The organism is Chryseobacterium sp. c4a (assembly GCF_009900745.1).
Taxonomy (GTDB): domain Bacteria; phylum Bacteroidota; class Bacteroidia; order Flavobacteriales; family Weeksellaceae; genus Chryseobacterium.
On sequence record NZ_WXVU01000014.1, the window covers coordinates 115,344 to 162,026 of the forward strand.

The 46,683-nt window shown below is 34.3% G+C and carries 46 protein-coding genes (1 of these 46 cut by a window edge); 11 read left to right on the plus strand and 35 right to left on the minus strand.

Annotated elements, in window-relative coordinates; all coding sequences use genetic code 11:
* From GTR01_RS17545 to GTR01_RS17615, 15 genes are all read right to left on the minus strand, one after another.
* Window positions 1-288, minus strand: the 5' portion of a protein-coding gene (locus GTR01_RS17545) for an RNA 2'-phosphotransferase (protein ID WP_160139067.1). It extends 255 nt beyond the left edge of the window; 288 of the gene's 543 nt are visible here — the first part of the coding sequence; its start codon is at window positions 286-288; its stop codon lies off the left edge, out of view.
* A gap of 15 nt (window positions 289-303) precedes the next feature.
* Window positions 304-783 (minus strand): hypothetical protein, encoded by a 480-nt coding sequence (locus GTR01_RS17550; RefSeq protein WP_160139068.1) that lies wholly within the window; start codon window positions 781-783, stop codon window positions 304-306.
* Window positions 780-1,727, minus strand: coding sequence for an ADP-ribosylglycohydrolase family protein (locus GTR01_RS17555; protein WP_160139069.1), 948 nt, complete (start codon window positions 1,725-1,727; stop codon window positions 780-782). The genes GTR01_RS17550 and GTR01_RS17555 overlap by 4 nt, the downstream gene beginning before the upstream one ends.
* A complete protein-coding gene (locus GTR01_RS17560) occupies window positions 1,727-2,413 on the minus strand; it encodes an SIR2 family NAD-dependent protein deacylase (RefSeq protein ID WP_160139070.1) in 687 nt (228 codons plus the stop codon). The genes GTR01_RS17555 and GTR01_RS17560 overlap by 1 nt, the downstream gene beginning before the upstream one ends.
* Window positions 2,414-2,469: 56 nt before the next feature.
* The gene (locus tag GTR01_RS17565; RefSeq protein WP_160139071.1) at window positions 2,470-2,985 is read right to left on the minus strand and encodes an O-acetyl-ADP-ribose deacetylase; all 516 of its coding nucleotides are present in this window, start codon (window positions 2,983-2,985) and stop codon (window positions 2,470-2,472) included.
* A 45-nt stretch (window positions 2,986-3,030) separates the two neighbouring features.
* Window positions 3,031-3,666, minus strand: coding sequence for a DUF4291 domain-containing protein (locus GTR01_RS17570; protein WP_160139072.1), 636 nt, complete (start codon window positions 3,664-3,666; stop codon window positions 3,031-3,033).
* Window positions 3,663-4,478 carry a TIGR02452 family protein gene (locus GTR01_RS17575; protein ID WP_160139073.1) on the minus strand — a complete coding sequence of 272 codons (816 nt, stop codon included), beginning with the start codon at window positions 4,476-4,478 and terminating at the stop codon, window positions 3,663-3,665. Before GTR01_RS17575 ends, GTR01_RS17570 begins: the two co-directional genes overlap by 4 nt.
* A gap of 122 nt (window positions 4,479-4,600) precedes the next feature.
* Window positions 4,601-5,038 carry an ADP-ribosylation/crystallin J1 gene (locus GTR01_RS17580; RefSeq protein ID WP_160139074.1) on the minus strand — a complete coding sequence of 146 codons (438 nt, stop codon included), beginning with the start codon at window positions 5,036-5,038 and terminating at the stop codon, window positions 4,601-4,603.
* 10 nt (window positions 5,039-5,048) lie between these two features.
* Window positions 5,049-5,639, minus strand: a complete 591-nt coding sequence (locus GTR01_RS17585; protein ID WP_228452273.1) for a DUF4291 domain-containing protein — start codon at window positions 5,637-5,639, stop codon at window positions 5,049-5,051.
* A gap of 6 nt (window positions 5,640-5,645) precedes the next feature.
* A complete protein-coding gene (locus tag GTR01_RS17590) occupies window positions 5,646-6,122 on the minus strand; it encodes a macro domain-containing protein (RefSeq protein ID WP_160139076.1) in 477 nt (158 codons plus the stop codon).
* A gap of 76 nt (window positions 6,123-6,198) precedes the next feature.
* A complete protein-coding gene (locus tag GTR01_RS17595; protein WP_160139077.1) occupies window positions 6,199-7,269 on the minus strand; it encodes an adenylosuccinate synthetase in 1,071 nt (356 codons plus the stop codon).
* Window positions 7,270-7,313: 44 nt separating this feature from the next.
* Window positions 7,314-8,168 carry a hypothetical protein gene (locus GTR01_RS17600; RefSeq protein ID WP_160139078.1) on the minus strand — a complete coding sequence of 285 codons (855 nt, stop codon included), beginning with the start codon at window positions 8,166-8,168 and terminating at the stop codon, window positions 7,314-7,316.
* A 2-nt stretch (window positions 8,169-8,170) separates the two neighbouring features.
* Window positions 8,171-8,506 carry a hypothetical protein gene (locus GTR01_RS17605; protein ID WP_047489898.1) on the minus strand — a complete coding sequence of 112 codons (336 nt, stop codon included), beginning with the start codon at window positions 8,504-8,506 and terminating at the stop codon, window positions 8,171-8,173.
* Between the two features lie 124 nt (window positions 8,507-8,630).
* A complete protein-coding gene (locus tag GTR01_RS17610; RefSeq protein ID WP_160139079.1) occupies window positions 8,631-9,173 on the minus strand; it encodes an NADAR family protein in 543 nt (180 codons plus the stop codon).
* Between the two features lie 345 nt (window positions 9,174-9,518).
* Complete coding sequence (locus GTR01_RS17615; RefSeq protein ID WP_160139080.1) at window positions 9,519-10,214, minus strand: NUDIX hydrolase; 696 nt, start codon at window positions 10,212-10,214, stop codon at window positions 9,519-9,521.
* Between the two features lie 62 nt (window positions 10,215-10,276).
* Between GTR01_RS17615 and GTR01_RS17620 the strand changes: the two genes are divergently transcribed.
* On the plus strand, window positions 10,277-11,038 hold the full coding sequence (locus GTR01_RS17620) for a hypothetical protein (protein ID WP_160139081.1): 762 nt from the start codon (window positions 10,277-10,279) through the stop codon (window positions 11,036-11,038).
* Between the two features lie 35 nt (window positions 11,039-11,073).
* On the opposite strand, the gene GTR01_RS17625 is transcribed toward GTR01_RS17620, so the two are convergent.
* The 7 genes from GTR01_RS17625 to GTR01_RS17655 all read right to left on the minus strand — a co-directional run bounded on the left by GTR01_RS17625 (window position 11,074) and on the right by GTR01_RS17655 (window position 17,547).
* Window positions 11,074-12,228, minus strand: coding sequence for a hypothetical protein (locus tag GTR01_RS17625; protein WP_160139082.1), 1,155 nt, complete (start codon window positions 12,226-12,228; stop codon window positions 11,074-11,076).
* A 14-nt stretch (window positions 12,229-12,242) separates the two neighbouring features.
* Window positions 12,243-12,698, minus strand: coding sequence for a T9SS type A sorting domain-containing protein (locus GTR01_RS17630; protein ID WP_160139083.1), 456 nt, complete (start codon window positions 12,696-12,698; stop codon window positions 12,243-12,245).
* A gap of 162 nt (window positions 12,699-12,860) precedes the next feature.
* Window positions 12,861-14,657: a translation elongation factor 4 gene (gene lepA, locus GTR01_RS17635; RefSeq protein ID WP_160139084.1), complete on the minus strand. Its 1,797-nt coding sequence runs from the start codon at window positions 14,655-14,657 to the stop codon at window positions 12,861-12,863.
* 128 nt (window positions 14,658-14,785) lie between these two features.
* Entirely contained in the window at window positions 14,786-15,811 is a 1,026-nt protein-coding gene (locus tag GTR01_RS17640) for a hypothetical protein (RefSeq protein WP_160139085.1), read from the minus strand.
* Window positions 15,812-15,910: 99 nt separating this feature from the next.
* Entirely contained in the window at window positions 15,911-16,420 is a 510-nt protein-coding gene (locus tag GTR01_RS17645) for a hypothetical protein (protein WP_160139086.1), read from the minus strand.
* A 9-nt stretch (window positions 16,421-16,429) separates the two neighbouring features.
* A complete protein-coding gene (locus GTR01_RS17650) occupies window positions 16,430-16,978 on the minus strand; it encodes a hypothetical protein (protein ID WP_160139087.1) in 549 nt (182 codons plus the stop codon).
* A 17-nt stretch (window positions 16,979-16,995) separates the two neighbouring features.
* The gene (locus tag GTR01_RS17655) at window positions 16,996-17,547 is read right to left on the minus strand and encodes an RNA polymerase sigma factor (RefSeq protein ID WP_160139088.1); all 552 of its coding nucleotides are present in this window, start codon (window positions 17,545-17,547) and stop codon (window positions 16,996-16,998) included.
* A gap of 182 nt (window positions 17,548-17,729) precedes the next feature.
* Between GTR01_RS17655 and GTR01_RS17660 the strand changes: the two genes are divergently transcribed.
* The 4 genes from GTR01_RS17660 to GTR01_RS17675 all read left to right on the plus strand — a co-directional run bounded on the left by GTR01_RS17660 (window position 17,730) and on the right by GTR01_RS17675 (window position 22,278).
* Complete coding sequence (locus tag GTR01_RS17660; RefSeq protein WP_160139089.1) at window positions 17,730-18,482, plus strand: Rossmann-like and DUF2520 domain-containing protein; 753 nt, start codon at window positions 17,730-17,732, stop codon at window positions 18,480-18,482.
* On the plus strand, window positions 18,472-18,990 hold the full coding sequence (locus GTR01_RS17665; RefSeq protein ID WP_115973139.1) for a KdsC family phosphatase: 519 nt from the start codon (window positions 18,472-18,474) through the stop codon (window positions 18,988-18,990). The genes GTR01_RS17660 and GTR01_RS17665 overlap by 11 nt, the downstream gene beginning before the upstream one ends.
* A gap of 8 nt (window positions 18,991-18,998) precedes the next feature.
* Window positions 18,999-19,562: a Maf family protein gene (locus GTR01_RS17670; protein ID WP_160139090.1), complete on the plus strand. Its 564-nt coding sequence runs from the start codon at window positions 18,999-19,001 to the stop codon at window positions 19,560-19,562.
* Window positions 19,563-19,710: 148 nt separating this feature from the next.
* Window positions 19,711-22,278, plus strand: coding sequence for a tetratricopeptide repeat protein (locus GTR01_RS17675; protein ID WP_228452274.1), 2,568 nt, complete (start codon window positions 19,711-19,713; stop codon window positions 22,276-22,278).
* 56 nt (window positions 22,279-22,334) lie between these two features.
* On the opposite strand, the gene tsaB is transcribed toward GTR01_RS17675, so the two are convergent.
* The 7 genes from tsaB to rpiB form a co-directional block, all read right to left on the minus strand.
* Window positions 22,335-23,009, minus strand: coding sequence for a tRNA (adenosine(37)-N6)-threonylcarbamoyltransferase complex dimerization subunit type 1 TsaB (tsaB, locus tag GTR01_RS17680; RefSeq protein ID WP_160139091.1), 675 nt, complete (start codon window positions 23,007-23,009; stop codon window positions 22,335-22,337).
* Window positions 23,010-23,095: 86 nt separating this feature from the next.
* Complete coding sequence (locus tag GTR01_RS17685) at window positions 23,096-23,845, minus strand: SDR family NAD(P)-dependent oxidoreductase (protein WP_160139092.1); 750 nt, start codon at window positions 23,843-23,845, stop codon at window positions 23,096-23,098.
* Window positions 23,846-23,964: 119 nt separating this feature from the next.
* Entirely contained in the window at window positions 23,965-24,336 is a 372-nt protein-coding gene (locus GTR01_RS17690; protein ID WP_160139093.1) for a YraN family protein, read from the minus strand.
* A gap of 41 nt (window positions 24,337-24,377) precedes the next feature.
* Complete coding sequence (locus GTR01_RS17695) at window positions 24,378-25,307, minus strand: LD-carboxypeptidase (RefSeq protein WP_160139094.1); 930 nt, start codon at window positions 25,305-25,307, stop codon at window positions 24,378-24,380.
* Complete coding sequence (locus GTR01_RS17700; RefSeq protein WP_160139095.1) at window positions 25,304-25,990, minus strand: LysE family translocator; 687 nt, start codon at window positions 25,988-25,990, stop codon at window positions 25,304-25,306. Before GTR01_RS17700 ends, GTR01_RS17695 begins: the two co-directional genes overlap by 4 nt.
* Before the next feature lie 274 nt (window positions 25,991-26,264).
* Entirely contained in the window at window positions 26,265-28,418 is a 2,154-nt protein-coding gene (rnr, locus tag GTR01_RS17705) for a ribonuclease R (protein WP_160139096.1), read from the minus strand.
* A gap of 536 nt (window positions 28,419-28,954) precedes the next feature.
* Complete coding sequence (gene rpiB / locus GTR01_RS17710) at window positions 28,955-29,389, minus strand: ribose 5-phosphate isomerase B (RefSeq protein ID WP_065395543.1); 435 nt, start codon at window positions 29,387-29,389, stop codon at window positions 28,955-28,957.
* Window positions 29,390-30,037: 648 nt separating this feature from the next.
* On the opposite strand from rpiB, the gene GTR01_RS17715 reads away from it, so the two are divergent.
* Window positions 30,038-31,228, plus strand: coding sequence for a phosphoglycerate kinase (locus GTR01_RS17715; protein ID WP_160139097.1), 1,191 nt, complete (start codon window positions 30,038-30,040; stop codon window positions 31,226-31,228).
* Window positions 31,229-33,002: 1,774 nt separating this feature from the next.
* Here the strand turns inward: GTR01_RS17715 and GTR01_RS17720 are convergent.
* From GTR01_RS17720 to GTR01_RS17745, 6 genes are all read right to left on the minus strand, one after another.
* A complete protein-coding gene (locus GTR01_RS17720) occupies window positions 33,003-33,824 on the minus strand; it encodes a class I SAM-dependent methyltransferase (protein WP_160139098.1) in 822 nt (273 codons plus the stop codon).
* A gap of 117 nt (window positions 33,825-33,941) precedes the next feature.
* Window positions 33,942-35,804 carry a tRNA uridine-5-carboxymethylaminomethyl(34) synthesis enzyme MnmG gene (mnmG, locus tag GTR01_RS17725; RefSeq protein WP_160139099.1) on the minus strand — a complete coding sequence of 621 codons (1,863 nt, stop codon included), beginning with the start codon at window positions 35,802-35,804 and terminating at the stop codon, window positions 33,942-33,944.
* A 144-nt stretch (window positions 35,805-35,948) separates the two neighbouring features.
* The gene (ybeY, locus tag GTR01_RS17730) at window positions 35,949-36,368 is read right to left on the minus strand and encodes an rRNA maturation RNase YbeY (RefSeq protein ID WP_160139100.1); all 420 of its coding nucleotides are present in this window, start codon (window positions 36,366-36,368) and stop codon (window positions 35,949-35,951) included.
* A gap of 4 nt (window positions 36,369-36,372) precedes the next feature.
* Window positions 36,373-38,529 carry a patatin-like phospholipase family protein gene (locus GTR01_RS17735; RefSeq protein ID WP_160139101.1) on the minus strand — a complete coding sequence of 719 codons (2,157 nt, stop codon included), beginning with the start codon at window positions 38,527-38,529 and terminating at the stop codon, window positions 36,373-36,375.
* 2 nt (window positions 38,530-38,531) lie between these two features.
* The gene (locus GTR01_RS17740; RefSeq protein ID WP_160139102.1) at window positions 38,532-40,976 is read right to left on the minus strand and encodes a bifunctional UDP-N-acetylmuramoyl-tripeptide:D-alanyl-D-alanine ligase/alanine racemase; all 2,445 of its coding nucleotides are present in this window, start codon (window positions 40,974-40,976) and stop codon (window positions 38,532-38,534) included.
* A 172-nt stretch (window positions 40,977-41,148) separates the two neighbouring features.
* Entirely contained in the window at window positions 41,149-41,736 is a 588-nt protein-coding gene (locus GTR01_RS17745) for a thymidine kinase (protein ID WP_129058913.1), read from the minus strand.
* A gap of 61 nt (window positions 41,737-41,797) precedes the next feature.
* Between GTR01_RS17745 and GTR01_RS17750 the strand changes: the two genes are divergently transcribed.
* The 5 genes from GTR01_RS17750 to GTR01_RS17770 form a co-directional block, all read left to right on the plus strand.
* A complete protein-coding gene (locus tag GTR01_RS17750) occupies window positions 41,798-43,285 on the plus strand; it encodes a hypothetical protein (protein WP_160139103.1) in 1,488 nt (495 codons plus the stop codon).
* Window positions 43,286-43,287: 2 nt separating this feature from the next.
* The gene (gene rsmI, locus GTR01_RS17755; protein WP_160139104.1) at window positions 43,288-43,962 is read left to right on the plus strand and encodes a 16S rRNA (cytidine(1402)-2'-O)-methyltransferase; all 675 of its coding nucleotides are present in this window, start codon (window positions 43,288-43,290) and stop codon (window positions 43,960-43,962) included.
* Between the two features lie 45 nt (window positions 43,963-44,007).
* Window positions 44,008-45,480 (plus strand): WG repeat-containing protein, encoded by a 1,473-nt coding sequence (locus tag GTR01_RS17760; protein WP_160139105.1) that lies wholly within the window; start codon window positions 44,008-44,010, stop codon window positions 45,478-45,480.
* A 170-nt stretch (window positions 45,481-45,650) separates the two neighbouring features.
* Complete coding sequence (gene fabG / locus GTR01_RS17765; protein WP_160139106.1) at window positions 45,651-46,394, plus strand: 3-oxoacyl-[acyl-carrier-protein] reductase; 744 nt, start codon at window positions 45,651-45,653, stop codon at window positions 46,392-46,394.
* 86 nt (window positions 46,395-46,480) lie between these two features.
* Window positions 46,481-46,683 (plus strand): helix-turn-helix domain-containing protein (locus GTR01_RS17770; protein ID WP_160138393.1); only part of this gene is annotated, 203 nt, incomplete at its 3' end.

The following is a 46,683-nucleotide window of genomic DNA, read 5'->3' on the forward strand; positions in this document are numbered from 1 at the left end:
AGGAGGCTGTACAGCTTTCAAGGCTAAATCTATATCAATAGAATGTCCCTGACTTGCTCTGATTTTGGTTTTATCATCATTAAAGGCAAATCTTTTTTTATTATTGGTTTCTACGACCTCATCTAATTCTTCAAAAGAAAAATATACTCTTTTTTTCGCTGATTTTGTTCTCAGCTCTTCTACATCTGCCCAGCCGTTTTCATCTAGTTTTAATCCGATAGTCTCGGGTTGATGCCTCAAAATGAGGCTTAAAAATTTACTTATTCTTTTTGTTTCTATTTCGTTCATTGGTTTTTGTTTTAATTAAGCATTATAAAATTCCGGGGAAAATGTTACTATAAACCCTGTTGTTTTGGTGATCTCATCCGCATATTGATCAAAATAATAGATCTCTGGTGATATTGCAAGTGTTACAAATGATTTTTTATATAAATAAACCCATAACCCAGCTTCTGCTGGCCCTCTTCCTTTTAACATATTTTGAATTTCTATTCCATTGATCTTATTCAGAGGTATTAATAAAGTTCTCTTTTGATCTGAAAATCCCAACAGGCTATTTTGATTATCTATCCAAAGTAAGGGCTGATCCTTTAAAATATTCAAAACTTCATCCGGTGTATGAAATGCATAATCCGGAGAATAATGAACATTACAGTTTTCTATTTCCAACGCTTTATTGATTTCAATTCTTCCTTTATATTTCTTCAGAGGAAAATTCGAAATATCATTCTCTGGATCTGACTTGGAAAATATATCGGAAATTATTTTTAGGAAAGACTTCATTGATTTATTGAGTATTTATTACTTAGCTTTTCGCATAGTTTTTCGATATCATCTTTTCGCACCAGTTCATCAACCCATTGCTGCGGAATATTTTCAAATCCATAATAGATTCCTGCCAACCCTCCTGTAATCGCTGCAGTAGTATCTGTATCTTCGCCCAGATTTACGGCCTTCAATACTGCTTCAGAATAGCTTTCTGAGTTTAAAAAGCACCATAGAGAGGCTTCCAGGCTATGGAGAACATAACCACTTCCCCTTATTTCATCTTCTGGATAACCTGAAATATCATTTTTTAAAACTCTATGAAAGAGTTCAACTTCATTTAGGCTAAACCATTGTTTTTCTGAATATTCCAGGGCTACCTTTTGTATATGCGTATATGCTTCCGTTTTATTTTTTCCTTTTATTAGCTGAATCGCAAAAATCACATAGATAAAACATGAAAAAACAGATCGGAAGTGTCCATGAGTAATCGTGGAGACTTCCTTTACCGTTTGATAAATTTTTTCAATATTTTCTTCATCTTTTAAATAAAATGCTAGCGGAAGAATTCTCATCAAAGATCCGTTCCCATTATCTTCTTCAAAAATACTTCCTGAAAATCTGGCACTCTCTCCTTTAATCAGTCTTGTAATAGCTTCTCTTGTAGTTACTCCAATATCGAAAAGTCTTCCGTGAGCAGTCCAGTGGCCATATCTCACCCATTTTACAAAGCTTTGCCCTATCTTTTCCAGATTATAGCCTTTTGTAAGTACCTCAGCAAGGCAGAGCGTTAGAGAGCTATCATCACTCCACGTTCCTTTGGGTTGACTATGTGATCCAAATTCCTGCATTTCTGTAACAGGAAACTTTTTCAGATAATCTCTATCTTTAAATTCTACAGGAACTCCAAGGGCATCACCAATGCATACTCCCATTATTCCTGCCTTTACTTTATTTTCCATCAGGCAAGATTTACCAGTTTATCAAATAAAAGTTTCATCCCTTGTGTGGCGGTTTCTTTCATCACTACTGCTCTCTGTCCGTATCCAAAACCTGTTTCATTAGGATTGATAACAATTAAAAGACAGCCATCTTTAATGTTATGGATTAATCCAGCCGCAGGATATACCTGTAAAGAGGTTCCTATCACCACCAAAATATCTGAATCTTTTACCATTTCTCTGGCATCCTGATATAAAGGAACATCTTCCCCAAACCAAACTATAAATGGCCTTAATTGAGCACCATCTTCTGCTTTATCTCCTATCTTAATGTCATCTTTTTGCTCATAAACCAATCTTTTATTATTACATGAGCATGATTTGAACAATTCTCCATGGATATGAAGGATTTTTGAAGAGCCTGCTCTTTCATGCAGATCATCGATATTCTGGGTAATGATCTGAACATCGAAATATTTTTCCAGTTCTGCCACCAGTTTGTGGGCTTCATTAGGTTCTACTTCATGAAGCTGCCTTCTTCTCTGGTTGTAAAATTCCAATACCAAAGCTCTGTCTTTCCTCCATCCTTCCGGACTGGCCACATCGGTTACATTATGATTTTCCCAAAGACCATCTCCGTCTCTGAAAGTTTGTATTCCGCTTTCGGCACTGATTCCTGCTCCGCTTAATATGGTTAGTTTTTTCATTGGTTTTAAATTTTTGCTTTGTACACAGTGTTTTTTAGCCACGAATATAATTGATTCTAAAGGGGAGATTTTAAAAGCCTTTTATAAATGTCTTCATTCTCTTCATCAAAACAGACAAAAATAACTTTCTCTATGCTATCCGACTCAAATTTTTTTATTTCATTGACCGCAATTTTCGCAGCCAATTCTTTTGGAAATTTATAGATTCCTGTACTGATATTTGGGAAAGCAATGATTTTAACGTCAATGTTTTCCGCCAACTTTAAAGAGTTTCTATAACAATCAGACAAAAGTCGAACACATTTTTCTTCATCTCCATTCCAGACTGGGCCTACCGTATGAATGACATATTTTGCAGGAAGATTTCCCGCTGTTGTCACTACTGCTTCTCCTGTATTGCATTTACCCTGTCTGTTTCTGATCGTCCTACATTCCTCCAGGATTTGCGATCCTCCTGCCCGATGAATAGCTCCATCTACACCTCCGCCTCCCAATAAGGAAGAATTGGCAGCATTGACAATAGCATCTGCTTGAATCTTTGTGATATCTCCTTTTATTATTTCAATTTTCATATTTCTTCAAGGTATTTGAATCAGGATCAAGTATTTTAAAGGAAATTACTTTAAATTCAATTTCTCATTCAGAATTTCATCCTCAAATAACAACGGTTTCTCTTCTGGAGTGACAAGTTGATCTAAGTCATCATTCAATACAAATTGGTATTGTTCCTTGACAAAATCTGAAATATTTTCAATTAAAATAATATCTTCTTTCGCAAAAGAATGGGTGAACTCATTCCTCAAACCAATTTGTATGGCTCTCCTTTCCAATTTATTTCCAAAAGGGTCATGATCCGGATCCCACTGAAGTCTCACAGAGGATTCTTTTACCTGATTCTGCCACTCCTCTCTGGATATGCCAAGATTATCATTATAGGTAGAAACTACTGCATTTTCAAGATATCTTTTGAAGGCATTCAGCTTTAAATGTATTGCCAATACATATTCTTGTCCTTCTTTTGTTCCCCAACCATTACGGTACATCATCCAAAGAAAATTGGGTTTTATCCATGTCATTCTTTCCAGACTGAATCCACCACCAAAATATTGATTTTTAACGGCAAATTCGCCTATTCCCCTTTTATAAGACTGGTAAACCACTATTTTATCATCGTCATATTGCGCCATGATATGATGTCCTTTTTGAGGCCATTCCTGAAGCTGGTCTTTATATTTTTTTACTTTAAGTTTCATTGTATTTCTTCAAATGGTTTCAGCATCTCTTCTTTCTTTGACAACACTGCAAAAACCACTCTTTTAAACTTGTTCTTATATTTTCCCTGGAGATATTTTTTGAACAAACCGGCAATTTCTTTTGGATCATTTTTGAATACTCCGCAGCCCCAGGCTCCTAAAATAAGGGTTTCATTTCCCTGATGTAAAGCGAGTGCAAGCATCTTATCTGTCCTGATATCCATTGCTCCTAATATCTCTTTTTCTCTTTGAGGCTCCTGTCTCTTGACTACTCCAGCATTCACAGCTGGAGAAGTAATGAAATTACACATGACAGGTTTTTCCAGCAATTCTCCTTTATCTTTTCTGAAAACAGGAACTTTAGGGCTGTAAATCATCGTATCTGTATAAAAGCAAGAGACCATACTGCGGTGTAATGTGTAATAATCTTCTGCCATTAACAGGCTTTCATATAATCCTGAAGTTCTTGCAAGGCTTTCTTCCTGAGCTTCAGCTCCATTGATAAATCCACCACCAGGATTTTTGGCTGAGGCAAAATTGAGGCACATTACCTTATCCTGATCTTCTTCTTTCACTAATTCTAAAATAGCTTTTAGTGAACTGCAACGCCAAGTTTCAAATTGAGTTTCAAAATGTACTTCCGGCATTGGGCCGGTAGCCAGTTCGGAAAGTTGTTCCGGAGTGAAAAGCAAAGTTTCCTTTTTACTGGTTTCCAGCTCTTTTGCTATATCTATTTTTTCGTTTTCTGTATTTATATAATATTTTCTGGCCAGGATATCTAATGTATCTTTTGCCATTCCTTTATTTGTCATGATTGTTTTTTGTTTTTGGCCACGGATTTATTAGTTTATTTATCATTTAAAAACTCATCATAATCCTGCATTCGTGGCATTATTCATTTAATTCTTTTTAGCCCACGAATGCAGGAATGTTTTTACAATCCTAGGGAATTCGTGGCGTTTGTTTTTAAAGTCTTTACCAGACTTTCTATTTCAGTATGAGAGGATCCTTTAAAATCGTTTCCTACATATACTTTGATAACCTTTATATTTCCAATAATGGCTTGGTTGAATGTCTCCAACTCTTCTGATGGCACCCACAATTCATTATGATTTCTTGCTCCTACATTCTGTGCCGGATAGTGGTTAGCAACTTCTTCAGAAACATCAAAACATGTTACAAAACCAAGATAGTTTCCAAATTCATCTCTGGTATTCCATTTCTCAGCAATTTCTGAAGCATAGTCTTCATCCAAAACCGGATAAAAGATGGGCTGCCATTCCAGTCTTGGAGGAAATTTTTTATATCCATTCTCAACAATGAGCATCATTTCCTTTTCTCCTACCGGTCTGTAAAGTTTTATTGTTTTCATTTTTAAAATCTTAATTTGATCCTATCCTGCGAGCAATTTCGTTAGATAGCGGATATATTTTTTCTACAGGTAATAGTTTTTTTGCTTTATCATATTCCCCCTGCTTGGTAAGATTTAAAATCTTTTTAACCAATGGTGAATAGTCTTCTATTTTTACAATCCAATCTTCATTAAATTCTTCAATCAGAAATCGACTGATTCCTACCTGAATGGAACGATATTCCAGCTTGTTACCTTTGATATTTCTTTCGGGATCCCATTGTACGTATACTTTGGCTTTTTCAAACTCCTCTTCCCATATTCCGGGCTTAGGATATACCCTTTTCTCAGGAGAAGTTAAAATTGCCAGTTCCAGAGCTTTTTCCCATGCTTCTCTTTTGATGTGAATCGCAAGAGTACATTCCTGATTGGATTTCTGCCCGTAATTACTTCGCTCCATCATCCATAAAAAAGAAGGCTTAATCCAGGTCATTCTGCTAAATGAAAAAGGAGCACTAAATTTCTGATTTTCTACCGCAGCTTTTGCAATGGACTTGTTATAAGCCTGATATACAACAATCGTATCACGGGTATAATCTGCTCTTATTTCAAATTCTTTCATCACTTATTAATCAAAATCATACACATATACCTCAATATTATTTTCAAGCAAGGTTTTTCCGATGATTGGTTCTATTTGTTCCCACTTTCCTCCGGCTAGTCCACATCCGATTCTTGGCATATGAACACTTGCATTGAGTTTTAAAGCTTCATGGGCAAGTGTTTCCAGGCCTTTTTCTATGGCTTCATATCGAACAGGAACTCCGTTGCTTCCTGTTTTCATTCCTTTTTGCCCGATCATATTGGCTACATACACATATTTTTCAACCTGCACGATTTGAATTTCACCCAGAGCAAAATTATTTTCACTTCTGAAGCGATGCCAGTTTCTGTACTCTTTTTCCGGTTCTTTCCATCTTTTAGAAATCGCCAGTACAAAGCCTTTTCCCCAGCCTCCCAGATCATTACAGATATGGGCAATGATCTTTACTCCTTTTGCCTGTGGAACAGTAGCGTCTCCTTTTAAATAGTGTATCGTTTTCATTGTGATCTATTCTTAATTCATTATTTACCTCTTCATTCTATTCCTCCCTTAAATATAAAATCTTTATCTGAAGGTATTAAAAAAGCTTTTTAAAATATTTTGAATTAGGAGAATAAGATCCGAAAATACTGTCAAATTTTATTTCCAGCTGATCAAATTTAAATTCCTCATCCATCTGATCCAGACAGGTTATTACCAGGTTCTTTTTTACCGGGGTAATATAAGCTCCATCCAATTTTAAAGCATAATTCAACAATTTATAATCTAAACTTCCGAATCTCAACTCTTTCTGATACTCATTAAAGGTACAGGTTTCCTCTTCATTGTTTTTTAAAAGAAGTTCTTTTTCATTGCTCATCCACCCATTTCCGTGACGTGTTGCATAGCTTCTGGTCACATAATACATTTCAATATCTTTAATATTGAGCTTTTTACAGATCTCATAAGCATTTTTTGAAGTTGTATGAGCGTATGTCACATTCGGAAAAACACCATGATCCATATCTAATAAAATGCCTTGGCTTCCCTCAAAAATGAGATTTTCAAATGAGTTCAGATAACTGTAATCTATTATTTTCCAATCTATTTCCTCTACAGCTGCTAAAAAAGGAATAATCTGTTCATTGATCTGTTCTTCTTCCATAAAACCATAGTAATAAGCAATCCCTTTCAGCTTTTCGATCAGCATTTCCTTAGGAGCAATGAGGTCAATGGCAAATAACTTGTAAGGGCTTTCATTTCTTTTCATGGTAGCTCCTACTCCTTTTCCGCAGGTTCCATGTTCCAGATTTTTAGTATTGGTTCTGTTTTGCCAGACATCAAAAGGCGTAGTTACCTTGGCTAAAGGATGAATATGAAGCTCTGTATTTCCGTTTTTTGCTTTTAACTCTTCCCTTTCATTGAATAGAAATAAGGGATGAATTGTGCAATGTTCGGTAAAATAAGAAGGTAATCCACGAAGGGCTCCACTCGCAAAACTTGAGTGAACATGTTTTCTGCTATCCATCATCACGGTATGAGCAGCTTGCTGTCCTCCTGAGAATCTGATGACTACAGCCCCAGGATTTTGCTGAGCCAGAAAATCTGTCGTGATTCCTTTTCCTTCGTCTCCGAAACCTAATCCTATAACAATTTGCGCCTTTTTCATGTCTGGTATTTTTAAAGTTATTGCCGTTCTGGCTAATTTGTGATCTACAGCATCTGTATATTGTCTAATCCATCTACGTTTGGTGTTCCAAAGGTTTTCTCTTTAAATTTTTTGCAGATAATCTTTGTGATTACTTCCGGAATATCTCTATGATCTTGTATGGATATACAATTTTCTCCCAATAGTTCCTTCCAATCTCTATTTGCTCTTATAGCCTGATCAGAATGCAGAACATTGATATGATATACCTCATATTTCTTTTTAGCTTCTTCCAAAAGCTCATAATGAGTATAGGTTTGCTGTCCTGAGCCCATAATTTCTCTTATGGCTGATGCCGGAAGAACTTTCAGGCAAGGTTCGTCACCTACAGTAAACAATAGCCCTTTCTGATTTCTTTTTTCAAAAGCATCTGTTCTGGTATGGAAAGCGGCAAAATACCACGCTAATAGATAACTTTCTCCTCCATTTCCACCGCCTCCGGATTCTATATAAGTTCGGGTAAGCCACATATCCAGTTCTTCATCTCCGGATTCAAACTGCCCTACTTGCAATGGATAGCTGTCACATTCATGATCTCCTATTCCCAGGAAAAGCAATGCCGGATCGGGAACTCCACCTTGGATGATTCCACCCATCAGTTTTGGTAGCCCTTCTTTGATCAGTTGATGTGGAATATGCCCCATGCTTCCGGTTACATCCAACCCCAGAACAATAGGAACTGTGTTAGGATGCACTTCAGAATCTCTGGACTCCCTAAAAGAAATTCCCTGGGGAATCATTGATGGATGTGCCTTTCTTTGGGCATTCTGTGTAAAAATTTCACCTGCGGATTTTGTTCCGTAACCTGCTCTACTTGCTCTATCATAACGAGCATCTATATCGTATCTTGTACCTCCCATGACTAAAATGTTTTTCCAAATAAATATTCAAATCTCTTTTGAGAAACTTCTAACTGAATATTCAGATTTCTGATTGTTAATGATAATTCCATGTCTTTCTGAACGAATGCTTCGGGATTAAAATCCGCAAAAGTCAAACTGTTTCTATCCAAAGGACTGATATCAATAAGTCCTTCCTGTTCACGCTCGAGTCTTTTTATTTTCAACTCGATGTCTTCTACCTTGCGCCTGTAAATCAACTCTGAATCTTCTCCGATTGTTCGCGCACGGTCTTCTCTGATCTGATCATTATTTCTTTGTAATGACTCGATAAATCTTGGTTTTAATTCATCTTCCATACTGATCATTTTTTTTGTGTTATTATTACGCTAATTAAAAAGGACATAGTTTTGCAAAACATTTTTTAGTATTCATCAGGTCTTATCCTTTCATAGTACTATTTTGTGACTGGTTATTGTGTTTTTACCCTCTTAATTCATCTCTTACTTCCATCAAAGCAAATCCTAAAAGGTTTTCTCCGTTCCATAATAAAGGATTTTCTGCTCTTGAATCTGTTTCCAGCATTCCGATTCCCCAAATGGTATCGTAAGGACTGGCTTCTACCAGGATTTTATCTCCTGTTGACAAAAGAAAGTCTTTGTACTTTTTGTTCTGTGAAAATTTTAAAAGATTTCCCTGTTTTACAATCTCATATTTATGTTCATTCCAAAGTTTCGGATCAAAGTTTTTTACTTTTCTTCCCAGACTTTTAACCTGATTGGGACTTGGAGCTTTCAATATTTTTTCCAGCGTTTCAGGGTCATTAAATAATCTTGCTTTCCCAGCCATCATATAATGTTCTGCTGTTTTGTAGACAATTCCATTTTCTTCAAAATTGCCTGTAAACCATTGGCTAAAACATGATTTGGTGATTTCACTTTTAGCAGTATGCCCCCAGAAAAACAAAAACTTTATCCTTTGTTTCTTTTGAAATTTCTCTTTAATATTTTGTAAGGTGTATTTCATATTGTGTTATTTCTACGCAAATGTAATACAATATCATTTTATGCTCCAAATTTATTTGTGTTATTTTTACACTAACAAATATAAACAATTGATTTTCAGATTAAAAACTTAATTGTCATAAAACAGTAATAACACAAATATTTTGCACACATGACGCTAATCGGATAGATTTTGGCTAAAGCCAATGGAATTTTTGTTCATAAAAAAACGGACTAAAGTCCGTTCCTATTGAATGTATGTACTGGATATTTTTCTCAAACAATTTCAACGTAATTCTTACTATATGAATAGCATATAAATATGTAATTATTCGTGTAAAATATTTGTGCAATTTGTGGTTAAAAACTATTTGATTTCAAAGTAGAATCCTTGTTCTTCCAGCTCTTTGTATTTTTCCTGATTAAAAGTGAAGAGTTTTCCGGGTCTTCCGCTGCCTTCTTTTTTAACGTTATTGGTTTCATTAAGCAATCCGTAGCTCATGATTTTTTTACGGAAGTTTCTACGGTCTATTTCCTGTCCTACAATTGTTTTATAAAGGTTTTCAAGGTCTGAGAAAGGAAACTCTTCGTTAAGAAGATTAAAGCCAATTGGTTGGTATTGAATTTTGGTACGAAGTCTTTTTAAGGCAATATCAATAATATTTTTGTGGTCAAAGGCCACTAAAGGAAGTTGATTGACGCTGAACCATTGTGCATCATCTGCATCAGAGTCAGCAAAGAGTTCATGATAAGATGGGTTCACAAGCCCCAGATAAGCCACAGAAACCACTCTATTTCTTGGGTCGCGGCCTACGTTACCAAATGTATAGAGTTGTTCTAAAAAATCGGGTTTTATGCCTGCTTCTTCATGCAATTCTCTTTTTACAGCATCATCCAGGTTTTCATCATCTAAAACGAGTCCTCCCGGAAGTGCCCATCCGCCTTTAAAAGGTTCTATATTTCTTTTTATTAAAAGTATCTGTAGATCTTTCTTGTCGAAATATCCAAAAATAACTGCATCTACAGCCACTTTTATATCCTGTAATTTTTTTGGTGACCCCATAAATTAATTTGCGTTACGAATACGCAAAGTTATGAATAAATATTTACTATTTTTACTTAATTATGAAAAAGCTTTTATGCCTTATTTTTATTCTAGGGCTAATTTCTTGTAAAAAAGAATCCTTTGCAGATTCCATTACCCTGCATTATGAAAAAAAGGACAATCTGACTTTTCAACATTTTAATGAAGGTCTTGGAGAAGTAGGAACCGGAATTATTTATATTGGAAAAGAAACCTCATCTATAAATGTAAAATATTTCAAAACTATGTTGGCTCCGCCTCCACCGCCTCCAGGCTTTAAAATAGAACAGGACTCGGTAAGAGATTATATTCTTTCGAAATACTTTTATCCCTTTTTAGATAGGGTTACCTTTTCTAACAAAGCCGTCGTTTACGATTCATTAAGCTCAGAAAATGTAAAAATAATAGCGAAAGTGCAAGATACAATTCCCAAATATGCCTATAATTTTGAAACCAAAACATTAAAGAAATATAAGTCATTTCCCGTATTTATAAAAAATATTTCCGGTCGTAAACTAATTTTGCCAGAATTTAAAAACTTATTTCCAGCTATTTTAAATGACAGGAAAAAATGGCAATTATTAAGGAATGACAATGCGATCGTTTGCGGAGATCCATCATGGGATCGTATTTATTGGGAATTTGGTTCTGACGAAATTATAGTTGCTTCTGTAAATTTTCTCCCCGGAAAAGATAAGGGAGAGTTTAAATTATCTTTTGGCAGTGCTACATCTGAGCCTTTTACAATGAATTATGATAAGAAAATAATAAAAGATCAAGACAGATATTTTGAAATTAAATAAAAACCGCATTCTTTATAAGGAATGCGGTTTCAAAATTATTTGGTTTCGGATACCCCTGTTGTAGGGACACTCATATTGTTATTAAAATATCCGACATTAAATTCCTGTGCTACCCAGTTTCCTGTTTTGGAATTAAATACATAGACTTTATGGTCGTATTTGTCTGTGAACATAAAGTTTCCATTGTTCGCTATAATTTCCGGATTTCCCAATCCTCCATTATTATAAAAATAACCAATACTAAACTCCTGGGTCTTCCATTCCATCGTTTTTGAATTGAATACTTTGATGCTATGCTCATATTTATCTACAAATCCAAAGTTACTTCCTGAATAGATTACTGTAGGAGTACTATTGTTATTAGGATAGCCAACATTGAATTCCTGCCCAGACCAAGTACCGCTTATATAGTTGAATGTATATACTTTATGATCTTCTTTATCAATGAACATTACATTCCCGTTATCCATTGTTACAACTTCAGGGCTTGAATGACCATTGTTATAATACCAAACATTAAACAGCTGAGAAGACCAATTTCCTGTTTTGGAATTAAAAACGTTTACCGTACGTTCATATTTGTCTGTAAATATGATATTTCCATTAGAGGCATTAATGGTTGGGGTAATGTTATTATTAGTGTATTCTACATTGTATAACTTTGAAGACCAGATACCTGTTTTAGAGTTGAAAGCATAAATTTTACGATCAAACTTATCCAGAAAATAATAATTGCTGCTTTTACTCTCAATGATATCATCTCCTATTGATGAATCTTTAGAAGAGACATTAACCTTATTGGCAACCATTGCATAAGGAACAGCCATTAGCTGATTGGTTCCGACATTCGTATAATTCGTTCCTCCTGCAGGATCCATTTCTACTTTAATAAACTTAGAACTTGCAGCCCAGTTAATTCCGGAAAATGAACCGGAAACCGGTGTTCCCTGCCCTATATTAAGATTGACTAATCCTTTGGAATTGGTTGTTTTTGTATGAGTCTCTGTATAAATATTAGTTCCATTTACAGAGTTATTCAGAATACTAATTCTTACTGAAACATTTCCGTTGGCAACCGGAGATCCCGTTGAATTGAAAGCAATAGCCTGATAAGAAAATGCTTCAGGAACTTGTGCAAAGGTAAATAAGGTTGCAGACAGAGCTACAAGAAGGGTGTATATTTTTTTCATGGTTTTATTTTGATTTATTTTTTAATAACTTTTACTGGCTTTAATTCTGAATCTTTAAATATCAGCATATAAATTCCTTGGGTAAGAAAAGACAAGTCGATACGGCTTTCTTTAATCTCTTTTTGAGCGATCAGTTTTCCAGACATATCATATATCATAACTTCTCTTGGTTTTATTCTTGAAGAAACATTGAGGGTAATATAATTTGCAGTCGGATTAGGGTAAACACTTACTTTTTCCTGTTCTGCAATAACTTCATTAACGCCTAATACGTTTAAAACAGTTTGATATAAAATTCCTGGTGTTCCGGTATTCTGATGATCAGGGTTGGTGGGAATCACATAGATTTCTCCCACTGTATGAATAAGAGCCTCATTGGACATACTCCCTGAATTGATTCCTCCCACAAGGCTTTGCGAATAGATTAAAACAGTAAAAAAAAGCCCACCGAGTAAATAGATTTTTTTCATGGAAATTAATTTTGCAGTAAATATAGCACAAAGAATGACCCCTTATTAAAAATTTATTTTATGTTTAATTTCTTTTAATTTAAAAATAACAGGTGATATTCTTCGGATCAATGCATAAAAAAACCGGTCAATAACCGGTTTTTGATATTATATAATCGATGATTAATCATTCAGCTTTAATACAGCCATGAATGCAGACTGTGGTACTTCTACTCTTCCGATCTGCTTCATTTTTTTCTTACCTTCTTTCTGCTTTTCCAATAGCTTACGCTTTCTGGAAATATCTCCTCCATAACATTTTGCGGTAACATCTTTTCTTAGAGCTTTAATGGTTTCTCTTGCAATAACTTTCGTTCCTAATGCTGCCTGAACAGCGATATCAAACTGCTGTCTTGGAATCAGCTCACGAAGTTTTTCACACATTCTCTTACCAATATAGTAAGCATTACTGTCGTGAATCAAAGATGAAAGGGCATCTACCATGTCACCATTAATCAGGATATCCATTTTTACAAGCTTAGAAGCTCTGAATCCGATTGGATGGTAGTCGAATGATGCATATCCTTTAGAGATAGATTTTAGTCTGTCATAGAAGTCGAAAACTACCTCAGCCAAAGGCATATTGAAGATTAATTCAACTCTTTCTGATGTTAAATAACTCTGGTTAACGATCTCTCCTCTCTTTTCAATACATAGAGTCATTACAGCTCCAACGAAGTCAGATTTTGTAATGATAGAAGCCTTAATAAAAGGCTCTTCTACTCTATCCATGGTAGAAGGATCCATCATTTCAGACGGGTTATTGATCAGAATCGGAACTTCAGGTTCTTTTTTCGTATACCCAAAGTAAGATACGTTAGGAACCGTCGTAATAACGTTCATATTGAACTCTCTATCCAAACGTTCCTGAACAATTTCCATGTGAAGCATTCCTAAGAATCCGCAACGGAATCCAAAACCAAGAGCTGCTGAACTTTCCGGTTCGAAAACTAGAGAAGCATCATTCAGTCTTAATTTTTCAAGAGAGAATCTTAATTCTTCAAAATCCTCAGAATCAATCGGATAAATACCAGCAAATACCATTGGTTTTACCTCTTCAAATCCATCAATTGGGCCGTCTGCCGGTTTCTCAAAAGAAGTAATGGTATCTCCTACTTTTACTTCACGGGCATCTTTAATCCCTGAAACCAAATATCCTACGTCTCCACACTGAATGGTTTTCTTTGGAACCTGTTTTAATTTTAATGTACCTACCTCATCAGCTCCATATTCTTTTCCTGTTGCGAAGAATTTGATTTTTTCGTTTTTAGTAATACTCCCGTTTACCACTTTGAAGTAAGCCTCAATCCCTCTGAACGGGTTGTAAACAGAGTCAAAAATCAAAGCCTGAAGTGGCCCTTCCGGATCTCCAACAGGTGCAGGGATTCTTTCAACGATTTGTTCTAATAAATTATGAACTCCTTCTCCCGTTTTCCCTGAAACTCTCAATACATCTTCATATTCACAACCGATAAGATTCATAATCTCATCTGTTACTTCTTCAGGATTAGCAGATGGAAGGTCAATTTTATTCAAAATCGGAATGATCGTTAAATCATTTTCCAATGCTAAATATAAATTACTGATGGTTTGTGCCTGAATACTTTGAGCAGCATCCACAATAAGAAGCGCTCCTTCACAAGCAGCAATAGAACGGGAAACTTCATAAGAGAAGTCTACGTGTCCCGGTGTATCAATTAGGTTTAGAATATATTTTTCTCCTTTATATTCATAATCCATCTGGATCGCATGAGATTTAATTGTAATCCCACGTTCCTTTTCCAAATCCATATCATCCAACGTCTGAGACTGTAGTTCTCTTTGAGTAACGGTATTGGTATACTCTAAAAGACGATCTGCCAAGGTACTTTTACCATGGTCGATATGAGCGATTATGCAAAAATTTCGTATGTTTTTCATTTAAGAATCTTGTAATTTGCAAAGATAAAAAAAAGCGAGAGATTATTGTCTTTCATGATCTTATTGTATCAATTTATTTGAAATACCCGATAAAATCTAAAAAATCTCCCTCTATTTTCTTTCTATGATTAGTCAAACATATAACTTCCGGTTAATGAATCAAGATATATGTTCGGCATATTTGAAGTATCCACATTGCTGCTCCTTCTACTAGAACCGGAATCAATAGCTGCTCCAATCAATGCTCCAACAATTCCTCCTGCCATAGCACCGATCATGGCCCCATTAGCTCCATTAGCTCCATTGCCAACAAAAAGCTCTGTCTTATTGGCAACAACATAAAACCCTTTATCGTCTTTTATCATTTCCAGATATCCAGCCGGTGTAGATCTGTACGCTTTACCATTTTCTATATATCCAAATACTAATTCGTTATCTATAACCTCCTGATTCAAAGTTGCATTAGTATCTTTAATATTGGTTACTCTCCCTTTTTTATTTTTATCTATAACATATCCCGGCTCAGGTTTCTGATCATAAAACGATCTAAAATCTTTATACACTCCATCTTTTAATTCAGCATTACCAAAAACAGGAGAAATCTTAGTTAGATATTGCTCATAATTCGGTAACTCTTCCTCAGAAATTGTCCCCACCAAAGGTAAACATGTATAAGAATCCCTGATCGTACTAGTTACAGCATTAGATATCTGGGCTGCTACATGTTTAGGGAAGCTTGATTCGGAGGTAATAATGTTTTGAAAACGGTTTAGAAAATAATACTTATTGTTTCTTTTGATAAAACTTGAAAGTTTAATTTTAATTTTTGTAGTGGGTATTTTTGCTTCCGGATCCTCACTATAAACTTTTAAATCTTCTAATAATAAAACGATATCATTATTTCCTCTCGTTTTATTATCCTTTAAGAACCAATTTTCAATGTGGCTCTTCAAATCATCATTCGCAAATTTAAATGTATAGGTTTCTTTATGAAACAAGGTATTCCCTATTTCTTTATCAGCTCGGTTATCAATAATGGTTATTGATTTTGCAATTCCTCTTCGATCTTTAATGTTTTGCTTCAATTCTACTAATTCTGTTTTCTGTGCTGATAATGAAACTGCCATCAGCAAGAAGAAGAATATTTTTTTCATTTATTATTTTTTCGGCAAAAGTATAGATTTAAAGGGGAAATTAAACGGCTCTCACAAAAAAGATTTGTAAGAGCCGTCCAACATTAAAAAAATAAACTATTATGGGTTTTGTTTAGGTCCCGAAGTGTTATTATGTACATGAGGTTTTCTTTCATTCATTTTATCTCTCATCATTCCCTCAGATTGAAACAGCTTCAGAACTTTCTGGCAGGGAATCACCTGCTGCATTTTCTCTGCATATCTTTTTCTGTTATCCAAAAGCTTCTGCCCTATTTCAAAGCTTTGCTGTAACTTCGCTTTAGCTTCATCATCAGATAATGTTTCAGGATTAAAGCCTGGATCAAATTGACTTTTTATCTGTTTCTGGCTGTCTAGATACTCATTATAAAGCTGTGTAAATTCTGCTTTATCTCCAGGATCTACATTCAGATTATCCATGATCATATTATTCCTGAATTTTTTAAGCAATTCTTTTCTTTCTTCAGGAGAAAGGTTGTTGATGACCTCCTTTCTTTGTTTAGGATCCATCTTTTTCCAGTCATAATCTGAATTTTGAGCATTTAAGCCAAAACCATAAATAATAAAAAACGTCAATAGTATCTTTTTCATCTTTCTTTATTAGTTATATAAATCCAAATAAACATCTTGGGTCGAATTGCTCGCCAATTCTGCAATTTCAGAATTAGAGAACGAATCCAGATATTCATTCATCCGTGTTTCTTCTTTTTTTGTTACAGGTTTCACTGTTTTTTGTGAAACAGTTTCTTTTCCATTTCCTTCTTCACTTTCTAAGGCCAAAGAAGTATTATTTTTCTGATTTACAACTGTTTGATTATTATTTTCAACAGAAGTTAAATCATTTTGTAATGTTTCATAAGCAAGCTGAGCATCTGTTTTAGGCTCACCTTTATGAAGAGCATACGCCTCTTTTGAGTTCAGGTTTTTATCTACTGAATCATTATTGGAATTAAAAATAAAAGTTACTCCAAAGATCAAAGCTAAAGACGCTGCTGCTGCATACATCCAATTTAATTTAAAGACCGGTGCTGGTGTTTTTTGTTCCGGCTTTATATCATTCATAACCCTCTCCTGAATATTTTCAAACAAATTTTCAGGGACTGTGTAAATGTTTTTACGTTCTAGTTTTTCTATGTCGAACTCTTTCATCTTTGTTTTGTCAAAAATTATCTTTCGTAATTTTCCTTAATATAATCTTCTATTTTTTGTTTAGCATAATGATAATTTGTTTTCAATGTTCCTACTGACATATCTACAATTTTAGATATTTCTTCGTAGGGTAAATCATCATAATACCGCATCATAAATACCAGTTTCTGTTTTTCGGGCAGGCTTTGTATGGCGTTCTGCAATAAAATCTGTATTTCTTCGGCATCTCCTTCTGAATTGTCTGCGACAAGGTTTTGCATGTGATACTCAGGATCTTCATCGGTCTTCTGCATTTTCTTCAGTTTATTGACTTGCTGTAATGCTTCATTGGTAGCAATTCTATACAGCCATGTATACAACTGGCTATCGTTTTTAAACTGATGAAAATTCTGATAAGCTTTAATAAAAGTTTCCTGCAAAGTATCCTGGGCAAGATCTCCGTCCACAATAATTCTTCGTATGTGCCAGTATAATCTGCTTTGATAGGCATCCATCAAGGCACGAACACCTTTATCCTGTGTCCGTGGATTCTGCATCAACGAAATAATCTCCGCGTCCTTAATCTTCATAAGATGCCTTTCATTGTTTTGGATTACAAAAATAGCTGAAAGTTAAATTAATTATTCAATTTTCAGTTTAAATATTAAAAATAATATGAGACACTTACGCAATAAACGTGCCTATATTGAAGTTTCGGGTTTCTGTAAGGTTCTTCCTTTTCCGGCTCGGCTTAAAATCCTATATTTGTTAGATGCAAATTGTAATTATCGGTTCCGGAAATGTAGCTTATCACATAGCAAAAGCCTTCACTTTGAAAGGTATTTCCCTTGCTCAGATTTTTGGGCGGAACGAAAAAGAATTGAGTAAAATTTCTGAAGAGCTGGATATTCCCTATTCTACGGAACATCTGGCAGATGCGGATCTGTATATCATCTGTGTAAGTGACAATTCTGTAGGAGAAGTCTCGAAAATGATTACCAAAAAGAACTGCCTAGTAGCTCATACTTCCGGTTCACTTCCGAAGGAAACGTTAAACGGAGAATACAGAAAGGCAAGTTTCTATCCGTTACAGACCTTTTCAAAATCCAAAGAATTGGAATACGAAAAGATCCCGTTTTTCATTGAAACGGAAAATGAAACGGATACAAAAACACTTTTTGAACTGGCTTCCAGAATTTCAGAAAATGTAATGGAAAGCAATCATGAAAAAAGAAAGTACATTCATCTGACTGCAGTTTTTGCCTCTAACTTTGTAAATCATCTTTTTTCAAGAGCCAAAGAAATTTCAGATTCTCAGGAAATCCCTTTCGATTATTTTTTACCATTGATTGATGAAACGGTTCAGAAGATCCATGAGATAGAACCTAAAATGGCTCAGACCGGGCCTGCAGTAAGAAATGATCTTAGGGTTTTAGAATTACATGAGCAGTTATTACAAGACGAAGAAAGTCTTACCATTTATAAGACAATGAATCATTCTATTCAAAAAATGTATGAGTTATAAAGAAAAATTAAAGGATATTAAGGCCTTTGTATTTGATGTAGACGGAGTTTTCACAGATGGAAGTGTATACCTGATGCCGGGAGGAAACATGAGCAGAGTAATGAATGTACTGGATGGCTACGCCGTTGTTAAAGCTCTAAAAAACAACTATTTAATAGGGGTTATCACCGGAGGAAATGATGAAATGGTGAAACATAGAATCAACTATCTTGGTATTCAGGATTATTATCCAAAATCCCATAATAAGATGGAGGATTTTGAAGATTTTAAAAAGAAATATAACCTTAAAAATGAGGAAATCCTGACTATGGGAGATGACCTTCCTGATATTCATATTATGGAAAGTTCTGCTATTGCGGCATGTCCTGAAAATGCTGTTCCTGAAGTAAAGGGAGTTGCTGATTATATTTCTCCGATAAAAGGCGGAAGCGGAGCCGTACGTGATGTAATCGAGCAGGTAATGAAAGTTCAGGGGAACTGGCATGATGATAACACCCAATCTGTATAACACTATTTATGAAATTACTTTTAGCATCACAATCACCGAGAAGAAAGGAACTTCTTTCCAGCCTTGGTTTTGAATTTGACGTTGTAAAAATTGATTGTGAAGAAATACTTCCTGAAAACATTAAAATAGAGGAAGCAGCAGCTTATTTATCTGAATTAAAAGCAGAAGCATTTAGAAGCTTAGCTGCAGGAGAAGTTTTATTAACTGCCGATACCGTAGTTGCTATCGATCAACAGATTCTGGGAAAGCCAAAAGATGAAACTGATGCCCAAAATATGCTTCGAAATCTTTCGGGAAAAACTCATCAGGTGTACACAGGTATTACCATCAAAACTGCTGATCAGACGTTTACAGAAACAGATGTAGCTGATGTAATCTTTGATGAGATTTCAGATGATGAAATACAATATTACATTCAAAATTATAAGCCTTTTGATAAAGCCGGAAGCTATGGGATCCAGGAATGGCTGGGAATGGCAAAAATCAAAAGTCTGACAGGTAGTTTTTATACCATTATGGGACTTCCTACCCACCTCGTTTATAAAATTCTGAAAGAGATTTCTGCGATTTAAAAATCCATAGTAATTTCCAACAGTTATAAAGATGAAATAAAATATTTCGGGGAGAAATATAAATATTATTCATTATAAAATTTTATTATTTTTACAAAATCATCAAACTGCTGATAATAAAAAGCAGATTAGCAAGTTATATTGAATAATGAAAAAGAATATATTGTTCCTTTTAGTGATCTGCCTTGTTGCTTCCTGTGGTACCAAAGTAAAAAAGCCGGAGCAGCGATCCAAACTATTGAAGGGATTTTCTACATACTATAACACACTATTTAATGCTAAAGATGCGCTAAATAGTGAATTTACTGCAAGAGATAAGGGACATAAGGATAATTTCTATGCTCCTTATATTTCTATTCTCACTTTTGAAGATCAACCCTTGGGAAGTGATCTTGGGCAATCTACAGCTTTTGCTGAAAATTCTATGAAGATGGCAGAAGTAGCCAACAGACCTGGAAGAAATTCCGGAGCTCCTAATATGCCCGATGGCCCTGGAAATGCCCCTACGAATCCTGATGGAACTCAGTCTAAGGGTGCAACGACACTAGAAATTGCTGAAGCCAAAGCTTTAAAGGCCATCAACAAATATTCGGTTACCAGAAATGGTGAAGAAAAGAATAAGCAAATTTTCGATGCTTATATCATCCTTGCTCAATCAAGAATATACCGAAATAAACCTCTGGAAGCTCTGGATGCCCTTAATTATGTTTTCACTCACATGAAGGATGATAAGAGGATTCCTCTGGCAAGAATTTATCAGGGTGTAGCTTATGATAAAATCAAAGATTATCACAGAGCTCATGAGACTTTTGCAAAACTAAAGGATGATAAAATCAATAAAAGCTATGCTAAGCTGCTAAGTATTTACTATGCTGAATCTCTTCTGGATGCAGGGAAAAAAGAAGATGCTGCCAGAGAATTAGATTTGGCTTTTGAGCTTAATTCCAATCGAAAACTGAAAAGCAGAATTGCTTATTTAAGAGGTCAGGTTCTTGAAAATCTGAACCAGAATGATAAGGCAAGAGAAAGCTATACCGCAGCTTATAAATATTCTAATGATTTTGAATTTGAAGTAAAATCTCAAATTGCTATTGCTAAAACTTTTAATGGTAAAGGAGATTATAACGGAGCCAAAAATTACCTGGAAGGAATTAGCAAAAAAGGAACTTATGGTTCCAGAAAAAATGAATTTTTGTATGCTTTGGGACTTATGGCCAATAAAGCAGGTAAAAAAGATGAGGCGCAACAGTTTTTCAGAAAGTCTTTATTTGAAAAGGTTTCAGACCCACAGATTCGTGGGCTTGCTTACTATGAGATAGGAAAAAGCTATTTTGAAAAGAATGATTATATCGGTGCCGGAACGTATTATGATTCTGCCCTTGCAGTAATGACCTATGAGCCTTCAAAGATTTTATTAAAAGATCAATCTGCTTATATCAAAAAGATTTCCAAGAATTATTATCTGATTAAAAAGAATGACAGTATTCTTTCTTTGGCTAAAATGGATAATGCACAAAGAACAGACTTTTTCTCAAAGTATATTGATAAGTTAAAAATCAAAGAAGAGAAAGAAGAACAGGAAAGAAGACGGGCAGAGCGAAACAAAGGATTTGATACAGGTGACTATAATTCTACTTCTATTTTTGCCAATAATAATGCCAATGCTTTTGAAGACTTTGGGGTAACAACGAAAGGATTTTATTTCAATAATGTCGGAACTGTAAGTAAAGGAGCTTCTTCATTTAAGCAGGTATGGGGAGAAAGAGCACTTTCTGATAACTGGCGTTTTTCAAAAAAAATGGCTACGATTGAAGATATGAAGAGTGAAGCTCTTGGGGTGACTACAGCTCCAAATCCAAGACGTTTTGAACCTGCTTATTATATAGAACAGATTCCTACTGATCAGGGAAAACTGGCACAACTTAAAAAGGATAGAGATACTGCTTCTCTAGGGCTTGGTATCATGTATCAGAATTATTTTACCAATACTCCCCTTGCCACTAAAACTTTGTATGATCTTGTAGACGTAAAACCGGAAGAAAAAGTAATGCTTCAGGCATTGTATGAAATTTTCGCCATGAATTATGAGAAAACACCTCAGGCTGCAGAAAGAGCAAAACAAATTCTTTTAACTGACTACCCTTATACTTCATTTGCTGAATTTGCCAGAAATCCGAAAAATAATTCTTTCGTAAAATCTACAGAGGATGTAGAAAATGAGTATAAGAAAGCTTATGCTTTATACGAATCTGAAAAGTTTGTGGAAAGTAAAAACGTCATAGACCAAACGATTCAGAAATACCCGAAAGATGCATTGGTTCCAAAGCTCTACCTGTTGAATGCTTTCAATACAGGAAAGTCCAGTGGAAAAGAAGTAATGATCCTTCAACTTGAACAGATTGCCTTAAACTATGCTAAAACTCCGGAGGGAATAAAAGCTAAAGAAATGCTGAATTATCTAAAAAGTGACCTCAGCTTCCAGGCTACCGATAATAAAGGGAATGCTCTGCCTCAACAGCCAGACTCTCCTACTCCACCTATCAACAAAAACCAAAATATTCCTCAGGGTAATCCAAACAACACTGAGAATTTCAAAACGATAAATACTCAATCGGCACAACCCATGTCAACAGGTAAAATGAACAATATACCTCAACAAAAAACAGATAAACCTAAAAACAAATATGTCCCTGATGGCGGGCCAGATAGTAAATAAAAACAAAAAGCGAAGAGTAACTCTTCGCTTTTTGTTTTTATGGGGATAAAGAGTTTCTATGAACCCTTTTTCTTTACTCCATGAAAATCTTTAAGATAAAACGGCTCAAAATAAGCCATGTCTTCAAATTCTTTATTTTCTATCTTCTCTAGTGTTTTTGTAATCAGGTACTGAGCAGAGGGATAAATATCATCTCTGAAGTCTGCATTAGGAAGATTTAAAATATCTTTTGCCTTTGTAGCTCCATCACCCACAAAGATTATTTTTTTATCTCCGAATTCCTCAAAAGAGGTTTCGTCTAAAATCTTCGCTTCGGTTACAGAGATCTCCTTTCCCGTAGAACCGTCATAAACGGCCGTATAAACCTCCATCCTTCTTGCATCGATCAATGGCACTATAAAATCATAGTTCTGCCCTAAAAACGGCTCTATCATGCTTTCAAGAGAATTGACCGCAATGAATGGAACTTTCAGACCATAGCAGAAGCCTTTCGCAGAGGCAGCTCCAATTCTTAACCCTGTGTAAGAACCCGGCCCTTTCCCTAAGGAAACTGCTTCAATATCTTTCAGTGATATTCCTGCTCCTTCTAGGGCCCATTCAACGTAGGTATGGAGACTTTCAGACTGTTTATAGTTTTCAGAAACTTCTTCACACAAGCATAGAAGCTTTTCATTATCGGATACAGCTACTGAGCAATTTTTAGACGATGTTTCAAGATATAGAATTTTCATTTTCTTGTTTTAAGCTAAAAGAGCAACCTTGCGGAAAGGCAAAATTGCTTTACAATTTTTTACAAATTTAATCCTTTATTTTGAGACTATTTTCTATAGATCGTTCTTGGTTCAGCCTGAGCGCTTGGATAAATACACATATCAGCAATAGTAACGTGTTTTGGGGCATTTACACAATAGGCAATGGCATCTGCAATATCTTCTGCTTTTAAAGGCTCATACCCTGTATATACCGTTGATGCCTTTTCACTGTCTCCTTTAAATCTTACCAATGAAAAATCTGTCTCTACAGCTCCGGGTTGAATATTGGTTACTTTAATACCGAATTCAGTAAGCTCCAGTCTCATTCCTTCAGAAATAACATCTACTGCTTTTTTAGTAGCACAGTACACTACTCCATTGGCATAGGTTTGCCTTGCTGCAACAGAACTAATGTTTACAATATGACCTAAATTTTTAGTTTTCATACCCGGGATGATCATTTTAGAAACATAAAGAAGTCCTTTTACATTCCCGTCAATCATAGAATCCCAGTCATCTGTCTTGCCCAACGAAAGAGGATCAAGCCCATGAGCATTTCCAGCATTATTAATCAGAACATCAATATCTTTCCATTCTTCAGGAAGCGAATTGATCGCTGTTTCCACCTCTTCAAGATTCCTTACATCAAATGTTAAACTAAATAATTCGGTAAATTGAGATAATTCTTCCTTTAAAGATTTCAGTACTTCTTGTCTTCTTCCACAAATGATAATTCTGTTTCCCTGTTTTGCCAGAAGCTCAGCAGTGGATTTACCGATACCGGAAGTTGCGCCGGTGATGAATATTGTTTTCATAAAACTGATTATTATTGAATGTAGCAATGGATCAGTTTAACAATCTACCAATGCATGATCTTTATTGTTACATTGATATAGTATTAAACTGATCCATTATTTATTATTTTTTTATTTGATTAATTTGCATCCAATGCCTGAAAAGCATCGGTAATATGGTCGATCGTTAAATTTCTATGTTCACCAGGAAGAACAGAAATAATATCAAACCTTACTTCGTTCTGCTTATTAAATTCTTCCAGGTAATGGTTTACCGCAGATACGATCGATTTAATTTTTGTTTTGGTCACCGCTTCCTGAGGCAGCATAAAGGCATCTGTAGATCTTGCCTTTACTTCAACAACAATGATGAACGCATCTTTTTCAGCAATGATATCAATCTCTGCTTTCTGAAACCTGAAGTTTCTGGCTAAAATTTTATACCCGTTATTCTGAAGATAATCGGCTGCCAGATCTTCTGCTATTTTTCCAAAGTCGTTGTGATTAGCCATGGCCAGTTTTTGGATGTATAAGGGTAGGAGAGAAGAATCTTTTAAAACTCGATCTTCACTTTAGCTTCAATCTTGACCTTCGCCCTCCCTCCAATCAAAAGAGGTCTGTTGTCTTTAATATGTCCGTTTGGAAAGCCAAATATTGTAGGGAATTTGTATTTTGAAATTCTTTCGAAGATCATTGTATAGGCAAACTCATCAAAGCTGGCTTCATACTCTTTATTATCTTTTTCATCGCCCATATTGGTCATTCCACCTACGATAAGTCCTTTGATTTTATTGAAAACTCCTGCCAGTTCCAGGCTCATAATCATTCGATCCAGCGCATAGAAATTTTCACCGATATCTTCAATGAATAAAATTTTATCTTTAAAGTCAAAAGAATATTTAGTTCCCAGAAGGGCGTAGATAAGGGCTAAATTCCCTCCAACCAATTCTCCTTCAATATTCCCTTTTTTATTTAATGGGTGATATTTTAAGCTATATTTAGGCGTTTTTCCTTTTAAAATATCGAAGATCAGATCATAGCTTTCATCGGTAACTCCAAAACTGGATGTTTTGATGGTCTGCCCGTGAATGGAAGCAAACCCTTTTTTCAAAAGATAGCTTTGTATAACCGTATTATCGGAATAGCCAATGTACCATTTTGGATTTTCTGTAAAATTTTTAAGCTTTAAGTGCTGAATCAGATGCTGACAGCCATAGCCCCCTCTGGAAGCCCAGATTGCTCCAATTTCTTTATCATTTAAAGCCCAGTTGATATCTTTTATTCTTTCCTTTTCTGTTCCGGCATAATTATATCCGTTTGAAAATTTGGTGTAAAGGTGTTCCCCCAAAACAGGTTCAAATCCTTTACTTTTAATTAATTCTATTCCCTTTTCCAATTGAGTGGTATCTACAGCTCCGGCAGGGGAAATAACAGCTATTTTAGCTCCTTTTTTAAGGGCTTTTGGAAAGATAATTTTTTTCATTTCGTTTTTTGATATTTTACTTCTTTTTTCTCGGCTTCTTCCAGTTGTCTGTCAAACTGATTGAACTTTTTAAAGCTCTGCAGGAAGATAAAGAAACTGAATACAATAAGGATAACTCCTACAACTCTTCTGATCCTATTGGCCAGCTTTTGAGTAAGTTTATCGTGAAATTGCTTAGCCAGAAATATCTTCGCAAGGTCAATACAAAGGTAAGTTCCGATGACAATGCTGATGTATAAAATAAAACTGCTGGTGTCCGGATATTGATTCCTTACGGAAATTACCGTTACCAGCCAGAATAGGATCACTCCAACATTTAAAAGATTAAAGAAAAAACCATTGAAAAAAGTTTTAATATAATTTTGACTAATGATTTTTTCTTCGCCGGGAATATGCATTTTGGTCTTCGTCACCAGCATCACAATTCCATAAATAAAAATCAGAATGGAAGTAATCCTGTAGAAACCCGGATGTTTATCAATTAAAGTAACAATGTCTGCACTGGCATAATAAGCTGCTACAATACACAATAAATCTGCAGTGATAACGCCAAGATCCAATGATAAGGCATGCTTTGGCCCTCTGGAGAAACTGGTTTCTATTAACAGGAAGAATATAGGCCCTATAAAAACCAGACTCAACATGAATCCTAAAATGATGGCAGATAGTACAAGTTCAAGCATTTAATAATTTTTAAAATGAAAATAATTTCATTCCGTTTTATACAAAGTTATACTTTATGATTTAATTATTCAATAAAGATGTTATATATCAACTTTTATTTTAGCTGCTATTTGGGACATAGTTTTTAGAAAGGAAGCGGGTAGGGGAAGTTGAAGTAGTATGAGCAAGCACATGTAATTCATAATAACCTCTTTTTTCAGATCATAGAAAAATAAAGAGGTTATTCCATTCCGGAACAACCTCTTTTTATTGTTATATTTTTAATTCCTGATTTTACTCAACAATCTTAAAGTCCAATTGCTTCTGAATCAGATTTGCTTTTACAACTTTAATCTGAACCTGATCTCCTAATTGGTATTTATTTCCATGTCTTACTCCGTACACCGCATGTGTTTTCGCATCATACATATAAGAATCATCTACTAAATCTCTTAATTTAATAAGACCTTCTGCTCCGTTTTCAGGAATCTCTACCCAGAATCCAAATTCTGCCACTCCGGAAATAACTCCAGTGAATGTTTCACCAAGATGTTTTTCCATGAATTTCACCTGCATATACTTGATAGAATCTCTTTCCGCATCAGCAGCTAATCTTTCCATGGAGCTGCAGTGTTTTGCTTTTTCTTCCAGTTCCGGTCTGCTTGGAGATTTTCCACCATCCAGATAATGCTGAAGAAGACGATGAGCAATCAAATCCGGGTAACGACGAATAGGAGAGGTGAAGTGGGAATAATACGCAAAACCTAATCCATAGTGACCAATAGGTTCTGTAGAATATACTGCCTTACTCATACTTCTCATCGCAAGAGTTTCAATCATATTTTCTTCTCCTTTTCCTTTTACATCATGAAGAAGTTTATTTAAAGATTCTGCCACTTTTTTGGTATTGGCCAGGTTCATTTTATATCCGAACGTAGAAACAAAATCTCTTAATGACTCTAACTTAGCAGGATCCGGATCATCGTGAACCCTGTAGATAAATGTATTATTGGTAATTTCTCCTTTTCTCGTTAATGAGATAAATTCAGATACTTTTTTATTGGCTAAAAGCATAAATTCCTCGATCAGGTGATTGGAATCTTTACTGATTTTAAAGTATACTCCAACCGGCTCATTATTTTCATCCAGGTTGAATCTTACTTCACTTCTGTCAAAAGTAATAGCGCCGTTTTTGATACGGTCATTACGCATGATCTTCGCCAATCTGTCAAGCACATTGATTTCTTCAGCCAGATCTCCATTTCCTGTTTCAATACGTTCTTGAGCTTCCTCATACGTAAATCTTCTGTCTGAATGAATCACTGTCCTTCCAAACCATTGTTTCTGAATTTCCGCCTGATCATTCAGTTCAAAAACTGCTGAAAAAGTATATTTATCTTCGTGAGGGCGAAGAGAACACACATCATTACTCAACACTTCCGGAAGCATCGGTACCACTCTGTCCACCAAATAAACGGAAGTTGCTCTCTGATAGGCTTCATCATCCAGGATCGTTCCCGGAACTACATAATGAGATACATCAGCAATATGAACACCAATTTCCCAGTGTCCGTTTTCCAGTTTTCTAATGGATAAAGCATCATCAAAATCTTTCGCATCTTTAGGGTCAATAGTAAACGTACAGATACTACGCATATCCCAACGTTTTGCTACTTCCTCATCCGTAATCCTTCTGTCTATTTTATCAGCATCTGCTTCTACTTCTTGTGGAAACTCATAAGGTAAACCATATTCGGCAAGAATAGCATGGATTTCTGTTTCATGTTCTCCCGGAGCACCCAATACCTGAATGATTTCTCCTTCTGGATTTTTATCCCCAGGTTTCCATTCTGTCATCTTTACAATGACCTTATCTCCATCCTCTGCATTATTGAATTTTGCCTTCGGAATAAAGATATCTGTATTGATTGATTTTTTATCACAAACCACAAACCCGAATTCCTTGTGTGCCACCTTCTGGAAAGTACCCACAAACTCTGTTCTGTTTCGCTCTAAAACCTCCAAAACAGAGCCTTCTAATTTCTTTCCTTTATAATGATAAGTTATAATAAGAACCTTATCTCCCTGCAGCGCATCCTTTACATTTTTAGAATGAACGAAGACATCATCTTCTAATCCTTCTACATTTACGTAGGCATTTCCGCTTTGGTTGAAATCAATAATTCCGGTTAGTGTTCCTGCAATTTTCAGGTTCACAATATATTTTCCTCTTTCTACTTCTTTAATCTTTTCAGATCCCTGAAGTTTATGCAGCGCCTGGATCACAAGTTCTCTTTGTCTTGGATTTTTGTAATCTATTCCATCAGCGATCTGCTTATAATTATAAATTTTTGATGCATTTGCATTCATGAAACGAAGGATCAATCTTCCGATTTCCATCAGTTTCAAATCATTTTTATGACTTATATATTTTCTTTTTTTTGGCATTTTAATTTTTTTTAAATTTCTTAAGTTGTTATTTCATGAAAAGAAATTTCTTTAATTCCAGAATTTTCACATTCAAAATAACAGCCTTTATTGTTTACTCAAGTCCTTGCTTTACTTTTGTTCTCTTTATTAAACAAAGCTATAAAATCTATGCCAGGACTTTGAATATCTTTTTTATTATTATGTATATTTTTTACAAAGCTCTTTTGGTATTTTTTCAGCCATTATAATCTTTTGTTTTTTATGGATTAAAACAATTTATCATAAAAAAATAAACCACAGATCCTTTTATTTTTATCAAACCTTAATGTTTAATTTAATCTTGTTTTTTCTAAATCTACTTTATAACGGAATCTTTAGTTTTGTATAAATTTACTACAAATCTGGAGAAGAAAAGAGAAAAACCTTTTATAAAATATCTTCAAAAATATTACAAAGGTTCAGGAGAAGTATAGAATTTAATTTCTATTGAACACTGCAAATGTACAAATAAAAAATAAATAAGGCCTGCAATCAAATTACAGGCCTCAGTATATTTAGCAAACAGCAATCTTATCAACTCTGTTCTGGTGTCTTCCACCTTCAAATTCTGTAGAAAGAAATTTATCTACAATTTCAATCGCCAGTTCCTTTGATATAAATCTTGCCGGCATAGAAATCATGTTGGCATCATTATGCAGTCTTGCCAGTGTTGCAATCTCCGGCATCCAGCAAAGTGCACATCTGATTTTCTGATGTTTGTTCGCCGTGATCTGAACCCCGTTTCCGCTTCCACAGATCAAAATTCCCAGCTCATTTTCTCCGTTTTCCACAGAGGTTGCTGCAGGGTGGACAAAGTCTGGATAATCCACACTGTTTGTGGAAAACGTTCCAAAATCCTGAACCTCAAACTTTTCTGAAAGGTAGTTCTTAACAATCTCCTTATATTCATAGCCTGCATGGTCCGCTGCGATAGCAATTTTTCTTTTCATAATACTCTTATTAAGCTTTTTTAGATTTTATTTCCTTACAAAGGTAAGAATAATAACAATTCGTGTTAGTAAACCGTGAGTTAATTGTGAAAAGGTATGTTAATAACTGTGGAAAACTTTTTTCAACTTTCTATTTTCAAAGATGAATTTATTTCGTAATAGAAAATCTATTCTAAACTTTTCCCCACAACTTTCCAGATCTTTTCTCAAGCTATCCCCAGGTTTTTCCATAATAAAATAACTAATAATGGTTTGTTGGCAAAGTTATCAACAATTGTGAATAAGTGTGTGAATATGCAGGTTTACAGAGATTTATATTGTGAGTTATTTATGAATTATGTACCAGTTGAGTATTATCAACTTTATGCCTAAAACTTATCCCCGTTACTAACAATACATAACAACAACTACATTATTTTTTTTTTATAAAGAGAAAGATTTGTTGATTAATGGGTGATTGGGTTCGGGGAAAGTTTTTGAAAACTTTTATTTCGATCAATCTGTTGAAAAAGTTTAAAACCTTACATTTGTGAAACGAAAAATCAAAGAAGTTTATGGAATTGACCTTGCCGAAATTTGCTGAAATGTAACCTGGGCCGAAGAGGGCAATTCCCTGAAATTTGAAAAAAAATAAATCTAAAGATAAAAATGAAAACAATTAACGACTTCAATTTTAAAGATAAGAAAGCTCTTGTAAGAGTTGACTTCAATGTTCCACAAGATGACCAGTTGAATGTGACTGACAATACCAGAATTGTTGCGGTGAAGCCAACCGTTGAAAAAATCCTTCAGGATGGTGGTTCTGTTATTTTGATGACACACCTTGGAAGACCGAAAGGGGAAGTGAAGGATGAGTTTTCTCTGAAACATATTCTTGGGGAAGTTTCAAATGTTCTTGGACAAGAAGTGAAATTCGTTGATGAATGTATTGGGGAGAAAGCTGAACAGGCTGCTGCTGATTTGAAGCCGGGAGAAATTCTATTATTAGAAAATGTGCGTTTTCACAATGAGGAAGAAAAAGGGGATGAAGGTTTTGCTGAGAAACTTTCAAAATTAGGAGATGCTTATGTAAATGATGCTTTCGGAACTGCACACAGAGCTCATGCTTCTACAGCTGTTATTGCAAAATTCTTTTCACAAACTAAATTTTTCGGTTTGTTAATGGCTAAAGAGCTTCATGCAATCGATAAAGTTTTAAAAAGTGGTGAGAAACCAATCACTGCCATCTTAGGTGGATCTAAAGTTTCTACTAAAATTACTATTATAGAAAATATTCTTCCAGCAGTTGATAATTTGATTATCGGTGGTGGTATGGCCTTCACTTTTATCAAAGCGTTAGGAGGAAAAATCGGAACTTCATTGGTTGAAGATGATAAGCTTCCTCTTGCTTTAGAAATTCTAGCAAAAGCAAAAGAACATAAAGTAAAAGTATATCTTCCGTCTGATGCAATCATCGCTGAAAGCTTCAGTAATGATGTTGAAAGAAAAGAAGTAGATATCTATGCTATTCCTGAAGGATGGATGGGATTGGATGCAGGTCACAAATCAAGAGATCAGTTCAATGATGTATTATTGAATTCAAGAACAATTCTTTGGAATGGTCCTATTGGTGTTTTTGAAATGTCTCATTTTGCAGGTGGAACCATTGCTCTTGGAGACAGTATTGCTGAAGCAACAAGATTGGGAGCTTTCTCTCTAGTAGGAGGTGGAGATAGTGTAGCATTCGTTAAGCAATTTGGATATGCAGATAAAGTAAGTTATGTTTCTACCGGAGGTGGAGCAATGCTTGAAAGTCTTGAAGGACTTGAGCTTCCTGGAGTAGCTGCTATCAATAATTAATAGAGGATAATTTTAAATATTTCGAAGCCTGCTAATAATATTAGCAGGCTTTTTTATGGTTGAATTTTCATTGAGAAATCCTGAATTGACTAAGGGTTTTATAACTTTTAGATATAACCTGAGGTTATATTATGTTTAGGGGTTTTGATTTTGTGAAAGTTACGTTTTAATGCCTTTTAATAAAGGAAAAATTAATGCAGTAAATCTTAATGCAAAAGAGAAATAATAAGATTTATTCAAGTATTTTTATCCATCGGTGATGAAGTTTTTTGTTTGAATTTTATAATTTTTTCATATTCAAAAAAGAACAGATTTCAGTAGGTGAAACTACTTTTTTTCTTATTTTTTTGGAACATCTATGGAAGGATTTTCGGCACAGAAATATCGTTTATTTTTCATTTTACGGACTGAAAATATAAGGCAGATGAGTTGTTTTTTTCTTACAATTAAAAATAAAACACTTGATTACTTACAGAAGAAAAATAGGTTTTGAAATTCTGGGTTAGGATGCAAGCTGCATCATGTGAGTAGAAGATCTATATTCATTTTTCTTTGATCGTTGGTTTAGGAATTTTATTCAAATCATTATCTAGGAGTTTTTTAAGGGAAAATCTATGTTGTTTATTATTTCTATTGAATTTTTTGAATGAGCTTAGAAAGAACAGTCATTTAACATACCTGAATTTCTTTTAAATGAATTAGAGTTAATAATCTGATTTATAGATATTCATATTAACATTTATACATTATGATCCATAATTTCTATATTACTATTTAATGGTTTTTTATGATTGTTTTATATGATTGTATTTACCTGTAAATGAGTTTTTAAGCATAATTATTTGTGTAATTTTTATTCTTTTTATTTTATAATTTATGCTATTTCTTGTCTTATATGGATTTTATTTTATTATGCCTCTTATTCTTGGTTGTAATATCTTGTAAATCAATGACCAAGCTTGTTTTTATTGTATGAATTAAGAGTTTTTAAGGTTAATATTGGAAGAGAATTGAAATTTTTTACATTATTTTTTTTGGAAATTTGTAATTTTTGTATTTCACGTGTTATGATTCGGTAGGCAATTAAGAATTGTTTCGTAAATTAATTTGTTTTAAATGATTGAGGTTCCCAAATTCAATTAAATTATTTTTTCAAATTTGAATAAACCATAGCAAAGTCAATTCTAAAAATTTTTCTCAAGTATTTTTTTCTTAGTAATAAATTTTTCATTTTTACAGGAGAGGGGAGGGAAATCAACTTTGATTTTTTAAATTGGAAATTTTAAGCTCCATTTAAAATCTAAATTGCATTACTCATGATCTTCAAAATAATTTTTTGTAAAACGCGGAAAAATTGACCTTCAGAAATGCTTTAAAAATCGAAAAACTATTATTTCTTGAGTATTTATATATAAATTGAAAATAAAGGCTAAAAAGATGTGTTTTTGTAAGAATTAGTGTTCTGAAATTGAATATTTACTTTTTTTTGAAGCTAATTTCGCTACTTTTTCCAGAATCTACATTATTTTGAATCTTTCAGGATTTTGTTGATGCTCATACCTTCATTTAAAAAATATGTTTTGCTAAAAGTGGAGTAGGGGAGTAGGAAAATATTTTTTTGAAATTTATTTCAATTTTTAAAATGAAACTGAGATTAGAATAAGTAAGGTGATTGAAAAAAATAAAAACTCAGAGAAGAATTCCCTGAGTTTTCAATTTTTTTTTGCTTAAACCCTGAAAATTGACCTTCAGAAATGGTTCAAAAATCGATTTTCTATCTTTTTTCGATAATATATATCAAACTTGAAAATTCGTTCGAAAAAAGGGCTTTTATGTTCGAAATTGTTCCGTAGATGGTTGCTTTTAGCCAGAATAGAGGTGATTTTTTATATTTTTCGCTCAACATAGAGATGTAGTAAGCATCAAGAACCAAAGGTTTGATTTTTCTCATTTTCCAATCAGATTTTTTAGAAATCAAATTTTCCATTCCATTTTTTGAAAAATGATAAATATGTCTTGGCACATCATAAGCTGCCCAATATTCTTTATAATGTTTTGCATCATAAGAAGTAGGATTGGGAACAGCAATAATAAGAATTCCTTTATCTTTTAATTTACTGTTGAAAATATTCAGCATTTCATTCTGGTTTTCGATATGTTCAAATACATGCCATAAGGTAATTGCATCTAAACTTTTATCTTCAATTTTTTGAATGTCATCCAGAATTTTTGCTTTGGTAATTTTTCCTTGAGCTGCTTTTCTTGCATCCGCATCGGGTTCAAATCCTAAAGTTTCAAAATTATTTTCTATATACTTTACAAATTCTCCGGCACCGCATCCATAGTCTAAAACTTTAGAGCCTTTTTTAATTCTGTCCACCAGAATATTTTTCTTGTACTGCAAATTAAAAGACTGAAGAAATTTGTATAGTTTTTCTTTTAAGCTTCCTGAATCCTGATGATGAGAAATGTAATCTTCACTTTCGTAATATTTAGAAATGTTGGATGGAATAGGGGAGGTTTTATATACTCCCTTTGTTTCTGTTTCTTTAATTTCAAATATTTCCTGTGAAAGAAAATGATCTTTTATTTTCATTGAAGTTGAAATCTGTTATAATTTAAAAAATTAAGATACTCATAAGTATTGAAAGCTTATAAGTACCTTAATTTTTGTTTTTATTGTAAGAAATGTTTCACGTGAAACATTTTATTTTTAACGTCCTAAATACACTAGTAAAACGTTTATGTCAGCAGGAGAAACACCGCTTATCCTTCCTGCCTGTGCAATTGTTTTAGGACGTACGTTAGACATCTTCTGTTTTGCTTCTGCAGAAAGGCTTGAAAGGTTTGCGTAATCAAAATTTTCTGGGATTTTAATATTTTCCAGACGGTTTAGTTTGGCTACATTTTCCTTCTCTTTTTCAATATATCCTTTATACTTAATGTTGATTTCAGCTTGTTCTCTCACTTCATCATTGAATTGAGAAGAAGTTTCTTTAATGAAATCAATTTCATCAAGTTTTTCTAGATTCATATTAGGTCTTGTAAGAATCTGAGCAGCTCTATAGGCTTGATCTACAGGACTACTTTCTATTGAAGCTAAAATAGGGTTAATAACACCTGGCTTTAAAGAAGTTTCACGTAAAAACTCTTCAAGTTGCTGACTTTCAGCTATTTTAGTTTCTACTCTTCTTAATCTTTCTTCTTTTGCTAATCCAAGTTGGTAAGCCTTCTCAGTTAATCTGATATCAGCATTGTCCTGTCTCAATAAAAGTCTGTATTCTGCACGTGAAGTAAACATTCTATATGGTTCTTCAGTTCCTTTTGTAATAAGGTCATCAATTAGAACACCAATATAAGCTTCATCTCTGTTCAGAATAAATTCATCTTTTTCATGAACTTTATTATGAGCATTGATTCCGGCAATCAGACCTTGGCCTGCTGCTTCTTCATATCCTGTAGTTCCGTTGATCTGTCCTGCGAAATATAAATTATCAATTAATTTTGTTTCCAGAGTATGCTTCAACTGGGTAGGAGGGAAGTAGTCATATTCAATAGCGTACCCCGGACGGAAAACTTTTACATTCTCAAATCCTGGAATATGTTTCATTGCTTTAATCTGTACATCCTCCGGAAGAGAAGAACTGAATCCGTTTACATAGATCTCTACCGTTTTCCATCCTTCCGGTTCTACGAAAAGCTGATGTCTGTTTCTTTCTGCAAAACGATTAATTTTATCTTCAATACTTGGACAATATCTTGGACCTAAACTTTGAATCGTACCATTAAACATTGGACTTCTATCGAAACCTTCACGAAGAATATCGTGTACCGTTTCGTTAGTATATACAATATGACAACTTAATTGTTTGGTTAATTTTGGAGTATCAAGATAGCTGAACTTTTGAGGATTTTGATCTCCTTTCTGTTCTTCCATTTTTGAATAATCCAAACTTCTTCCATCAACTCTTGGTGGAGTACCGGTTTTCATTCTTCCGGCTTCGAAACCTAAAGAGACTAATTGTTCGGTAATACCAAATGCTCTTGGTTCACCCATTCTTCCACCGCCTAATTGTTTATCGCCAACGTGAATTAATCCGTTCAAAAAAGTTCCGTTGGTAAGAACTACAGATTTTGCTTTAATCTCAATTCCTAAAGAAGTAACAACTCCGGTTACTTTATTATTTTCAACAATCAGTTGTTTCACCATATCCTGAAAGAAATCAAGATTGGGAGTATTCTCTAATGCTAAACGCCATTCTTCGGCAAAAAGCATTCTGTCATTCTGGGTTCTTGGAGACCACATGGCAGGACCTTTTGAAAGATTCAGCATTTTGAATTGGATGGCAGATTTGTCTGCTACGATTCCGGAGTATCCACCCATTGCGTCAATCTCTCTTACGATTTGTCCTTTTGCGATTCCACCCATTGCCGGGTTGCAACTCATCTGTCCGATGGTCTGCATATTCATTGTAACCAATAGTGTTTTTGAACCCAGGTTAGCTGCCGCTGCTGCTGCTTCACATCCTGCGTGTCCTGCACCTACTACGATTACATCATATATTTCTGAAATCATTTTTATCTTGCTTGTTTAAGCTTAAACCTTAACTTTAATCCCTAATGTTTCACGTGAAACATTTTTGAAGAATGCACTCTAAGTAAATTTATATTGTTGCTAGAATTGAGCACTTTAGATATTAGACTTAAAGTATTATTTAATCTAATTGTTTAAATCCCTATACTTCGTTAAATATAAATCTTCCATTCTTCGCATCTCTTTTTCTTCTTCTTCCGTCTTGTCTTTATAGCCTATAAGGTGTAAAATTCCATGGGCTAAAACTCTTCTTAATTCATCTTCATAATCTCGGGAAAGGGTAGAAGCGTTATCGGAAATGCGCTGCAAAGATACGAAAATCTCAGCGCTTATTGTCTTGCCTTTTACATAATCAAAAGTGATAATGTCAGTATAATAATCATGCTGTAAATAATCCTGATTGATCTTCAAAAGATATTCATCATCACAGAAAATGTAGTTGATTTCTCCTAGTTTTTTTCCTTCTGAAAGAATCAAATCTTCCAGCCATTGTTTGTAATTTGTATCTACCGACTCTGGTAAATTTTCGTAAAAGAATTGTATCATTGTATTAAAACCAGTGTCCTAAAATAACACTGAATATGCCTTTTTGATTGTTTTTTAATGAGTGGCTGAAGTTCACTTTAATCTGCCCAAAAGGAGATTTATATCCAGCCGTAATACCCAACGAACTATAATTTACTTTAACTGCATCCTCAAATTTAATATCATTTGAAAGGTTGGCAAAGCTAAAGTTTCCGCTGATAAAATAGTTTTTATTAAACTTAAATTGAAGATCATTAGATGCCAATATTACATTATTAGTATATAATTGGGCAAAATAAAATCCTCCAAAGCTTTTAAAATTAAGAACATTTTGTTCAAAAATTCCTCCTAGTCTGTATTGATAATAGGGTGGAAGATGCTCTCCAAGAGTGATTCCCCCGAATAAATTAAGACGATAAGTGAATTGTTTTCCCAGTGGAATATTAATCTTTAAATCTGCTTTTATCTGAACGATTCTTTTTTCAACTTCAGATTTTAAAAGATCTATTACCTTTCCTTCAGCAGCAAAATAGATTCCTTTGGTTGGAAATTCTTTGTCATCCTGTGTATCTGTCTTTAGGAAGATATAAGGGTTTAAAAAGCGGCCGTAACGTCTGTTATCGCCATTAATTTCAGCTTTAAAGTAATCGTGGCTTATACCACCCCCAATAGCGAATTTATCTTTCCAAACGGATTGTATATAAGCTTCATTTCTTGCCCATTCCCATTTATCAATAATATTATTATCTGCATTTTTCAGATCAAAGCTCATTCCTGATGAATAAATACCAAATCCTGGAATATAGCCGTTGTCAATAAAGTAATTTAGGTAATATCTCAATTTATCACCTACTATCACATCTACTGAAAGATTGGAGTTTTTAAATAAAAGCCTTTTTGCCGAGTAGTTCAGCAGCAATCCTGTTTTAAATACTTCATCATAATGCAAACCGAATCTTAAAAAATGTCTGGCATCATCTTCGGTTACATAAAGCTTTAAATAATTAGCGTCGTTTTCCTGAACGATATCGTAGTTAATGAATTTATAATTGTTGGTAGCAACCAGTTTATCCACCATCTTATTGATATTTCCATACGTTTGAAGTGAGGGGAGACGTAATCCCATTTTCCCCAGAGTATAGTTTTTTCCGTAAATTTTACTTCCTTCTATAGAAATACTGTCTATCTTATATACATTGGAATATATTGGATTTACACGCTGTCTAAGACGATCAAAAGGACGTTTAGGCAATTGATCCAAAACCTGGGTATATTTTAAACCTTCTACATAGCCGCTGTCCAGAATTTTTTTCTTTTCGTCATAGCTTGTAGCAGACATTCCTTTAAGATTAGGTTTAATATTAATGTCTGTGTATTTATATTGTTTTCTCGTATCTCTTTTGATCCCGAAATCAATAACCTGGTTTAGAATCGATATAATGTTGTTTAAATCTTCTCTTTTGGATAGATCCTGGTTTAGATCCACACCGATAACAATGTCAATTCCACGATCCTTTAATGGCTTTGATGGATAATTAACCGTCATGGCTCCATCAATATAAATACTGTCACCAATTTTAACAGGATCCATTAAGGATGGAAAGGCAGAACTGGCCATAATAGACTGTACCAAATCTCCCTTTTCAAAGATTTGCATATTGCCACTTTCAAGGTTAGTAGCAACACATAAAAAAGGAATAGGCATCTTAGAAAAGTCTTCAATGTTGGCAACATTTTTTAAAAGTTCTTTCAGAAGATAAACGTTTCTTTGTCCTGTACTGATAGAAGAAGGAAGGGTAATTTTTCCATTTTTTAATGGAATGGATAAAAGATATTTGTCAACTGATTTGTTGAAAAAACTGGCTTCCTGTCTGGATTTTGGATCCATAATTAAAGAATAGAAATCCGTATCCATTACGATTTTTTCTATTTCCTTACCGGAATATCCGGAAGCATACAGACCACCAACAATGGCTCCCATGCTGGTTCCGGCAATATAATCCACCTTTACTCCTAATGAATCTAATACTTTAAGCACTCCTACATGTGAAAAACCTTTGGCACCACCACCGGCAAGCGACAGTCCTATTTTGGGGTTCTTCGGAATCACCAGGTCTTTTTTTACCTGAGATTGGATCCATAGTAATGGGAATATGAAAAGAAGAATCAGGAGTTTTCTCATAGTTAATCTTTTATATAAATCCGTTTCACCCGAGGCGAAATGGATGTTAATACTTCATAGGTTATCGTTTTGCAGTATCCTGCGAATTCTTTTAAACTTGGTTTTGCATTAAAGACGGTTACCATGTCACCTTCCTTTACATTAGGAACATCTTCCACGTTAATCATCATCATATCCATGCAGATATTTCCAACGATCGGAACTAATGTTTTGTTTACTCCCAGGCTTCCGACCTGATTTCCGATCAGTCTTGGAATGCCATCAGCATAACCTACAGGAATGGTAGCAATCTTTGTAAGGTGATCTGCTTTAAATCTTCTGCTATATCCAACAGATTCATCATTTTCAACCATTGATATCTGTGAAATTACGGTTTTAAAGCTTACCACAGACTGTAATTGTTTCTGAATTTCAATATCTGGAGATTCTCCAAGCATTCCAATACCAATCCTTACCATATCATATTGATGATCTGTATAGCTTGTTATTCCTGAAGAATTTAAAATATGACGGATAGGAGCATAGCCTATTTTTTCGATCAGTTGATTGGAATTTTCATCAAATGTCTTTAATTGATTTAATGTGAATTCTTTTTCTTCAGGAACATCAGAAGATGATAAGTGACTGAAAAGACTTTGAACTTTAAGATTTTTCTGACTTAAAGTTTCACTCAATTGATCCAGTTCAAAACCTTTAAATCCTAGGCGGTGCATTCCTGTTTCCAGTTTAATATGGATCGGATACTTTTTGTCATACCCTGATTTTTGTACAGCTTCATAGAATAATTCTAAAACTCTGAAACTATAAATTTCCGGCTCCAGGTTGTATTCTATGATCGTTTGATAACTGTGTTGTTCTGGATTCATCACCACAATAGGAGTGGTGATTCCTTTTTTTCTAAGCTCTACACCTTCATCAGCAAAAGCTACCCCTAAATAATCGATATGATGATGCTGTAAGAATTCTGAAATTTCATAACTCCCCAAACCGTAAGCATTGGCTTTTACCATAGCCATCATTTTTGTTGTTGGTTTCAGCAGAGATTTGTGGTAATTGATATTATGAAGAATCGCGTTCAGATTAATTTCTAAAACTGTATCATGCTTCCTAAGTTCAAGGACATCTTTTAATTTTTCGATTTCAAATTTTCTGGCACCTTTCAGAAGAATAATCTGATTTTCGATTTCAGAAAGATGTTTACTTTCGATAAGTTCTTTGGTATCGATGAAAGTGTATATTTTAGATTTAAATAATTCACTGAATTTTGAAATTTCATTGCCAATTAGAAAGACAGAGTCAAAATTTTGCTCATTCACCAATTCGGATACTTCCTCATATAATTCCTTTGAGTTGGCATTCACCCCTACGATGTCTGTTAAGACCAAAGATTTTTTCGGTTTGTTGTATTCCTTCAAAAATTGAAGAGCTGTTTTCAAAGAATCGAGGTCAAGGTTGAAGGAATCGTTAATAACAATATTGCCCTTAATTCCTTCAATCGCTTCAAGCCTCATTTCGACGGCTTTTAAAAGGTTGATTTTTTCGACGATCTTTTTATTTTCGACCTGTAACACCTTGAGGACTGCGATAAGCGCCGTAGCATTGGTTAATGTCGATTCGTCTCTCTGATGAGCCGGAAAACTGATTTCTTCACCAAAATATTCAACAATGATGTTTTCATCCTTCGTATTTTTTTTGATGAAGACTTGATTTTCTTTTTTGAACCCGTAAGAGATTAATTTTTTATCTGAATATAAATTTTTTATTTTCTGATCTACTAAAGAATGGTCACCATTATAAATGATGATCTCAGAATCTTTGAAAAGCTTGATCTTTTCATCAATCAATTCCTCTTCGGAAGAAAAGTTAGCTGCGTGAGCATTTCCGATATGGGTTAATAATCCGATTTGAGGATGGAAAATATGTTCAAGCTTTTCCATTTCGTTAGGATGAGAAATTCCGACTTCAAAAATTCCCAGCTCGTGAGAATCGTTTATTTGAAGAAGAGAAAGGGGAAGTCCTATCTGAGAATTAAAACTTTTCGGACTTTTTACAGTAGGGAATTCATTCCAGAGACATTGGTACAACCATTCCTTTACAATGGTTTTTCCATTACTTCCTGTGATTCCGATGGATCGTAAATGAGAATTTTCAAAGTGATACTTGGCCAATTGTTGTAGAAAATCCACGGAATTCTTAACAATGATCCATGTTATATTTTCAAACTGTGGATACTGATGTTCAGAAATAATAATATTGATGCCCCTGTCTATAGCAGCTTCAATAAATTTTTCACCAGAATTTTTATGGGTATTAATAGCAATGAAAGCAGTATTCCTGATGGAGTAAATAATCCTGCTATCATAGGCTATATTTTTAACCACTAAATTATTATCTCCAATAACCTGTGCATTGGTGATCTCTGCAATTTGTTGTACTGTATAGTTCATTGGTACCCTTTCTGCTTTATTTTAAGGCGAAATTGCAAAAAGGTAAAATTGCAAAGAGGGTAGAAGAGCTATTTGCTAAGCAGATCTCCTTTTGGAATTTTACAATATTGCTTTTTCGTTTTTCATTTATATTAAGTGAATATATTTTATGATATCAAGCTTTTATTATTGATTACTTCCTTTTTGAAAGCACTTCATCAATAAAAACACGACGGCTTACGGCTTCATAGCTTTCGGTTTCTCCCAGCTCTACCAGATTGTCTCCTTGGGAAGTCCTCATGGAATAGTTGGCAAGATTACCTGTTCTCTTGCAAATAGCATGCACCTTTGTGACATATTCTGCGGTTGCCATCAAATTGGGCATTGGCCCGAAAGGACGGCCCAGGAAATCCATGTCTAATCCTGCAATTACCACTCGGATACCATTGTTAGCCAGTTGATTGGCAATGTCAACAATGCTTTCATCAAAAAACTGTGCTTCATCTATTGCTACTACATCACAATTGGATGCCAATAGAAGAATCTCACTAGGATTATCTACTGCGGTACTGCGGATTTTATTCTGATTATGAGAAACAACGTCCTCTTCAGAATACCGGATATCCAGTTTCGGTTTAAAAATTTCCACATTTTGTCCTGCCATTTCTGCTCTACGTAATCTTCGGATCAACTCCTCGGTTTTACCCGAAAACATAGAGCCACAAATCACTTCCATCCAACCACTTTGTTTGGAATGATTAATTGTATTTTCTAAAAACATTTGTTAAATTAGCCGTATATTTTCAACATCAAAAGTAAGCAATTTTAATAAGAATCTTATCATGCAAAATATCCAAGATTTAAAGGAAAAGATTTTATTTGAGGCCAAGAATATCATTGATAATCTTGACAAAATAAATAACGTAGATGAATTACTTTCCAAGCAAGATCTTGTAGATGAGCTTGCTAACAGGATTTCTTTTTTGAAATTACTGGAAAAGAATATCGAATATTTCGTAACAGAAGAACCGGTTCTACACTCGGATAGTCTTCCTATTTCTTTTGCTTCCGGTGAAGCAGATCACCATCATCATGATTCAGGAAATGAAGTAACAGAAGAAGAAGCTATTTTTAATAATGAGCTGAATGAAATTGATGAGCATGAAAATGACAATTTCATCAATGGTCTGGATGATGATGAAGCTTTTAACAATCAACTTAATCATATTGTTGAAAATGAATTCCATGAAAATATTATCAGTTTTGTAGCTGAAAATAATGAAGAAAGACCTGTAGAAAATTTTCAGAATTCAGTTGATTCTGAGAAGGTAACAGAAGAGGAGGCAATTTTCAATAATCAATTGAACGAAATTGATGAAAACGAACATCATATTGCTCAGGAAGCCGTTGTAAGCTTTGTGGATGAAGAAAAAATCCTTGCTGATGCTCAACCGGATTCAGACGATGATATCAATGAAGATATGTTTGAAGATGAAGTGACTGAGGAAGAAGCGATCTTTAATAATCAGCTGAATGAAATAGACACTGAAGAAGAAGTTGAGGATAAAAAAGAGGTAGATTTTGCAGAAGTAAATGATACCAGAGAAAATAAAGTAAGAGAAACTATTCCAAGTATTTTCGATACTGAAATGCTTGATGATGAAATGCTGATTGAAGAGAATGAAGAACAATTCGTAGCTTCCAACATCTCTTTAGAACAGGGAGAACTGGCTACCGAAACTTCCAATGTTGAAAATATCCTGAATGACATTAAGAACGATCATTCTGAAGAAAAAAAACAGGAAGAAAAAGTTCTCGCTGAAGTATATGACAGAAGAAAAATTGTTGAAATAGATAAACCTGTTCCCGAAGAAACAGATAGACATCCTTCTGATGAAAGTTTTGAAGACTTAGACGAATATCATCAGGAGAAAAAAATAAAATTAGCCAATATCAAAGGATTGAAAGCTGTTCAGACCCTGTTTGATGATGATCCGCTGGAAAGAGAGTTTCCAAAAGAAAATCATCCTGAAACCTTAAAAGAAGATGCAGGAAGTATTCTTAAATCTAATATCCCTACCAACTTTATGGAAGCTGATAAGCCTAAACCGGAGTTGAGATTGGATTTGAATGACAGAATAGCTTTTTCAAAAATGTTATTTGAAGGAAGCCAGGCAGATTTGAATGATACGGTTGCACAGTTAAATCATTTCAGAACATTAGAGGAAGCCAAGGAATATCTGAGCGACCTTTACTATGAAAGAAAATGGAATAAAGTGGATGAATATGCTCAGCGACTTTGGATATTGGTGGAAAATAAATTCTTATAATTTTGAGCGGAATCCTATATTTTGTTCCCACACCCGTTGGGAACCTGGAAGATATGACTTTCAGGGCAGTAAATGTCCTTAAAGATGTAGATTATATATTATGTGAAGACACAAGAACTTCCGGAATACTTTTAAAACATTTTGAAATTTCCAAGCCTTTAAAATCTTATCATTTACACAATGAACATCAGGCAACGGAAAAAGTAATTACAGACCTTAAAAATGGTCAGAATATCGCGATCATTACCGATGCAGGAACTCCTGGAATTTCAGATCCTGGATATTTATTGGCAAAAGCAGGAGCAGATAACGATATCGAAATGATATGCCTACCTGGAGCAACAGCTTTGATTCCGGCTTTAGTGGTTTCCGGACTTCCGAATAATGAGTTTTTATTTGCAGGGTTCTTACCACAAAAGAAAGGAAGACAAACCAAGCTAAAACAACTGGCAGAAGAAAAGAAAACCATTGTTCTGTACGAAAGTCCACACAAGATCAATACCACATTAGAACAAATCAAAGAATTCTTCGGAGAGCATACAAAAGCTAGCTTAAGCAGAGAGATTTCCAAGAAATTTGAAGAAACTAAACGTGGAACAATCAATGAATTAATTGAATTTTCCAAGAGTAAAACTTTAAAGGGCGAGATTGTTCTTATTGTCAATAATTCTATTTAATTTTAATTGAAAAAAATAGTTTTTGTATTGTGTTCTACGATTTGTATGGCGCAAACGAACCAATACAGTAAGGTTCTCCTTTCCAAAAAAACAGGGAAGGAGGTAAGTTCTTATTCTGATGGTTTTGGGATAGCGTATGATCCTGTTTCCAAAAAACAGGGCATTGTAGATGCTAAAGGAAATATAACTTTTGAATCACCTTATAAGGGCGGACTTTCCCATATTTTTAAAAACAGGTTTATTCTTTATTCTGAGGAAGGAAACAGAAGAAAATCAGCAATTATTGATGAAAAAGGAAATGAGTTGATTCCATTTGAAGATCAGGACTTCAATACACCTTGGTGGAGTAAAGAACGTATTATCGCTTCCAGGCAGGGAAAAGAGGTGGTTTATGACTATAATGGAAAGCTCGTTATTCCAGATTCAGACAAAATCCGATTTGCAGGAAAGGATGCCTTCTTTGTTTTAAAAGATAAAAAATGGTTTCTGTATGATTTTAATGGAAAACAGCTTAGCGACAGAGAATTTAAAGATGATTACAGTTTTGAAAATGGTAAGGCTCTTACTCTCAATGAAGAAAATCAAAGTGAGATTATTGGGAAAAACGGACAAACCTTGCATAAGTTTTCAAAGAATGTAGTAGATATAAATGCTTATCCTTATTTGATTACCAGAAATAAGGCAACCGGAAAATATGGTTTAATTGATACTGAAGATAACATTCTTGTGGATGAAATCTACAGCGAAATTACTCCGGAATATTTTGGTAAGAAAGAATTCATCTATCTCAGAAAGAAAAATAAAACAACCGTTTTTTATAAGAAAGATCAGAAGCTTTATCCGAATAATTTTAACTATTTGTATGCATTGTCTAACAACCTTTTCAGAGTTTACAAGGATAAATCAGACCAATCGGGAATTGTTGATCTGCAGGGCAATATAGTTGTTCCTCAGGAATATGATTTTATTAAAAATTTTACCGTTTCCGGAAAGGATTTTATCTATCTTAAAAAGGGAAGTGAGGAAAAACTTTTAGATAAAGAATTGCATAATATACTGAATGAAGGTGATCAGATTGTAGGTTTTTATCCTGAGAATATGATTATCAAGAGACAAGATCAGTATTATCGTTTTTCTGTACATAATAAATCTGTCACTGAGCTTAAAGGAATCAAGCAGGTCAAAGGGCAGAATGCGGAATATTTTAATATTTTAAATGAATATTCAAAGCCACTTGTCTGTATGAACAATGATCATCTGTATGGCATTCTGGATGCAAAGGGGATAGAAATTGTTCCTTTTACCTATGAAGATATTATTGCTTTTGAAAACTTTGAAAATGAAATTGTTGTAAAGAAAGAAGGAAAATATGGGGTTTTAAATTTTCAAAATGAGCCATTAACAGATATTATTTATGATAAATTTATCTGGATGAAGGAAGTATTGAAATTGAATAATGATAAAAAAACAGACTTAATATATTTCACCAGATTTAGAAATGATATGGCTGAACTTTAATAAAATGATAGAAATTTAACAAAAAAGTTCAGTATTTTTATGTTTTCAAGGTGTTGAATAACAATTTATAATATCTTTGCAAACCGTTTAATTCTGAAAAAGAATTATTGTACTAAGTGAGTCAGCTTTCACTAGCTGAATGAGTTATAAAAAAATAATCGTCAAGAGATATGAAATTATTAGAAGGAAAAGTAGCACTAATTACCGGAGCTACAAGAGGAATCGGGAAGGGTATTGCTGAAATGTATGCTCAACAAGGAGCAAAAGTAGCATTTACTTATGCCGGTTCTGTAGACAAAGCTAAAGAATTAGAAGCAGCTTTAAGTTCTGTAACCCAAATTAAAGGATATCAGTCTGACGCGTCAGATTATGATGCTGCTCAAAAATTGGTAGAAGAAGTAATGGCAGAGTTTGGGCAAATTGATATTTTGGTAAACAATGCTGGGATTACAAAAGATAACTTATTATTGAGAATGTCTAAAGAAGATTGGGATCAGGTGATCAAAGTAAACCTGGATTCAGTTTTCAACCTTACTAAAGCGGTTATTAAGCCGATGATGAAGGCTAGATCAGGATCTATTATTAATATGACTTCTGTAGTAGGAATTCAAGGACATGCTGGACAGGCAAACTATGCTGCTTCTAAAGCTGGTGTTATTGGATTTACAAAATCTGTTGCCTTAGAATTAGGTTCTAGAAATATCAGATGTAATGCTATTGCTCCAGGATTCATTGAGACAGAAATGACTGCTATTTTAGATGAAAAAATAGTTAATGAATGGAGAGAAGGAATTCCAATGAAAAAAGGAGGGCAGCCTGCTGATGTTGCGAATGCTTGCGTTTTCTTAGGAAGCGAAATGGCATCATACATTACCGGACAAACATTAAACGTTGACGGTGGAATGTTAACTTAAAAATATAAGAGGCTGTACATTTTGTACAGCCTCTTTTTTATTTCTTGTCCCGTCCTGAAATAAGTTGACAACTAATCGACTTATTTATGAAACATCAAGGATTAACAAGAGAAAAGCGTACACAAAAGGACTATAGTATAGCCTTTAAATTAAGAATTGTTTCTCAAGTAGAAAACGGCGATTACACTTACAAGCAGGCTCAAAAAGAGTATGGTATTCAGGGAAAGAGTACCGTTTTGGTTTGGTTGCGAAGATATGGTAACTTAGAGTGGAGTAAACCCAAACTTCA

What these genes read in the sequence shown, in the direction of transcription:
- GTR01_RS17550 (WP_160139068.1), bottom strand. Translation starts at nt 783, where the DNA reads ATGAAGTCTTTCCTAAAAATAATTTCCGATATATTTTCCAAGTCAGAT.
- GTR01_RS17555 (WP_160139069.1), bottom strand. Translation starts at nt 1,727, where the DNA reads ATGGAAAATAAAGTAAAGGCAGGAATAATGGGAGTATGCATTGGTGAT.
- GTR01_RS17560 (WP_160139070.1), bottom strand. Translation starts at nt 2,413, where the DNA reads ATGAAAAAACTAACCATATTAAGCGGAGCAGGAATCAGTGCCGAAAGC.
- GTR01_RS17565 (WP_160139071.1), bottom strand. Translation starts at nt 2,985, where the DNA reads ATGAAAATTGAAATAATAAAAGGAGATATCACAAAGATTCAAGCAGAT.
- GTR01_RS17570 (WP_160139072.1), bottom strand. Translation starts at nt 3,666, where the DNA reads ATGAAACTTAAAGTAAAAAAATATAAAGACCAGCTTCAGGAATGGCCT.
- GTR01_RS17575 (WP_160139073.1), bottom strand. Translation starts at nt 4,478, where the DNA reads ATGACAAATAAAGGAATGGCAAAAGATACATTAGATATCCTGGCCAGA.
- GTR01_RS17580 (WP_160139074.1), bottom strand. Translation starts at nt 5,038, where the DNA reads ATGAAAACAATAAAACTTTACAGACCGGTAGGAGAAAAGGAAATGATG.
- GTR01_RS17585 (WP_228452273.1), bottom strand. Translation starts at nt 5,639, where the DNA reads ATGAAAGAATTTGAAATAAGAGCAGATTATACCCGTGATACGATTGTT.
- GTR01_RS17590 (WP_160139076.1), bottom strand. Translation starts at nt 6,122, where the DNA reads ATGAAAACGATACACTATTTAAAAGGAGACGCTACTGTTCCACAGGCA.
- GTR01_RS17595 (WP_160139077.1), bottom strand. Translation starts at nt 7,269, where the DNA reads ATGAAAAAGGCGCAAATTGTTATAGGATTAGGTTTCGGAGACGAAGGA.
- GTR01_RS17600 (WP_160139078.1), bottom strand. Translation starts at nt 8,168, where the DNA reads ATGGGAGGTACAAGATACGATATAGATGCTCGTTATGATAGAGCAAGT.
- GTR01_RS17605 (WP_047489898.1), bottom strand. Translation starts at nt 8,506, where the DNA reads ATGGAAGATGAATTAAAACCAAGATTTATCGAGTCATTACAAAGAAAT.
- GTR01_RS17610 (WP_160139079.1), bottom strand. Translation starts at nt 9,173, where the DNA reads ATGAAATACACCTTACAAAATATTAAAGAGAAATTTCAAAAGAAACAA.
- GTR01_RS17615 (WP_160139080.1), bottom strand. Translation starts at nt 10,214, where the DNA reads ATGGGGTCACCAAAAAAATTACAGGATATAAAAGTGGCTGTAGATGCA.
- GTR01_RS17620 (WP_160139081.1), top strand. Translation starts at nt 10,277, where the DNA reads ATGAAAAAGCTTTTATGCCTTATTTTTATTCTAGGGCTAATTTCTTGT.
- GTR01_RS17625 (WP_160139082.1), bottom strand. Translation starts at nt 12,228, where the DNA reads ATGAAAAAAATATACACCCTTCTTGTAGCTCTGTCTGCAACCTTATTT.
- GTR01_RS17630 (WP_160139083.1), bottom strand. Translation starts at nt 12,698, where the DNA reads ATGAAAAAAATCTATTTACTCGGTGGGCTTTTTTTTACTGTTTTAATC.
- lepA (WP_160139084.1), bottom strand. Translation starts at nt 14,657, where the DNA reads ATGAAAAACATACGAAATTTTTGCATAATCGCTCATATCGACCATGGT.
- GTR01_RS17640 (WP_160139085.1), bottom strand. Translation starts at nt 15,811, where the DNA reads ATGAAAAAAATATTCTTCTTCTTGCTGATGGCAGTTTCATTATCAGCA.
- GTR01_RS17645 (WP_160139086.1), bottom strand. Translation starts at nt 16,420, where the DNA reads ATGAAAAAGATACTATTGACGTTTTTTATTATTTATGGTTTTGGCTTA.
- GTR01_RS17650 (WP_160139087.1), bottom strand. Translation starts at nt 16,978, where the DNA reads ATGAAAGAGTTCGACATAGAAAAACTAGAACGTAAAAACATTTACACA.
- GTR01_RS17655 (WP_160139088.1), bottom strand. Translation starts at nt 17,547, where the DNA reads ATGAAGATTAAGGACGCGGAGATTATTTCGTTGATGCAGAATCCACGG.
- GTR01_RS17660 (WP_160139089.1), top strand. Translation starts at nt 17,730, where the DNA reads ATGCAAATTGTAATTATCGGTTCCGGAAATGTAGCTTATCACATAGCA.
- GTR01_RS17665 (WP_115973139.1), top strand. Translation starts at nt 18,472, where the DNA reads ATGAGTTATAAAGAAAAATTAAAGGATATTAAGGCCTTTGTATTTGAT.
- GTR01_RS17670 (WP_160139090.1), top strand. Translation starts at nt 18,999, where the DNA reads ATGAAATTACTTTTAGCATCACAATCACCGAGAAGAAAGGAACTTCTT.
- GTR01_RS17675 (WP_228452274.1), top strand. Translation starts at nt 19,711, where the DNA reads ATGAAAAAGAATATATTGTTCCTTTTAGTGATCTGCCTTGTTGCTTCC.
- tsaB (WP_160139091.1), bottom strand. Translation starts at nt 23,009, where the DNA reads ATGAAAATTCTATATCTTGAAACATCGTCTAAAAATTGCTCAGTAGCT.
- GTR01_RS17685 (WP_160139092.1), bottom strand. Translation starts at nt 23,845, where the DNA reads ATGAAAACAATATTCATCACCGGCGCAACTTCCGGTATCGGTAAATCC.
- GTR01_RS17690 (WP_160139093.1), bottom strand. Translation starts at nt 24,336, where the DNA reads ATGGCTAATCACAACGACTTTGGAAAAATAGCAGAAGATCTGGCAGCC.
- GTR01_RS17695 (WP_160139094.1), bottom strand. Translation starts at nt 25,307, where the DNA reads ATGAAAAAAATTATCTTTCCAAAAGCCCTTAAAAAAGGAGCTAAAATA.
- GTR01_RS17700 (WP_160139095.1), bottom strand. Translation starts at nt 25,990, where the DNA reads ATGCTTGAACTTGTACTATCTGCCATCATTTTAGGATTCATGTTGAGT.
- rnr (WP_160139096.1), bottom strand. Translation starts at nt 28,418, where the DNA reads ATGCCAAAAAAAAGAAAATATATAAGTCATAAAAATGATTTGAAACTG.
- rpiB (WP_065395543.1), bottom strand. Translation starts at nt 29,389, where the DNA reads ATGAAAAGAAAAATTGCTATCGCAGCGGACCATGCAGGCTATGAATAT.
- GTR01_RS17715 (WP_160139097.1), top strand. Translation starts at nt 30,038, where the DNA reads ATGAAAACAATTAACGACTTCAATTTTAAAGATAAGAAAGCTCTTGTA.
- GTR01_RS17720 (WP_160139098.1), bottom strand. Translation starts at nt 33,824, where the DNA reads ATGAAAATAAAAGATCATTTTCTTTCACAGGAAATATTTGAAATTAAA.
- mnmG (WP_160139099.1), bottom strand. Translation starts at nt 35,804, where the DNA reads ATGATTTCAGAAATATATGATGTAATCGTAGTAGGTGCAGGACACGCA.
- ybeY (WP_160139100.1), bottom strand. Translation starts at nt 36,368, where the DNA reads ATGATACAATTCTTTTACGAAAATTTACCAGAGTCGGTAGATACAAAT.
- GTR01_RS17735 (WP_160139101.1), bottom strand. Translation starts at nt 38,529, where the DNA reads ATGAGAAAACTCCTGATTCTTCTTTTCATATTCCCATTACTATGGATC.
- GTR01_RS17740 (WP_160139102.1), bottom strand. Translation starts at nt 40,976, where the DNA reads ATGAACTATACAGTACAACAAATTGCAGAGATCACCAATGCACAGGTT.
- GTR01_RS17745 (WP_129058913.1), bottom strand. Translation starts at nt 41,736, where the DNA reads ATGTTTTTAGAAAATACAATTAATCATTCCAAACAAAGTGGTTGGATG.
- GTR01_RS17750 (WP_160139103.1), top strand. Translation starts at nt 41,798, where the DNA reads ATGCAAAATATCCAAGATTTAAAGGAAAAGATTTTATTTGAGGCCAAG.
- GTR01_RS17760 (WP_160139105.1), top strand. Translation starts at nt 44,008, where the DNA reads ATGGCGCAAACGAACCAATACAGTAAGGTTCTCCTTTCCAAAAAAACA.
- fabG (WP_160139106.1), top strand. Translation starts at nt 45,651, where the DNA reads ATGAAATTATTAGAAGGAAAAGTAGCACTAATTACCGGAGCTACAAGA.